Raw genomic sequence first — 56,805 nt, 5'->3', positions numbered from 1 at the left:
CAATCAATGTCCGACAGTTCGAATGGACCCCCGAAAAGCACACCCGTGTGCTGATATGGCGGAATGACAGAGGTGCAGACGGCCGACGTGCGGGTGCGCCCCCTCATCACCGATGACCGTGACCGCGCACTCGATCTCCTCGAAAACGGGATTCGCGAAGTCCCCGTGTACCGCTGGCTGTTGGGCGAGGCGGCCCCCGTCGAGGCGTTTCGCTGGTACGGCGACATTCTCTTCACCGACCACCTGCCGGGGGCGCAGGGAATGTTCACGCCCGAGGGCGAAATGGTCGCCCTGATGGCCGTCGCCGGCCCCGACCACCACACCCAACCCGTCGACGACGAATTGATGGCGCGCTCGCGCCATTTCGTGATCGCCATCGACGGTTTCATCGCTCGCTTCCGCGAACTGCAGGAGAAGTCCCGGGCACGTGCGGTCGGCGGCGCACACAGCATCGTCTTCGCACTGGTCCACCCGGACCATCGACGACACGGAACGCTCGCAGCGCTCCTCGAGCCGGTTCTGCGACAAGCTCTCGACGCGGGATCGCCGGTCACCGCCAGCACCGCGGATGCGCAGATGATCGACGTGTATGCCCGCAAATGGCGCGGCCGGGTCTACGACGAGTTCACCCTGACGGATGGGCCGACGGTCTGGTTCCTGAGAGTCGACCCACCCGGAACCGTCGTCTAGCCCCCGGTGGGTGCGCGACCGGTCAGACCGAGCAGCCGCCCGACTGCCCCTGCGACGACGTGCCGGTCATCTCACTCGTCAACTGCACGTCCGAACCGCTGACCCCGAACTCGAGGCCCGTGTCGGTGACCTTCAGCGAGTCGACCTGCACCTCGTCGAAGAAGGGTCCGAGCGACGAGGTCGTGATCTGATCGACGATCTGCTGCGCGAAGTCCGGCGGGATGCCGAACACCAGCGCGCTGGCCTTGACGACCTCGAAGTCGACCCGGCCGTCCTTGAGAACGGGTTTGATCGTCGCCGACACCGGCACCTGGAAGACCATGACCGGGAACGCGGCCTGGACCTCGAAAGTGCCGTCGGCGGCGTTGCCGGTGATCTGCTCGACCGCGCCGACACCGCCCGCCCCGGTTCCGGTGCCGGTCCCGGCGCCGGATGCCTGCTCCTTGCTCAATTCGACGATCCGCTCGTACGGGATGAAGCCCGTGCCGTTGAGACTGCGGATGTCGGTGGAGTTCTCGGTGCCGGAGATACCGTCGGCGCGCATGTGCAGGCGGACGCCCCCGGCACTGTCATCGGTGTCGACCTGGACGAACGGGATGTCACCGCTGCCCTGCAGGATGATCGGCTTGCGGCTCAGCGACACCTCGGTGGGCACGCCGGTGAGTCCGCTGAAGGACTCCTCGAGACAGTTGGTGACCTTGTTGCGCAGGTACAGCTCGCTGCCGACCGCGCCGATCACCACCAGGAGCAGCACGCCGACGAGGCTGAAGGCCACGATCTTGCCCGTGCTGCGCTTCTTGCGCGGTGAGGTGAAGACCGGACCGCTGCCGGTGGGGTCGGCAGGACCCGGGGTGATCGGTCCCGACGCCGCGGCGGGGCCGTAGGGATCCTCGCCGGGTGCGAACTGGGACGTCGGCGGCTTGGTACCGCCGAGATCCGTGGTGTCCCCGTCCGACGGCGGGATGGCGGAGTACGCCTGCCCACCCGGGACGATCGGCTCGGTCGCGAACTGCTCGGTCGCGGGAGGCTCACCGTGACCCGCGCCGGGGGCCGGCTGCCATTCGCCGCCTCGCTCGGCCGGAGTCGTCTCGCCGGCCGCGGGATCGGTATGGGTGGGGTCACCCGCGTGCGGATCGAGCTTCCCGCTCTCGTCGGCGGGCTCCCCGGATGAGGAATCGGGGCGGGGCGTGTTGCTGTCGCTCATGGGTTCCGTCCTGGGTCGTCTGACTCGCGGAGCCGCGCGTGGGCCGGCGTCACGTCGTTGTCCGTTCCACCGCCGACCGGCAGGGGCCGCTCGTTGGCGAGGACTGCCAGTTGCGTACGGGCCTTCTCGACCAGTGCTAGGTCGAGGTCGTGCACGTCCACCCGGATGCTATCCGGATACGCGGCGACCAACGTACCGAACGGGTCTGTGATTTGGCTGTGTCCGATTCCGGTGGGCGCACTCGACGACGCGGCCTCGTCGTCGGTGGGAACTGCCTGGTCGACGGCCACCACGAAGGTCGTCGAGTCCAGCGCTCGGGCCGCGGCGAGCACCTCCCACTGACGGAGCTTGCCCGGGCCGGCACCCCACGACGTGGGGACCACGATCACCTGGGCCCCCAACCGGGCCAGATGGGTGAACAGCCCCGGGAAACGGATGTCGTAGCAGGTGGCGACACCGACGGTGACGCCCCCGACCTCGAACGTCAGTGGTTCCGAGCCCGGCGCCACGTTCTTCGACTCCGTGAAACCGAACGCGTCGTAGAGGTGGATCTTGTGATACCCCAGACGGGTTCCGTCCGGATGGGCCACGACCACGGTGTTGCGGACGCGGCCGTCGCCGGAGGGGGTGAACATACCGGCCACCACCGTGACGCCCGACGCCGCGGCGACTTCGGACACCCCGCGTGCCCACGGACCGTCGATGTCCTCGGCGACGGGTTTCAACGGCACGCCGAACCGGCACATCGTGGCCTCCGGGAACACGACGAGCTCGGCGCCGCGGGATGCCGCCTCCTCGGTGGCCGAACGCAGCGTCGCCAGGTTGGCGGTCGGGTCGTCGGTCGAACTGATCTGGGCCATCGCCACACGCATAGCGGCCACAGTATCTACTTGGGCGAGACCGCCTCCCACGGAACCGTCAGCACGTTGTCCGACAGGCGACGCCTCGGCACCTCGCAGTCGATCCCGCGTTCGCGGAGCAGACCCAGCGCATGCATCCACCGGACCCGCGGGCCGTACGGCGCCAGCGGGGCGGCGACGTCCCAGCACTGGTCGGCCAGGGCCAGCAGCGCATGAATCCGCTCACCCGGGACATTGCGATGGATCAACGCCTTGGGCAGACGCTCGGCCAGTTCCGACGGACGGTCCGAATGCTCCGGGGCCCAACTGAGCGTCAGGCTGACCGGACCATCGGAGTCGAGGAGTACCCAACTGCACCGCCGGCCTATCTCGTCGCAGGTGCCCTCCACGATGACCCCGCCCGGAGCGAGGGCCGAGCGCATCCGCGCCCACGCATCATCGACCTCGTCCTCGTCGTACTGGCGCAGGACGTTGAACGCGCGCACCAGGCGCGGCCGCAGGCCACCCAGCTCGAAGCCACCCAATCCGAACCGGACACCCGCGCGCGGCTCGACGACGCGTTCGGGGTCGATCTCGAGGCCGACCATCTCCAGATCCGCCGCGACGGAACGCAGCCGCACGGCCATCTCGACGGTCGTGTCCGGGCGAGCACCGTAACCGAGATCGACGACGAGGGGGTGCGGGATGTCCAGCGCGGATCGAACCAGCGGCGAGTGGACCATCCATCGGTCGACGCGCCGAAGCCGGTTGATGTTCGTCGTACCCCGGGTGACCCGGCCCAGCGGTCTGTGACCGGGTCTCATGCGGCCGGGCCTGCTCTCGCTCCGAGCCTCCTCGCTGCGTTCGTGCCTCACTTCGCTCGTCGATTCTCACTCGGCAACCCGACCGTGGCGGCCGGGACGGCTCACAAGTTCTTGGCGACCCAGTCCTTGGCGTACTCGGCCTCGGCGCGGAAGAGGTCGACGAGGTTGATCAGGATCATCTGCTCGAGCTTGCCGTTGACGAAGGGGACGAAGACCTTGGCCTCGCTGGTCCGGCGGATGGTGCAGCCGCCGTTGTCGGTGGGGAAGAGCTCCTGCCAGCCGTTGAGACTGCCCGGTCCCGCGGGGATCGACGCGTTGTACGTGCCCTTGGTGTTGTCCGGATCGAAGGGCCCCAGGGTCTCCTCGCGGGTGATGACCATGTCCTTCTTCATCACCGTCTTCGCGAGCGGGGGCAGTTGATCGCTGCCGATAGTCTGCTTGAGGACCACCCGGATGCCCGTCTCGTCGGAGACGAAGGAGTCGACCTCGCAGTGCGGGGAGATCATCTGGAAGCCTGCCATCATGTCGTCCCAGTACTGCTTGGTGCTCTGGGCCTGATAGAGCTTCTCCGCGGGGTGCGTGTACCGAGCGGAGTAGCTGAGCCGTCGTGCCATGCAGCCCAGGCTACGTCAGCGGATTTTGGCTCTCCCACTCGACGGTGTGTCCGCGCTCCGCGTCGAGCAGCGCCGACAACTCGCTGACCACCGACTTCTCGATCTTGCCGCCGAAGAGTGGCAGATTCACCGTCACCTCGGCGCGGTTGTCGGTGGTCGCCGGATCGCCGGTCGTCAGCGTCGTGCCGGTGACGTCGACCGGTACCGGCGCCCCGTCGACCGTCGCATGGGTCTCCCCCTCGATCCGGTCGCCGACCAGGCGGTATGTGTTCTTTCGCGGGATGCGGAGGTCGCCCGGCATCACCTTGGTGACCGCGGAGGGCAGCTTGTCCGCGGGGATGCCCTGCTGGATCTCCACCGTCACCGTGTCACCGGCGATGGTCACCTTCTCGACATGACCGTGTCCGGAGTTCATGCGCTCGACGAGGTCGTGCCAGTATTTCTCGGTGGTGTAGATCGCCCACAGTCGCGCGGTGGAGAAGGGATAGGACACCGTGTGCTGCAGCTTGCTCGCCATGGAGAGAACGCTACCGCTCGCCGGTTAACGTTGAGGACGTGACCGACACGCAGGCGCCGCTGAGCGCGCCCCTCGCCGAGCTGACCACCCTGCGTCTGGGCGGACCCGCGCGCGAGATCATCCGATGCGCCGACACCCGCACCATCGTGGAGACCATCCTCGACCTCGATGAACGATCCGAGCCGGTGCTCGTGGTCGGCGGCGGTTCGAACCTCGTCATCGGCGATGCCGGCTTCGACGGCACCGCGGTCGTCCTCGCGAGCGACGGCGTCGAGTTCGGCTCCGGGCGCGAGTCGGGTCGCGCGCACGTCGTCGCCGACGCCGGGGTGGGCTGGGACGAACTGGTCGCCGCGACGGTGGACGCGGGTTACGGCGGGCTCGAGTGCCTGTCCGGAATCCCCGGCGCCGCAGGGGCGACGCCGGTTCAGAACGTCGGCGCCTACGGCGTCGAAGTGGCCGACATCCTGCGGTCGGTCCAGGTCCTGGACCGACGCTCCGGAAATCTGCGGTGGGTCTCCCCCGCCGAGCTGGGCCTGGGGTATCGCACCAGCAATCTGAAGCACCGTCACGACTTCGTGGTCGTCGCGGTGTCGTTCTGGCTCAACGAGAATCGCGCGAGCCAGCCCGTCCGCTATCGCGAACTCGCGACCCGTGTGGGCGTCGAACCGGATGATCGTGTCGACGCGGCAGAGGTCCGCGCGGCCGTCCTGGACCTGCGCGCCGGCAAGGGCATGGTCCTCGACGCCGCGGACTTCGACACCTGGAGTGCCGGATCGTTTTTCACGAATCCCATCGTGCCGGGGGCCGAGGCCCCGGCGGTACTCGAACGGATCGCGGCGCGCGTCGGCGACGATGTCGCGATCCCGACCTATCCCGCCGGTTCCGACGACGCCGACCGGGCGATCAAGTTGTCGGCCGGGTGGCTGATCGAACGGGCCGGATTCCACCGCGGCCACCCGGGCCCGGACGCGGCGGTCAGGTTGTCGACCAAACACACTCTGGCACTGACCAATCGGGGCTCAGCGACCACCACGCAACTACTCGACCTCGCCCGCGAGGTGCGCGACGGGGTCGCCGATGCATTCGGTGTGACGCTGCGACCGGAGCCGGTCCTGGTCAACTGCAGCCTCTGACGAGGACCGTCAGACCGACTGGACGTCCTTGCGCTCCTCGGTCGCCCGCGAGCTCTCTGCGACGACCTCGTCGAGAAGGGCGTTGAAGCGCTCGGCGGCCTCGATGCTCGACATGTGTCCGACACCCTCGTAGACCGCCAGGTCGCGCAGGGAGCCGTTGCGCCGCAACACCTCCGCCATCTGCTCGGCGTGCAGTCGCGGAGTGAGCCGGTCCTCGGTGCCGACGACCACCGTGGTGGGCACCGACAGTGCCGCGAGTCCGGCGGTGACGTCCAGCTTCCCCATCGCCGATCCCCACCCGGCGCGAGCGCGGGGTGGGCACGCCCCGATCATCTCGTCCACGAACTCGACGTGTGCCCGGCGGGCGTTCGGCCCCAGCGCGATGTAGTGCGAGAAGCGCACGCCGTAGGACGTCTTCGGGATGGGCACGGGGACCGAGGTGATCATCTTCGCTGCCGCCGGGGCGAACGGCTTGGCGTACACGGGCAGATCGACGGGGATCAGCAGGTGATTGTCCATGACCGCCTTGGCCGCGGTCGACACCAGCACCACCGACGACACCCGCGACCCGACCTTCTCGGGATTCTGGGCCGCCCAGGACATGATGGTCATGCCACCCATGCTGTGTCCCACCAGGATCGCGCGACGCCCCGCGGGCACCGCGGCTTCCAGCACCGCGTCGAGATCCTGGCCGAGCATCGCCACGGTCGGTCTGCGGCGGCCACGTTCACTCCGTCCGTGACCTCGCTGGTCGTAGGCGACGACCCGCCGGGAGCCGCCCTCGGTGGCGGCGAGGTGATTGATCTGGGGGTACCAGTAGGCGGTGTTGCAGGTCCAGCCGTGGACCATCACGATGACGTCGCCCGTGTCGTCGACGTCGGAGTCGGGCGCGTCCCCGTAGACCTCGACATTGAGCTGCGTCCCGTCCGCGGTGCGGACCTCGAGGCGCCGTGGGGCGTTGTCCGGCCGGGTGAGCAGATCATCCGGTCCGTCGTCGACGGCGGCGTCGGCGTGTAGCGCTTCACGCGCGAGGCGCGTGAAGATCGTTCCGATCCCCACCGCAACCGCGCCGGCACCGATCGCGGTGGCGACACCGCCCGCACTGGCCAATGATTTCGTGTTCACTCGGCACCCCTCACCTCTGGAGGACCTCACCGGTCCGCTGCGAGGCACCGAATCCGGCTCAGCGCCCCGTCTCGGGGTTCAATGTACCAATGTCCGTTGTCTCATAGTTCGGCTGTGCCTGCTCTGGCTCGTCGTCAGCGGGTATGACCGGCGCGGGAACCTCGGCGTCGAAGTAGGTGGCCGCCTGACCGATGGCCTTCGAGATCTGCTCGTCGAGCGCCTTGCGGAAGGTGGTCTCGACGATCTCGTGGGCGATCGGCCGCACGGTCTGGATGAGGTCGGCCATCTCGCTGACCCCGGCCTCGCCCAGGTCGGGGAGATTCTCGTCGAAGTACTTGTCGGTGATGATCGAGACGAAGCTGGTGGCGACGTCTTCGAGGTCTTCCTGGACGCGTACCCACCGGTCGAGCAGCACGTCGATGTCGACCCCGCTCTTGACCAGGATCTCGGCACCCTCGAGCAACTCCGGGTTGCGGATGGCGTAGTGCGCGCCGTCCTTCGCCAGCAACCCGAGCTTCTGACTGAGTGCGATCGACCGGTCGCTGGCGTTCAGCGTCTTGCGGAGCTCGGTGATGGTGATCGTCGCGGCACGCTTGAAGTTGCGGAACCGGCCGCCCTTCGGCGTGCCACGGAGGATCTGCTCGACCCGCATGCCGTGATGTGCCGCGTGCAACAGCTCGCTGATGGTGGCGAAGGTGTACCCGCGCTCGAGCATGCGCGAGATGAGATTCAACCGGACGAGGTGCTGGTCGGAGTACCAGCCGGCGCGACCACGGATGGTGGGTGGCGGCAGCAGTCCGCGGTCCTGGTAGACCCGGATGTTGCGCACGCTGACCCCGGACGCCTCGGCCAGGTCGTTGATCCGATATTCCGCCACGACGGGTCAGGCCCTTTTGCTGAACCAGGACTTGCCCTGGATGTCGTCGACACGTTTGCGCACGTCGACGAGGTAGACGAGCATGGCGACCACACCGATGATGCCCAGGAAGTTCACCGCCCCGAAGAACCAGATGAACAGGGTCGCGGCTGCGAGGATCGAGACCCAGATGACCTTGCTCTGCCGGTCCACCGCCGGGAAGGCGTCGGGCCGTTGGATGGCCGCATGGATCAGCGCGAGGGTCGAGGCGATGCCCGCGACCAACGTCAGGGTCAACATGATCAGACTCTGGCCGTAGGCCAATACGCTGAAGAAGTCCACGTCGAACACTGTAGTCGCGCGAGTCGGGTTTGCTGCGACACCCTACGATGCGGAGCCGTCACCCGCCCCGTTCGGCGTCATTCCGCGCCGGGAGACGCCTTCTTCGCGGGCACCTTCTTGGCCGGGGTCTTCGTGGCCGGGGTCTTCTTGGCTGCAGCCTTCTTCGCCGCGGTTTTCGTGGCCGGGGTCGTGGTCGCCGCGGCCTTCGTGGCCGGGGCCTTCTTCGCGGGCGTCTTCTTCGCAGGCGTCTTCTTCGCGGGGGTCTCGGCCGGGGCCTTCGTCGCGGCAGCCTTCTTGGCCCCCGCTGTCTTCTTGGCCCCCGCCGTCTTCTTGGCCCCCGCCGTCTTCTTGGCGGCGGCCCGTTCGGCGGCGCCTCGGACGGCCGCGGCCTTCTTGGTGGCGGCCTTGGCGGGCGCCGCCGTGCTTGCGGCGGCCTTCTTCGCCGGGGCCTTTTTCGCCGGGGCCTTTTTCGCCGGGGTCTTCTTCGCCGGGGCGTTCGTCGCGGCCGCCTTCGTGGCGGGAGACTTCTTCGCTGCGGCCTTCCGGGTCTCGGCCGGCGGTTCGGGTGGCGTGCTCACCGGGGCCCGGTCGACCGCCGCCTTGACCTCGGCGACCCTCGCCGCCGCCTTCGGCGAGAGCGAAGCCTGCGCTTCGGGCGCTGCCTGACCGGACCGCAGGGTGTTCGCCGACGCCTCGGTGTCGGCGTCGGAACGGTTCGCCAGCTTCAGCGCACGCTCGCCGACCGCGCGGGTCTGCTCGGAGATCGAGCCCAGCGCGTCTTCGGTGAGGCCGACCGCGTCGTTGTACACCTTCTCGAGCTTCGGCAGATTCTCCCCGAGGAGCGGCTGCGACTTCAGCTTCTCCACCGCCTCGTCCCGTCGTTCCGACAGGGCGGTCAGCAGGCCTGCGGCGACCGCCAGGTACGCCTCGGCGACCTTCCGCAACTCCTCCGGCGAGAACCTGGTCTTCAATTCCTCTATCTCCGCGGGCAATTCGACCGGCAGAGCCGACAGTTTGGTCCTGGCCTCCTCGAACAGCGCCAGAGCTGTCGCGAGCGCCTCGTCGATCCGCGCCTGCGCGTCATCCCGCGACTCCGTCAGCCGTGCCTCGAGTTTCGACTGTGTCGAACCGACGGTCTCGACGAGCTTGGACTGGGTGTTCTCGACGGTTTCCGCGATCTTGGACTGCGCGTCGGCAACCCTCGCCTGGGTCGAACCGACGGTCTCGACGAGCTTGGATTGGGCCTGCTCGCTCGCGGCCTCGCCGCGCTCGCGCACGTCTGCGAGCAGAGCAGCCACCTGCCCCACGGCTGTGGTCAACGGGTTCTCGCTCATCAACTACTCCTTGCCGGTCGACTCGATCGTGTTCTCTTTTCGGAATGACTCGTAGATCTCCAGCAACATCTGCTTCTGGCGTTCGTTGATGGAGTCATCTGCGATGAGAGCATCACGGACCGGACTCGCGGGCCGTTCTTCGAGTATCCCCGCCCGCACATACAGGACCTCGGCCGACACGCGGAGCCCCTTGGCGATCTGGGCGAGCACCTCCGCCGACGGTTTCCGCAGTCCACGCTCGATCTGACTGAGGTAGGGATTGCTCACGCCGGCCCGCTCCGCGAGCTGACGCAGCGAGACCTTGCCCGCCACGCGTTGCGATCGGATGAAGGCGCCGATGTCCTGGGCCGCGTTGGCCACGGCCTCCACCGCCTCCACGGCGATCGGCGTCGACCCGTCGTCCCCTTCGTCGGCGACCTCCGAACCGGCTGCGGCAGTGGACGATCCCGTGACCGGGACGGCGTCTGCGACCGAGGCGTCGTCGGCGTCGGGAGACGCGTCGTCCTTCTCGGGTTGCATCAACGCTCCGTTCCCCGGGACCTGTTCCGGTGTCGTCGGTCGGGACGCTCGGCGAGGTGTCCGACTTCAAGCCCGTTCCCCCAGTATCAACACGACTGCTAACCCGTGCAAGCACACAGCAAACTGCCCGGTGTCGACGCCGCGGCCGACCGCCCCACGACCCGTCAGGAGAAGATCAGCACCGACGTGGAGTAGATGACGAGTCCGGCGAGTGCGCCGACAACCGTGCCGTTGATGCGGATGAACTGCAGGTCCCGGCCGACCTGGAGTTCGATCTTGCGACTGGTGTCGTCGGCATCCCACCCGCGCACGGTCTCGGTGATGACCGAGATGATCTCCTGTGAATAGTTCGCGGCGACGTGGTGCGCGACCCTCGCCACCCAGCCGTTCATCTTCTCCTGCAGCGGACGATCGTCACGGATTCGCTGCGCGAGCTGGATGATCGAGTCCGACAGCGTGTTCCGCAGGGTGCTGTTCGGGTCCGACAGCATCTCCTCGATCACGGCCTTGCCGGTCTGCCATGCCGTCGACGCCGCGCCGGTCACCTCGTCGCGCCCCACCAGTTCGAGCTTGAGAGCCTCGAACTTCGCGATCATGTCGGGGTCGTTCTGCAGGTCGTCGGCGAACTTCTCCACGAATTGGTGCATGGCGCGGCGCAATTCGTGGTCGGGATCCATCCGCACCTTGTAGGTGAAATCGACGAGTTCGCGATAGATCCGGTCACCCACCAGGTTGTTCACGAACTTCGGCGTCCACTGCGGTCCGTCCCGGTCGACCACCCGGTCGACGAGGTCCTGACTGCCGACCGCCCACTCGTGTGCCCGATCACACAGCAGCTGGAACACCGGTTCCAGCCGATCCTCGGCGATGAGTTGTTCGAGGATGCGGCCGGTGGGCGGCGCCCACTGCGGTTCGGCCGCCCACTTCAGCGCCGCCTGGATGAGCTGTTCGACGTCCTCGTCGCGCAGCATCTCGGCGGCGAGCTTGATCGCGCGCGCGGCCTCACCGCTGACCCGCGGTGCGTTGCGCGGGTCCGCGACCCACGTCGACAGGCGCCGCGGCAGATCGAGTTGCTCGGCGCGATAGACCACGACGTCGGGCGTCATGAAGTTCTCTTCGATGAAGCCGCCCAGCTGGTCGCCGATGTCGTCCTTCTTCTTGCGGATCAGCGCGGTGTGCGGGATCGGGATACCCAGCGGATGGCGGAAGAGCGCGGTCACCGCGAACCAGTCGGCGAGCGCGCCCACCATCCCGGCTTCCGAGGCCGCGCGGACATAGCCGACCCATGCCGCCACCTCGGCGCCGTCGCGATGCTCGAGGTAGCGGGTGAACAGATACACGATCGCCGCGAAGACCAGGAAGCCCGTGGCCACGGCTTTCATCTTGCGCAGATCCCTGCGCCTGCCCTCGTCTCCGGCGCTGTTCCCGCCGAATCCGGGCGCGGACGACTTGGCCGGCGGACCCTCGTGCTGACCGGCGACTCCCGGGATGACTGTCGATGCCATGGGACCAGTGTCACCCATCGAGCGACTACGCTGGCTGCGTGATGGCCAACCGCCCGAATCCCGCCGCCGCGGCGCGCGCAGCAGTGGCGGCCGCGGCCAACGTGACGCGCGGGCTCGAACAGGTCCTGACGACCGTCACCGAGTCGGTCGCCGAGACCGGCGCCAAACCCGACGGTCGCAAACAGCGCTGGGAGAAACACAAGCTCGCTCGACGCACCGAACTCACCGACGGCGTCATCGCCGCGGTCCGCGACCTGGGCGCCGACGTCGGGATGGATGAGATCGCCGCGCACATCGGTGTCTCGAAAACGGTGCTGTACCGCTACTTCGCCGACAAGAGCGACCTCGGCGTGGCGACGACGGTGCGATTCTTCGAGACGACGATCTACCCGCGGCTGACCGAGGCGATCGCCGACGATCTCGACGAGTACACCCTCACCCACACCATCATCGGGGTGTACGTCCACGCCGTCGACGACGAACCGCAGCTGTACCGGTTCGCGCTGGCGAGTTCGCCGACGTCGTCGCCGGCGCCGGCGGATTCCGTGCGACTGGTCACCCAACTGGTCATGGGCAGCATCCAGATGCGGATGGCCGAGCGCGGCGCGGACACCACCGGAGCCGAACTCTGGTCACATGCCCTCGTCGGCGGTATCCAGCACGTCGTCGACTGGTGGATGACCAAACGCACCCTCAGCGCGGACGAGGTGGTGGATTATCTGACCATGATGGTCTGGAGCGCGGTGGTGGGTGTGTGGCAGGTCAACGGATCGCGGGAGAAGTTCCTCGCGGCGCCGCCTGCGCTCTTCGATTCCCTGCCCACCGATCCCCTGCCCACCGATCCCACCGCCGAAACCGCAGGCGAATGACGGGACGCGTTGCGCTCGTGACCGGCGGCAGCCGCGGCGTCGGGTACGGAATCGCTCGCGCGCTCATCGATGACGGGTGGACGACCTACGTCACCTCACGGGCGGGATCGGGGCCCGACGGCGCTCGAGCGCTCGCCTGTGATCACGCCGACGATGCCGCGGTGTCCGCGGTGTTCGACCAGATCGGCACGGACACAGGCCGACTCGATCTGCTCGTCAACAACGCGTGGGCAGCCCCGAAGGGTTTCGGCGGTTTCTCCGAACCGTTCTGGAAACGACCCGTCGACGACTGGGACACCTTGATCGGCGTCGGATTACGAGCGCATTACGTGGCTTCGGTGCATGCGGCCCGAGTGATGACGGAGGCCGGCAGCGGGCTCATCGCGAACATCTCGTCGTTCGGCTCGCGCGGTCATCTGCATTCGGTTCTGTACGGGATGAGCAAGACCGCCCTCGACAAGATGGCCGCCGACATGGCGGAGGAACTACGCGGCACCGGGGTCAGTTCGATCTCGTTGTGGCTCGGCCTGATCCGCACCGAGCTGCTGCTGTCTCTCGGCCTCGACGAGTTCGCCGGTTTCTCACTCGCGCGTGCCGAGGACCCAGAATTCGTCGGCCGCGTCATCGCCCGGCTGGCCGCCGACCCCCGGCTCTCCCGACTCAGCGGACACACACTCGTCACCGCCGAGCTGGGCGGGGAGTACGGGATCGTCAACAACGATGGCACGCCGCCGGATTCACACCGCGCCGCCTTCGGCGGCGGACCGCTCTTCCCGCCGCCGGGTGAGCAAACAACCGACCCCGAACCCGAATCCGAATCCGAATCCGAATCCGAGAGGACGCCGTCATGAGCACCGGTTGGTCCACCCCCGCCGTCGAGGCCCTGCGCGCCAAGGCAATCGGACCGGTGGCGTCGTTCGATCCGGAGACGACGCCCGGCTTCGAGGGCGACAAGGCCGCCGGCACCGACCTCCTCGCGCAGCGCGGTGACGTACTCGCCGACCTGCAGGAATTGTTGTCCGCCAACGGTCGGGCCGGCGATCATCGGTCGGTGTTGCTCGTCCTACAGGGCATGGACACGGCGGGCAAGGGCGGCATCGTGCGTCACGTCGGCGGCCTGTTGGACCCGCAGGGCCTGTCGGTGAAAGGATTCGGCAAGCCCACGAAAGAGGAACTGCAGCACGACTTCCTGTGGCGCATCCATCGGGCCCTGCCGCCCGCCGGCCGCATCGGGATCTTCGACCGATCGCACTACGAGGACGTCCTGCCGGTTCGGGTGCACAATCTGGTTCCGCAGTCGGAGTGGGAGAAGCGCTACGACCTGATCAACCAGTTCGAGTCCGAGCTCGTCGCCGGCGGGACTACCGTTCTCAAGTGCTGTCTCGTGGTGTCGAAGGACGAACAGAAGGCCCGCCTGGCGCAGCGTCTGGACCGGCCGGACAAGTACTGGAAGTACAACCCGGGCGACGTCGACGAACGCGGCCACTGGGATGCCTACCTCGAGGCGTACCAGGCGATCTTCGACCTCACCGACCGCGACTCCGCACCGTGGTTCGTCATCCCGTCGAACCACAAGTGGTACGCGCGTCTCGCGGTGTGCGAACTCCTCATCGACGCGCTCACCCGTCTCGATCTCGATTGGCCACCGGCCGATTTCGACGTCGAGGCCGAGAAGAAGCGGCTCGCCGCCGCCGACTGAAATCTGCTCAGGGAGTAGATGGGCGACGTGCTTGCACCCAGTGCGCCACCAGCCCGACGACGAGAGCCCAGAACGCGCCACCGATCCCGGCGAAGGTGACACCCGCGGCCGCGGTCACGAAGGTCAGTGCCGCGGGCATGCGGAACTCCGCCTTCTCGAACGCACCGAGGATCGACGCCACGAAGGTGGTCAACAGCGCAAGTCCCGCAACCGCTTCGAGCAATCCCTCCGGTGCGATCGCCGTGATGACCACCAGCGCGCCCGACAGCGCTGCGAGCACGAGACTCGTCGAACCCGTCGCCACACCCGCGATCCACCGGCGCGACCGGTCGGCACCCGCCTCCGGGCCTGCGGCCAGTGCCGCGGACAGCGCGGCGAGGTTGATCGCGTGGCCGCCGAATGGCGCACCGAGCACTGTTCCGGCCCCGGTCACGAACATCGCCGGACGCCAGGGCGTCTCGTAGCCGAAGGACTTGAGCACGGCCACCCCCGGAACATTCTGCGAGGCCATCGTGACGATGTAGAGCGGAACCGCGAGCCCGACGATCGCGCTCACATCGAAAGCGGGTGTGGTCCAGGTCAGTTGCGGCCACCACGACTCACCCGCCCAGCCACTGTAGTCGTCGAGGACCAGGTTCACCCCGATCACGATCAGGGCCGTGACGAGCGCCAGCGGCAGCGCCCACCGCGGGAGCCATCGCATCGCCAGCAACCAGACGACGAGGATCGGAATGGTCGACCACGGTTGGGCGGCCAGTGAGGTCATCGGCGCGAGGCACAGCGAGAGGAGGACCCCGGCCAGCATCGCCTGGGCGATCGGCGTCGGGATGCGGCCGATCAACTCGCCGAGCGCCGGCACCAGTCCGGTTGCGAGGATCAGCAACCCGACCACCAGAAAGGCGCCGATCGCCGCCGGCCATCCGGCGTCGTAGGACGAGCCGGCCGATACGAGCAGTGCGGCGCCCGGCGTGGACCACGCCAGCGTCACCGGCCGGCGCGTGCGGAGTGACAGCAGGATCGACCCGAGTCCGAACAGAACCGTCAGCACCAGCAGACCCGACGCGGCCTGGGACGGGTCGGCGCCCACCGAACGCAATCCGGTCACCACCACGACGAAGGAGGAGGTGAACCCGACCAAGGAGGTCACCACCCCGGCGATGATCGGCTCGCTGAGAGTCGACGAGACGGGACTGGTCATGCCGCGAGCATAACGGTATCGTTCCGTAAACAGAACACCGCATGCGCGGTGTCCACGAGGTGAGAAACGAGCGCGGGCCCGGACTATGACACACGGCGATGACCGACGACGAGCCGTCGGGGCCCGGATCTCCGCCATTCGGAAGCAACGTGGCAAGAGTCTGTCCGGCCTGGCCCGCGAGGCCCGGATCGGCAAGGGTTCACTCTCCGAACTGGAAGCCGGTCAACGCAACCCCACCCTCGACACGCTGTATGCCATTGCCGGGCCGCTCGGTGTGCCCCTGTCGGCGCTCCTGGGCGAGGAATCCGGTACCGAGGGGGTCGGACCCCATCTCGCCGCGCGGTTGCTCCATGTCGAGCACCACGACGACGGATCGGTCACCGAGGTGTTCTGGCTGCGCGTCACCTCCGGCGGGGTACGGGAGTCGCCCGCGCACGGGCCCGGCGTCGTCGAGCACGTTCATGTGGTCAGCGGGCACCTTCTCGCCGGGCGCGCCGGCGAGGAGCACACGGCCGGGCCGGGCGACTCCCTGCACTGGCTGTCCGACGTTCCGCACACCTATCGCAGCGACGACGGTGCCCTCGCGGTCCTGACGATCCGGACGCCCTGACGGCCTGCCAACTCGCCTTCCCGCGGTGCTGTTTCCGTCCCGCTGATGGGATCCGATCAGCGGGACGGAAGCGGGGCCGCGGGAAGCCAGGGAAAACTCGATGGAGCCGAAACGCCCTCCGCTGCGTCGAATAGAGATGACCAGCTACCCAGTGGACCGCTACGGTCTGATCCGTCGCGGCGCCGCACTCGATGCGGCCTTCTCCGACAATCTGCTCGCCGCAGCAGTATCCGCCGGCGACCTGATCCGCCTCATCCCCGGCGTCTTCGTGCCGGCATCCGACGACTTCGCCGGGCACGAAGGCGATCAGGAGTTGCACCGCCTCAAATCTGTTGCGATCGCCACGGCACAGCCCGCCAACGCACCGCAGCTGCCGCTGAGCAACGTGTCGGCCGCCGCGGTGCTCGGCATTCCACTGCTGAAGCCCGACACCGACCGCGTCCACGTCACCAGCGGCAAGAAGACCGGCGGATTCATCGCGACGCATCGTCACGTTCACGCAGCCGCCCTGACGGAGGACGAGCTCACCGTCGTCGACGGAATACTTGTCACCACAATCGAGCGAACCGCCGTCGATGTGGCGGCCGGGGGCGACTTCGCACAGGCGCTCACCGCTTTCGACCAGGCACTTCGCGTAGGCGCCGATCGTCAGCTCATGGGACGGACCCTGACCTCGCATCGTCGCCAAGGGGGCAGAGTGGCGCGGCGTGCGCTGAAACTGGCCGATGGAGCGGCCGAAAGCGTCGGCGAATCGTGGAGTCGTGCGCAGATGATCGAGGCCGGCCTGCCTGCTCCGGGGCTGCAACACGAGTTCTGCGGGCGGAGCGGCGTCCACCGTGTCGATTTCGACTGGCAGGCGAAGCTCGTCGGGGAGTTCGACGGCATGGTGAAATACGGCCGCCTGCGGGCAGCAGGGAAGACCGTGGCCGATGTCGTGCTGCAGGAGAAGTTGCGGGAGGACGAGATCCGCGCGCTGGGCCCCGTCGTCGTGCGCTGGACCTGGTCGATGCTCGAGGACGGGTCCTTCATCGGCCTGCTCCGGCCATGGCTGGAGAAGTTCGAATTGATGAGCTGAGTCCCGCGGTCCCATTTCCCTCCCGCTGATCAGATCTCATCAGCGGGACGGAAACACCACCGCGGGACAGAGGGCCCTCCCCCGAGACAACGGCACCCGACACACGACAACGCCCCCGCCGAGGGCGGGGGCGTTGCGGATGCGACTGCGCGAGAGCTTACTTCGCGGTGGTCGGCTTCTTGACGGGAGCCTTCTTGGCCGGCGCCCGCTTGGCGGCGGTCTTCTTCACGGCCGGAACCGGGGTGTCCTTGGCCTCGGCCACCTTGGTGGCCGGCGACGACTTGGCGGCGCGGCCCTTGGCCTCGACAGTGCCTGCGGCGCCGTCGATTTCCTTGGCCGCGTCGTCGGCCTGCTCCTTGACGTTGCTGCCGGCCTCTTCGATGGCGACGGCGACGTCCTCGACCTGCTCACTTGCGCGGCCGGCGAGCTTCGCCGCGCGGTCGCCGACCAGGCGGGTCTGGGTGGACACGACCCCGAGAGCATCCTCGGTGAGGTCGACCGCGTCGTTGTAGACCTTCTCGGCACGCGAGAGGTTCTCCTGGACGAGCGGCTTGGTGCGGAGGCGTTCGAGCGTGGCCTCACCGCGCTCGGCGAGCGAGGTGTAGAAGCCGTAGGCCTTCTCCACGTACGGATCGGTGATGCGCTTGAGCTCGTCGGCGGTCAGCTTGCCGCGCAGCTCCTCGAGGTCGCCGGGGACCTCCTCGGACAGCGAACCGATGCGGGTCTTGGCCTCGTCGAAGCGCGTCTGTGCGGTCTCCGGCAGATCCGTGATCCGGGTCTTGGCCTCGTCGAAACGCGACTGAGCGGTCTCGGCAGCAGCTTCGGTGCGCTCACGCAGTTCGGTCAGCTTCTCGGTGACCTGCGCGAAGGCGTAGTCGCCTGCGCCGACTGCGGCGTAGAGGGGGGCATAGTTGCGTTCGGTGGTGGTCACAATGGACTCCTTCGGGTTGGGTCACCAATCGCGCTGCAGCACATGCGGTCTCGCTCATCTCGGCATCTTCGCCGGGCGCATGTCGGAACATTCCGTCGCCTGTCGCCTCGAAACGTTCGGTGTCGCAAGCCGATTCGATCCGGCTCACACCGCGCGAGAAAAGGGGAACCGCGGCGCCATCGGTATTGGTGTTTCCGATATCCAGTATCCACGCCGTGCTAGCAAATGCAAGCATCCTGCTAACACTCGTGACAGAGGTCACTCGTACGCCCCGACAGACCGGTCAGATCACCCGTATCGGTGGAAGCCGTGGCCGGCCTTCTTGCCCAGACGGCCGGCCTCGACCATGCGCAGGAGCAGCGGAGGCGGCGAGTAGAGGGGCTCTTTGAACTCCTCGTACATCTTGTCGGCGATCGCCTTGACCGTATCGAGTCCGACGAGGTCGGCCAGCTTGAGCGGGCCCATCGGATGGGCGCAGCCCAGGACCATGGCCTTGTCGATGTCGTCGACCGTCGCGAAGCCGCTCTCCACCATCCGGATGGACGAGAGCAGGTACGGGACGAGCAGGGCGTTCACGACAAACCCGGACCGATCGGCCGATCGGACCACCTGCTTGCCCAGCACGTCGTGCGCGAAGGTCTCGGCGCGCTCGACGACCGCCGGCGTGGTCACCAGGGTGGTGACGACCTCGACCAGCGGGAGAACCGGGACGGGGTTGAAGAAGTGCATGCCGATGACACGAGCGGCATTCTGAGTTGCCATGCCCAGCTTCATGATCGGGATGGACGAGGTGTTCGACGCCAGGACGGCCTCGGGGTCGGCGACGACCTTGTCCAGTTGGGTGAAGATCTCGGTCTTGACCGTTTCGTCCTCGACGACGGCCTCGCACACGAGTTGACGGTCGGCGAAGTCGCCCAGGTCCGAGGTGAAGCGGAGTCGAAGCGACGCCTGTTCGCGTTCCCGCTCGGTCAGTTTGCCACTGGAGACGCCGCGGTCGAGCGATCGGAGGACCCGATCGCGACCGGCGGCGGCCAGTTCGCGGGTGAATTCGTAGACGAGCACATCCGAGTGGGCACGCGCGCACACCTCGGCGATTCCGGCGCCCATCTGCCCTGCCCCCACCACCCCGACGCGGGAGATCGTCTGGCTTGTCATGTCGGCTCCTCGGAGAAAAACGTTCTGGCGACAACCGATTTCGCGAGAACAGGGGTGACTCCCAGGTACTGATCACGCCCGGGATACGCCAACAGGCGGCCCGCAGCGAAAGCCGCGGACCGCCTGACTGGTTTGCCAAATCACGCCAGAGGCGGTCGGGTTCCTAGTGGAACTGACCCTCCTCGGTCGAGCCCTTGAGAGCTGCGGTCGAGGTGTTGGGGTCGACGGTGGTGGCGATGTTGTCGAAGTAGCCTGCGCCGACCTCACGCTGGTGCTTGACGGCGGTGAAGCCACGCTCTTCGGCAGCCTTGAACTCGCGGTTCTGCAGGTCGACGAACGCCGACATCTGCTCGCGGGCGTAGCCGTAGGCCAGGTCGAACATGCCGTAGTTCAGCGAGTGGAAGCCGGCCAGCGTGATGAACTGGAAGGTGAAGCCCATGGCGCCGAGCTCGTTCTGGAACTTGGCGATGGTGCTGTCGTCGAGGTGCTTGCTCCAGTTGAACGACGGGCTGCAGTTGTAGGACAGCAGCTGGTCGGGGTACTCGCTCTTGACGGCCTCGGCGAACTTGCGCGCCAGCTCGAGATCGGGGGTGCCGGTCTCCATCCAGATCATGTCGGCGTAGGGAGCGTAGGACTTCGCACGCTCGATGCACGGCTCGATGCCGTTCTTCACGTGGTAGTAGCCCTCGGCGGTGCGCTCACCGGTGACGAACTGCTTGTCGCGGTCGTCGACGTCCGAGGTGATCAGCGTCGCAGCCTCGGCGTCGGTGCGTGCGATGACGACGGTGGGCACACCGGCGACGTCGGCGGCCAGACGAGCCGAGTTCAGGGTGCGGACGTGCTGCTGGGTCGGGATCAGCACCTTGCCACCGAGGTGGCCGCACTTCTTCTCCGAGGCGAGCTGATCCTCCCAGTGGGTACCGGCGGCACCCGCGGCGATCATGGCCTTCTGCAGCTCGTAGACGTTGAGGGCGCCACCGAAGCCGGCCTCACCGTCGGCGACGATCGGGACGACCCAGTTGTCGACCGAGTCGTCACCCTCGACACGGGCGATCTCGTCCGCGCGCAGCAGCGCGTTGTTGATGCGACGCACGACGCTCGGCACCGAGTTGGCCGGGTAGAGCGACTGGTCGGGGTAGGTGTGCCCGGAGAGGTTGGCGTCGCCGGCGACCTGCCAGCCCGAGAGGTACACGGCCTTCAGGCCGGCGCGAACCTGCTGCACGGCCTGGTTGCCGGTGAGGGCGCCGAGTGCGTTGATGTAGCTGCCGTCACCCTTGGTCACGCCGTCCCACAGGATCTCCGCGCCACGACGGGCGAGGGTGTGCTCCTCGACGACCGAACCCTGGAGCTCGGCGACCTGCTCGGCGGTGTAGTCGCGCTTGATGCCCTTCCAGCGCGGGTTGGTGTCCCAATCCTGCTGGATCTCTGCGGCGGTACGGGGCTTTCCGACGTTGCTCATTGGCTACTTCGCTTTCGTTGTCCTGCTCGTCCCGACCGGGGGCCGGATCGGGGCGACGGCCCGGCGTGCCGCCGGAACCTCTCTGCTGACAGACAACCGACATCCTCGCCTGAAGGTGCTGACTCGCGGTCGGCGTCAGTCTCGGCCGAAACTTGCGAACCTGCGGACTCGGTGTCGGTAGTGCCTGCAGCCAGGGTGCCACAAGACAAACCTGCAGGTCCAACCCTTGAGCACTGCAAATCTGGGTTATTTTTCGTCATCGGTGTGCAAAGTTTGCAAATATTGATCTGTGAATCGCGAAGCCCCGCCCGCCAAAAAGTACGTCCGTACTGGGATTTTCTACTCGCGGGTAGGAATGCACCTGGGTACCGAAGCGCTCTCGGTCCGCACGACGCCGGGAACGGTCAGGTGGCCGAGAGTGACGCCCTTCACACGATCCGGGGCCGCGCCGATCGCGGTCCGCGGGGCTCAGGGCGTGGTGACTCGTTCGACAGCGACGTCGAACAGGGCCGAGAAAGCGGCCGGATCGATCGGCTCGACCGGCGTGGTCGGCGGATCGGTCGCGCGGGTCGGCGCGCCCGACACCGTGAGTTGCACCGTCACCCGGCCCGACGCCGGGCGGTCGAGCAGTGCGTACCCCGCGAAGCCGATCTGCCGGCGGACGCCGCCGTCGGGAAGTGTCGTCGTGACGTCGGATCGGGTGACCAGCAACTGCTCACCGGGCAGCAACCCCCCGTCGACATCCGGCTGGGGCAGTTCGGTGTACACCGTGAGCACCCGGCTTCCCGAGAGATGCCCGGTGGTGATCTCCGTCGTGGTGCGCGAGCAACGGCCCGTCGTTGTCAGACGATCGGCGTCGATGTCGCGAGATGCGGTGGTGACGAGTTCGACGAGGGTCCCCGTGGCGCCGTCACGAGCGGCCAGGACAGCAGAGTTGTCCGCGGTCAGCTGCTTGTTGAGCGACTCATCGGACGTGGGCCGACAGTACTCGGGCGTGACACGCGCCGACCGGGACGCATCGATGGCGGCCTGGTTCCCCCCGACGAGATCGGACACGGACAGCGGAGCGGCGGTGTACCCGGGCGGCAGTTCCGACGCGGACAGCACCAGATCGGCAGGTCCCCGTGGAGCCGGCGCGGTCTCCGGACCGGCTGCACACCCCGCGACGCCGAGCGCCACGGCCGCGACCGCCACGGCCAGCGCTGCCGGCGAGCGGCGTCGGCCGAGGAGGGTGAGCACGCGGTCACCGTACCCTGGGGGCGACGCTCAGGGCGGCGGCACCTGTCCGGGAGGTGGACGATGAGCAGGACCTATGTGGGATCGCGGTTACGCCAGTTGCGTTCCGAGCGCGGCCTGTCGCAGGTCGCTCTCGCGCAGACCCTGTCGATCTCGGCGTCGTATCTCAATCAGATCGAGCACGATGCGCGTCCCCTCACCGCCTCGGTGCTCGCCAAGATCACCGAGGCCTTCGGCGTCGACGCCGGGTTCTTCGACTCGCAGGACGACGTCCGTCTGGTCGCCGAGTTGCGGGAGGCCCTGCTCGACGACGATCTCGAGGCCTCCCCCGGCGCGCTCGACGCACAGGGGATCAGCGCGATGGTCACGTCGCACCCCGAGATGGCGCAGGCGATGGTGAACCTCCACCGCCGCTATCGGATCGCGACCGATCAGCTCGCGGCGGCCACCGACGAACGCGGGGATCGCAGCATGCGCGGCACCATCAGCGCGCCGCACGAGGAGGTGCGCGACTACTTCTATCAGCGCCGCAACTACATTCACGAACTCGACGTCGCTGCCGAGGGGATGACGACCCGGATGCGGATGCATTCGGCCGACATCCGCCGCGAGATCATGAATCGCATCGAGAGCGTCCACGGCATCAGCATCGTGCGACGCGTCGACCTCGGCGACTACACGCTGCACCGGTTCGACCGCGAGGCCCGGCGCCTGGAGTTCTCCGCATCGCTGTCGGCGGGGCAGCGGACGTTCAAACTCGCGAGCGAACTCTGCTATCTCGAATACCAGGATCTCCTCGACAAGCTGGTCGACGAGGCCAATTTCAGCAGCGAGGACGCCAGGGCGCTCGGACTACTCGGTCTGGCGAACTATTTCGCCGCCGCGGTCGTCCTGCCCTACAGCCAGTTTCACGGCGCGGCAGAGGACTTCCGGTATGACATCGAACGACTGTCCGCCTTCTACTCAGTTTCGTACGAGACGATCTGCCACCGGCTCTCTACACTGCAGCGACCCAACTTACGCGGCATCCCCTGGTCGTTCGTTCGCGTCGACCGCGCGGGGAACATGTCGAAACGCCAGTCCGCCACCGGTTTCCACTTCTCGCAGAGCGGCGGGACGTGCCCGCTCTGGAATGTCTACGAGACCTTCGCCTACCCCGGCAAGATCATCACCCAGATCGCCGAGATGCCCGACGGCCGCAACTACTTCTGGGTGGCACGAACCGTCGAACGCCGCGCGACTCGCTACGGCCAACCCGGCAAGACCTTCGCGATCGGCATGGGTTGCGAACTACGCCATGCCGCGCGGGTCATCTACTCCGACGGCCTGGAGATCGGGCCGCAGGCACATGTCACGCCGATCGGTGCCGGTTGCCGGGTATGCGAGCGGACCAACTGCGCCCAGCGTGCATTCCCCGCTCTGGGGGCCTCACTGCGCATCGACGAACACACCAGCAGCGTCTCGCCGTACATGAGCCTCACCGAGACACGTCCCGCTCCCTGATCCGAACGAAACACACAACCACTGCTCCCTGAGGTGCGAGGAGCGCTGGCGACCTGCCCCACTGCTCCCTGAGGTGCGAGGAGCGCTAGCTGTAAGACCCGGGCAGGTTGTGAACGTGTAGGCGTTCGATCGGGGTGAGTCCGCCGATACCACTGTGGGCTCGGTGGTGATTGTAGTGGTGCAGCCAGTCGTCGTAGGTGGCTGTGCGGGCGGTCTCTGAGCTGTAGAACTCGGCGTAGGCCCATTCCGAGGCCAGAGTGCGATTGAAGCGCTCGACCTTGCCGTTGGTTTGCGGACGGTAGGGACGGGTCTTCTTGTGCTTGATATCGACGCCGAGAGATTCCGCGAAAACCTTTGATCGGTAACACGATCCGTTGTCGGTCATCACTCGCCGCACGGTGATGCCGTGCCCTTGGAAGAAGGCCATCGCCCGGTCCCAGAACTGCGCGGCGGTCTCTTTGCGTTCGTCGGTGAGGATCTCCGAGTACGCCAGCCGGAAATGGTCATCGACGGCGTGGTGCAAGTACGCGTACCCCGGGCGGTGTTTCTTGTTGTGCCGGTTGCCGATCGTACGCCCGAGTTTGCGGTGCCCACCGCCTTCAGGGATGCGGCCGAGCTTCTTGATGTCGACGTGGATCAGGTCGCCGGGAGCGTCGTGTTCGTAGCGGCGTGGCGGGGTCCGGCGTACCGGAAGACCGGTGGCCTGATCCAAGTGACGCAACAGCGGCATCCGATACCGGCGCAACACCGCCTCAACGGTCGATCTCGCCAGCCGCAGGTGCGCGGCGATACGTGCAGCGCCCCAGCGACGGACAAACCGCAGCTTGATGATTCGACGTTCACGGCGCACCGCAAGTCGGGTGGGTGAGCGGCGGGGCCGGCTGGAGTGATCTGCCATGCCGGCCTCACCGGTCTGCCGGTAGCGGTCAGCCCACTTCTTGGCGGTCGCGGTGGAGCAGTTGAATCGTTCCGCGGCTCGTCGCAGAGGCCAACCCTGGTCGACGACGCACTGAGCCAGGGCCAGACGGCCACGTTCGGTCAGAAAAGCATTACGGTGGGTCATGAGGGCCTCTTGGTGATCGGCGTGTGTGTGGTAACCACATCGATACCGGAGGCCCTCACCTGTTGACCGGAACCACGCCGTTCACAACCTCCCCAAGAGTTACAGCTAGCGACGAGCCGCGAAGGGCCGTACCACGATCAGCGTCGGCACCCGTTCGGTGCCGGCAGCCCACGCAACCGGTCGTCGAGCCATCTCGCGGTGTCCGGGAAGCCGAGCGCGGCCGCCGACACGTGCTCGGCCCCGTATTCGCGGTAGATAGCGGTGGCACCGAGCGCACACTGCTGGTCGAACAGCGCCCGTGCCTGACTAGCCGGGACCCACCACTCGTAGCGCCCGTGGTAGATCAGCAACGGCATCGACGCCTCGAGATCAGACATGGCCGTGACCTCGAACAGCTTCTCGGCAAGTGCGGAGTGGAACGGATCCGGGTCGGTCGACAGCAGCTGGGTCGGCAGGTGGGCGATGCCGAGATTGCCCATGTCGTCGGTGCAGATGTTGCGGATCTCCGACGTCGCAAGCCATCTCGCCAGATTGTTCGACATCCGCAAGACCTCGGGCCGCTCGCGTGCGACACCGAGCATCCCGGCGTGGAAGACGCCGGAGGCCAGGTTCGCATTCATGGCGCCGGCGAGCGACCGGTAGTCGGCAGGCACCCCGCCGATGGCCGCTCCCACGAAACGGCCGGCGATGTCGGGTGCATATCCGGCGGCGAGCTTGGCCGCTCCGTGGGTGGCGATCGCCCCGCCGGAGTAGCCGACCATCGCGATGGGTCCGTACGCGAAGTTCGTCGGGTCGAGGTCTGCGGCCGCGCGGACCGAGTCGAGGATCACGTGTGCCGCGACATACGGCTCGGCGTACGCCATCCGGGGCCCCGTGTGATCGGGCACGAGCACCGCATAACCGCGATCGAGTGCGAGCTGGGTGAACGGCGGGATCAGATCGGTCTCGTTCGTGTTGTTGGTGAAACCGTGCGCGTAGGTGAACCCTGTCGTGCACCTGGTACCCAACGCGACGATCGGCGAATTGTTGATCAGGACGGGCCGGGCTCCCCGCCCGGTCCACGCCTTGGCCGGCACCAGGAGGGTCGCGGTGCCGAACATCGGTGCGTCGTTCGCGTCGGTTGTCCGGAACTTGACCTGCCGCGCCGACCGCAGCGGGACGAAGACGAGCGGCTGCGCCACGCGCGTCACCGACCGTGTGGACAGGATCTCCCCGGGGGTCCGCGCACCCAGCCCCGCCGGCCAGTGATCGAAGAATCGGTCTCCGCTCGGCGACGGCATGAGCGCTTCGCGGAGTTCTTGCAGTTCCTGCGAGGCGCCCGGGATACGGGACCGTTCCGGGATGCGTGACAACTTCTTGACCGGCGGCGGCGGGATCACCGCGTCGATGTCCTCTGGTAGCTGCGACGGGACCGAGGTGAGGTTGGGCGGTTCGGCGTCGGCCGTCCCGCTCGTCCCGGTCGGACCCGCGACGAGAGCCACCGCGGCTGCCACCGCCGTGATTGCGATCGCTGCCCGTCGAACCGATCGTCGAACTCCCCTTATCGGCATCGCCGATCTCCCGTCTCACATCGGTGACCGTCGAGTCCCCGCCCCCCGGCAGCACATCTGACGACTCGAATCGCGATCACCTGTGGGCCAATGCTAGATGGCGCGGGGCGCACACGCCGTGCCGATGGCGCAGGCGATCGCACGTGTAGTCCGGTCGGGCGACACGCGAATACTCCTTGGGCACCTGATATCACGGTTGCGTCTCGGTGTGGCGACCATCGATACGCGTTGGGCGCCCGGGCCCGGTCGCGCGTCCTACCGTCACGAGGTGGCGGGCGCATCGGGGCGCCCGTGAAGCGGAGGCACCGTCATGACGACTACCTCACACCGCCGCGGGTCACCGCTCCGGCACCGATCGGTGTGGACGGTCGGCGTCCTGCTCGCCGCCGTCCTCGCTTCGTCGCATGTCGGACGCGCGGCCGCCGACCCACCGAACATGATGCCGTTGCCGCCGCCTGTCGTCGGGGCGATCGACGAGGCGGTGCCCCCGCCGCCGATTCCCCGACTCGGCGTCATCCCACCGCGTGCGCGGGCCGGCGGATTCGACCACCGCACACTCGAATTGCTCGAATCGATCCTGCCCTCGCCCACCGGGGACCCGATGTTCGACCGCTGGCCGGTGGATCTGCTCGGCCGCGCGCCGGGCGACGTGATCGCCACCCGCGACGTCACCGCGGCCGCCGGTCCCGTGGTGACGGTACCGCTCCGATCGGCGACACTGATCAAGTTCCGGAGCACCGATGCCGTCGGGGCACCGATCTACGGCACGGCGACCCTGCTGATCCCGCGACGGGCGGTCGACGCATCGATGCCGATGCTGGTGAACAACCTCCCGATCGATTCCCTCGGCGCCGCCTGTACGCCCGGATACACACTCGCGCACGGGTTCTCCATTGCGACCGGGGTCACGGACCTCATCCCGCCGGCCACCCAGCTCGCCCTGGACCAGGGCTTTGCGGTTCTCGTGCCCGACCACCAGGGTCCCCGGATGGCCTACGCCGAACCGGTACTCGCCGGCCACGTGACGCTCGACGCCATCCGCGCTGCCGTTCGGGTGCGACCGGACACGCTGCGCGACAGTCGGATAGCGATGACCGGATACTCCGGCGGCGCCATCGCCACACACGGAGCGTCGAAACTGTTGGGCGACTATGCCCCCGAACTCACCGAGCAGGTCGTCGGGGCGGCACTCGGCGGTGTCCCGGCCGACTTCCGCATGCTCGTCGGGAGCATGAACGCAAACCTGGCGTCCGGCCTGTTCCATGCCGCCACTTTCGGTATCGTGCGCGAACATCCGGAAATCCTGGCCCTGGCCAACCGGCCGGCGCGATGGCTGGCCTCGTCGCCGTTGAAAAACGTGTGCGTCATCCCCGAGGCGATCGCCGGAGGGACCTTCCTACCGATGCAGGTGCTGTCCGACGACCCCGATCCGTTCCGGTCGCCGACCGCCGAACGCATCTACCGGCTGACCCGGATGGCCGATCGCGTGTCCGCGATTCCGCTGCTGATCTACCACGGCACCCACGAGTGGTGGATACCTGCCGCCGGCGCCCGGGCGCTCTATCGCGAGCAGTGTGCGCACGGCGCCACCGCGGCCTACCGCGAGATCTTCGGTGAACACGTCGCCGCGGCGCTACTCGGCTTCCCGGTCGCTCTCGACTGGCTCGATCGTCGACTTCGTGGCGAACCGGCCGTCGACGAGTGCCGCCGCTGAGCGCCGAGACTTTCTGCGCCGGGTCAGAAGACGAGGACGCGGAGATTCTCGGCGACGCAGGCGGGTTTGGCCTCCCCCTCGATCTCCACCGTGTTGGTGACAACCATGTTCACGCCCTTGGGCGTCTCCTCGATCGAGGTGATCACCGCGTTGGACCGGATACGGGCGCCGACCTTCACCGGATTCGGGAAGCGCAACTTGTTCATCCCGTAGTTGAGGACCAACTTGGGACCCTCGACGGTGAAGATCTTGCCGGCGATCATCGGCAGCAGCGACACCGTCAGGTACCCGTGCGCGATGGTCGTCCCGAACGGACCGGACTTCGCACGCTCGGGATCGACGTGAATCCACTGGTGATCGCCGGTCGCATCGGCGAAGGCGTCGACCCGTTCCTGGGTGATCTCGAGCCACTCGCCCGACCCCAGATCCTCGCCGATCGCGGCCTTGAGTTCGTCGACACTGGTGAACGTCCGTGTACTGTGCGTCATAGTCCGCGTAGTCTACCGTGGGGCCATGGGCACACCTCGCGTCGCACCGGGTGGTTTCCGGGAGCTAGGGCCGGTCAATTTCGTCTTCGCACGGGGAGCCGCGCGCACGATCGGTGTGGACGACGCGCACATCTTCTCCACGCTCGGCCGCGCGAAGGGACTGTTCCGCGGCTGGCTCCACTTCAGCAGCCGACTCATGCCGTTCGGAGTGTTGCCGCGCAAGGACTCCGAGATGGTGATCATCCGGGTGGCGCACCTTCGGAAATGCGACTACGAACTCGATCATCACCGACGCCTCGGCCGTCGGGCCGGGATCACCGCGGACGAGTTCGACCGCATCCTGGAGGGTCCCGACGCCGGGTGGGGCGATCGCGAACGCGCCATCCTGCGGGCCGTCGACGAACTCGTCGAGACAAAGGACGTCTCCGACATCGCCTGGCAGGCGTTGTCCCGGCACCTCGACGACCGAAAGCTCATCGGTTTCACCTTGCTCGTCGGCCAGTACGACAGTCTCGCAACCACCATCCACACGCTGCGCATCCAGCGCGACACCCGCTCCTGAGATGGAGTCGATCGCGCAGCGGCTGATGCGCAACGAGTACTTCGCCGAGATCTACGAACACCTGTGGCGACCGACTTTCACGCGGCTCTTCAGTCTGGGCGGCCGGTCCACCGCCGACTTCGATCGCGCGCTGCGCGCCTACCTCGCCCGCCCCGGCGACCGCCTGGTGCTCGATGTCGCCTGTGGGCCCGGCAATTACACGCGAGAGATCGCCGACGGCCTCACCGGCGACGGTCGGTGCATCGGCGTGGACTTCTCCGCACCCATGCTGGCGCGGGCCGCGCAGACCAACGCCGTGGGGCGGGCCGCGTTCCTGCGCGGTGACGCCCACGCACTGCCGTTCGCCGACAACACCTTCGACGTGGTCACCTGCCTGGCCGCGCTCTACCTGATCCCCGATCCCCTACCAGTAGTCGACGAATTGGTGCGAGTGACCGCGCCCGGTGGCGAGATCGTGGTCTTCACCTCGGTGGCCACCCCGCTCACCTCACTCCCGGGTGTCCGGCCACTCGCCGGAGCGAGCGGGTACCGGATCTTCGACGACCACGAGATCGTCGAGCGCCTCCGTCGCGCCGGAGTGGACGACGTCGAGCAGACCGTCACCGGCCAGGGGCAATTCGTGCTGGCACGCAAGACGGGATCGTAGGGGCCCGACCCCTTCAGAACGACCGGTAGTCGCGGATGGTCATCCGCGGTCCGCGACGCTCGGGACGAACGCCGCCCCGCGTGACCATCCGGATGATGCGCTGTCGCTGTCCCGCATAGGGTTCGAGCAACTCGAGCATGCCCGCGTCGTCGACGGCCTCGCCGATCAGCGTGAGCCCCACCAGCTTCGGGATGTGGTAGTCGCCGACGTTGACGACGTCGGGGTCGCCGAGCGCCCGCGAGAGCGTCTCGGCCTCGGTCCATCGCCCGACGCCGCGTAGCACGGTGAGCTTGGCCGCATGGCGTTCGACATCGAGGGCGGTCGCCCCGCGGATCGTCCGCATCCGGACCGGTTCGATGCCGCTGCGGTGCCACTCCCAACTCGGGATGCGGGTCCACTCCGCTCGGGGCGGTGGCACCCTCATCGTCTCCGGAACCGGCCCGGGCGCGGGAGTACCGAAGCGGCGCAACAGATACCGCCATGCGCGGAACGCCTCGGCGCCCACGACCTTCTGTTCGAGGATCGCGGGCACCAAGGCCTCCCACACACGATCGGTGCGCCCGAGGCGCAATCCCTCGGTGCGACGGACGAGTTCGCTCACCACGGGGTGACGTGGGACCAGCGCGTCCGGATCGTCGCTCGCCCCGAGGAAATCGGGCATCTGCTCGAGCAGCCAGTCCGCCCCCGGCCCCCAGGCGCGTCCGGTGACGGTCGTGCCATCGGAGCGAACGGTCAGCGTGCCCGGCCCATCGGGCGTGTACGCCGCCCGCCACACCGACCTGTCTCGTCCGTAGACGAAAGCGGGGTCGCCCGCACCGCGCCGGTGCAGGCCGACCGTCGCCCCGATGTCCAGCGGCCACGGGGGTGTCCACTCGCGGACACGTTCGGCGGCACTCACTCGCCTACAGGTTGATCATGTGCCCGATCGCGCCGTGGAACGTCTCCTGGAGTGCCTCCGACAGGGTCGGGTGCGTGTGCACGTTGCGGGCGAGTTCCTTGGCGGTGAGGTCCCACTTGTGGGCCAGCGTCATCTCCGGGAGCATCTCGGAGACGTTGTCGCCCACGAGGTGTCCGCCGAGGAGTTCGTCGGTGTCGGCGTTGGTGAGCAGCTTCACGAAGCCCGCCGTCTCGCCGAGTCCCTGCGCCTTGCCGTTGGCCGAGAACGGGAAGGTCGTCGCCTTCACGTTGTAGCCCTCGTCCTTGGCCTGCGCCTCGGTGAGTCCGAAGGACGCGACCTGGGGCTGGCTGAACGTCGCGCGCGGCATGAACCGGTAGTCCCCGAGGGTCATGGTCTCGACGCCGGCCATGGTCTCCGCGGCCACCACACCCTGCGCCTCGGCGACGTGGGCGAGCTGCAGCTTGGCGGTGACGTCACCGATGGCGTAGATGCCCTCGACGTTGGTCCGCATGTAGTCGTCGATCGCGATGGCGCCGCGGTCGGTGAGTTCGACGCCGGTCTTCTCGAGGCCGAAGCCCTCGACGCGCGGGGCGAAACCGACCGACATGAGGACCTTGTCGACGGTGAGCTCGCCGTCCTTGTCCTTGGCGTCGGTGTAGGTGACGGTCACGCTGTCGCCGTTGTCGGTCACCGACTGCACACGGGTGCCGGTGAGCAGCTTGATGCCGAGCTTCTTGTACTCCTTGGCGAGCGCCTTGGACGAGTCGGCGTCCTCGTTGGGCAGCACGCGGTCGAGGAACTCGACGATGGTGACGTCCACGCCGTAGTTGGCCATGACGTAGCCGAATTCCATGCCGATGGCGCCCGCGCCGACGATGACGATGGAGTCGGGCAGTTCACGGGTGAGGATCTGGTCCTCGTAGGTGACCACGTTGTCCGACAGTTCGACGCCGGGGAGCAGCTTGACGGTCGACCCGGTGTCGATGATGACATTGTCGAAGGTGATCTCGCGATCGCCCACCGTGATCGTCTTGGCGTCGGTGAACACGCCGTATCCGTCGATCTCGGTGATCTTGTTCTTCTTCATCAGGTAGTGGACACCCTTGACGATGCCCTCCGAGACCTTGCGGCTGCGGTCGAATGCTGCTCCGAAGTCGAAGGAGACGTCGCCGCTGATGCCGAAGGTCTTGGCCTGATGATTGAAGATGTGCGCGAGTTCGGCGTTGCGCAGCAGTGCCTTGGACGGGATACATCCGACGTTCAGACACACACCGCCCCAGTACTTCTCCTCGATGACGGCGGTTTTCATGCCCAGCTGAGCCGACCGGATCGCGGCTACGTACCCACCTGGACCTGCACCCAATACAACTGTTTGAAAGTGTTCAGCCACGACAGTCAGCCTACGTCGCGTCCGACCGTCGCCGCAGAGTGTCCCACTACTCGCCGGTAGCAGTCCTCTGATTTCAATCACTGATTGAAACACCGACTGAACTGTGCTTTGCTGCTCGTGTGACCCAGACCACCCGAGATGAACGTGGTGCCGGGCGTCGCGGTTCGACGGCGATGCCCACGCGCGACGCCCTGCTGGCCGTCGCCGAACGTCTCTTCCTCGCCGACGGATACGACAAGGTGTCCGTCCGGGCGATCTGCGCGGCCGCCGACGCCAACCCGGCCGCGGTGCACTATCACTTCGGCACCAAGGACGACCTCACCATCGCGCTGCTGCAGTCCCGGCTCGGTCCGCTGTGGGCCGACCCGCTCGCCTCACTCGACCCGGCCGGCACGCCGATCTCTCAGGTCGTCGACGTGGTGGTGGCCCCTTTCGTCGACCTGCAGGCCGACCCGACCGGACACCTGCACCTACGGCTGCTCGCCCGGTTCGTGTTCGCCCATCCCGGTGCGAGCTGGACGTCGCACTGGTTCGATCTCGACCCCTTCGCGGACATGCTCGCCGAGGCCGTCCCCGGCCTGACCGCGAGCGAGGCGCGCCGGCGCTGGGCCCTCGCCTTCCAGCTCATCCTCCTGCGGTTCGGCGGCACCGAGACGTTGAGCACCCCCGCGGTGACGGCCCTGGCCGGCTTCGTCACCGCCGGACTGACCGCCCCCGCCACCTAGACACGAGTGAGAGGACCTGTCGTGGACAGCGCCACCACCGGACCGTTCAGCCCCGCCCGGCTGGGCCCGTTGCAGCTGCGGAACCGGCTGATCAAATGCGCCACCTTCGAGGGGATGACGCCCGACGCATTGGTGACCGACGAGCTCATCGAGTTCCATCGCGAGGTCGCGGCCGGTGGTGTCGCCATGAGCACCGTCGCCTACTGTGCGATCTCACCCGAGGGCCGCACCGACCGCCACCAGATCTGGATGCGCCCGGAGGCGGTTCCCGGTCTGCAGCGACTCACCGACGCCATCCACGCCGAGGGTGCGCTCGCCGCTGCCCAACTGGGACACGCGGGCGCGGTCGCGAACTCGGCGTCGAACCGGGCCCCCTCCCTCGGGCCGTCACGGATACCCGCGCCGATGGGGATGTCGGTGACCCGCGCGATCAGCGTCGACGACATCGCCGACCTGCGGACCACGTTCCGTCGGGCCGCCCGGCTCGCGGTGGACTCCGGCTTCGACGGGCTCGAGATCCATTGCGGCCACAACTATCTCATCTCCAGCTTCCTGTCTCCCCTGCTGAACCGTCGTCGCGACGCCTACGGCGGGAGCCTCGTCAACCGCGCACGTATCGCACGCGAGGTGGTCGAGACCGTGCGCGACGAGGTCGGCGACGAGGCGGCGATCTGGGTCAAACTGAACACCTTCGACGGCGTCGGCCGGGTCGACCTCGAGCGCTCTCCCGCGGCGCGGGCGCGCGGCCGGTCCAGGTTGAGCGGTTTCAACGTCGACGAGGCGTGCCGGGTGGCGCAGTTGCTGGAGTCCGACGGTCACCTGGACGCCATCGAACCCACCGCGGGGAGTTCACTTCTCAACCCGATGTACCTGTTCCACGGCGAGGCGCCGCGCAAGGAGTTCGCCGACGCCTTCTCCGGCGCGATGAAGTACGGCCTCAAGGCGTTCGCGCCGATCTTCCTGAAGCACTACCGCTATCACGACGCCTACCTGCTGCCCCTTGCGCGTGAGCTCCGCAAGGCCGTCGATCTGCCGCTGATCCTCCTGGGCGGCGTCACCGACCGGGCCTCGATGGACCTCGCTCTCGCCGAGGGTTTCGATTTCGTGGCCATGGGCCGCGCTCTGTTGCGTGAACCCGACCTTCCGCTGCGCCTGGCCGCCGACCCCACGACGACATCGAAGTGCATCCACTGCAACCTCTGCATGCCGACGATCTACTCGCACACCCGATGCCCGATCCGGGCCGGCGAAGTCCCCGACCCGGTGACTGCCGGCCGTTAGGGTGGTGCCCATGCCTCCTCGCCGCCGCAAGGACACCCCGCCACCGGCGACCGGCGCTTCGGAGAAGGAGGTGCTCGTCGGTTTCCTCGACTATCTGCGGGCGTCGGCGGTGGCCAAACTCGACGGCGTCGCCGAAGACGACGCTCGTGCGCCCGCCGTTCCGTCGGGCACCAGCCTCCTCGGCCTGGTCCGGCACCTGACGTTTGTGGAACGGTTCTTCTTCCTCGGCGAGGACGCCGACGACTGGCAGGCGACGTTCACCTGCCCGGACACCGACACCGTGGCATCGGTTCAGGATGCCTACCGACGTGCGGTATCCGAAGTCGGCGCGGTCATCGAGTCCTACACCGATCTCGCCGCACCTGCGCCGCGAGCGAGCGGACGACGCTCGTCACCCTCCATGAGGTGGGCGCTGACCCACCTGATCGAGGAGACCGCTCGTCACGCGGGGCACCTGGACATCATCCGCGAACGCATCGACGGCAAGACCGGGCGCTGAACATCACCGGCGGATGAATTCGCCGTTGCTCTCCTCGTCGTCGTAGTACTCGATCGTCATCCGCGGTCCGTCAAAGGTGACCTGCGAGATCGAACCCGGCTCGGCGTTCTCGTTGAGAAGCCTGAAGGTGAAGGTGTTGCCGTCCCAGTGGGCGAGCTCGTGCTTGCGCACCCCGCCCGGGCCCATCTCCAGGACGAGCTTCCCATCCCGCTCGACGACCTCCGCCGGTCCGTACACCGGATTCGCGTACGTGCCCACATACGACGGCAGTGGCTGCGGCGGAGCGGGATTCGACGGCGGTTCCTTGCCGACGAGTTCACCCTCCGGCACGCTCAGCGGCGCATACGCCTTGGCGTACAGGTCGCGCCAGTCGTTGCGGATCTCACCGAACTGCACGAGGTCCATGAACTCGGCGGCGATCGCGTCGACCGCACCGAGGGGCGCGGCGTTGGAGAGGACCACGATGGCGGTGTCGCCGGACGGCAGGATCGAGAACACCGTTCCGGCGCCCGAGGCGAAGGCCCCGGCGTGGTTGAACTGCGTCCGCGCGTCCTCGGTGACCCCGACGTTGAAGCCGTAGCCGTACGAACCGGCGCGGGAGTCGGGCGTCTGCGGCGGATTGGACACGACCTGCGGTGAGACCGCCGGGAGCAGGGCGTCGGGTGCCACGACCTCCTGGCCGTTGTGCTTGCCCTGGGCCAGCACCATCTTCAGCCAGATCGCCATGTCGTTCACGGTCGAACTCACGCCGCCCGCGGGTGACTGGGCGTCGGGTTCACGCGGGATCGGGGTCTTGACCCACTTGTCGTCTTCCTTGATGTGCCCGACCGCGCGGTCCGCCCGGCGCTCGAAGTCGACGTATCGCGAGCTGGTGCTGGTCATGCCCAGCGGGCCGTAGATGAGGTCCTGAGACAGCGTCGCCCAGTCCGTCCCGGCCTTCACCGCCACCGCCTCGCCACCGGCCGTCACCCCGAAGTTGGTGTAGGCGTAGCTGATCCGGAACGGATCGAGCGGCATGAAGCGCATGCGCTGCAGGATCTCGTCGCGCGAGTAACCCATGTCCTCGAGTTTGTCGCCCGCATGGTCCGGGAGGCCGGACCGGTGAGAGTACATGTCGCCGACCGTGACCGTGCGGGTGACATACGGTTCGGCGAGCGCGAACCAGGGCAGCGATTCCACGATCGGCATCTCCCAGGTGACCGTCTTGTCGGTGACGGCGGCCGCGACCACCGTCGATCCGACCGACTTCGACACCGACGCGAGCTGGAAGACGGTGTTCGCGTCGACCGCGTCACCGGTGGTGATGTCCTTCACGCCGAACCCCTTGGCGTACTTCGTCTCCCCACCCGACACCACGGCCACGGCCACCCCGGGGATCTTCGTCGACTCGATCATCGAGTTGACGAGGTCGTCGAGCTGTCCGACCGCCTTGTCGACGGCATCGGCCGGCAGCGGCTCGGCGGCGACGGAGTTCGGATTGGCCGGCGACGAGCCCGACGGTGGCGCACCGGTTCCCGACGACCCGCTGTCGCAGGCGGCGACGAGAGCGATCACCGCGACCGCGGAGCAGGTGGCCATCGACAGACGACCCCATCTCGACGCCCGGGGCGGCTCATGGCCGGGACAGCGGACGGGAACGGAATGGGCAGTGGCCATGGGGGTCTCCTCGACGTCGCTGCGCCACGATACCCCGGAGACAACGGCCCGAGGAGCCGTTTTGCCGGGGTCGGCGCAGCGCGGGGATCAACCGGTCCGGCCCGCCCGCGTAGTTTGGACGCCATGACCGAGCACGGCGACCACGGCACCGCGTCCACCGACACCACACCCGACGACGATCCGTACCTGTGGCTGGAGGAGGTCACCGGCGACGAGGCTCTGTCGTGGGTGCGCGCGCACAACGAGCCCACGGTCGCGGCGCTGACCGCCTCGGAACCGTTCCGCGAGCTGGAGGCCGCGACGCTGGCGGCCCTCGACACCGACGACCGCATCCCCTACGCACGGCGGCGTGGGGAGTATCTCTACAACTTCTGGCGCGACGCGACCAACCCGCGCGGACTCTGGCGCCGGACCACGTACGACTCCTATGTCACCGATGCCCCCGACTGGGATGTCCTCATCGACGTCGATCAACTCGCCCGCGACGAGGACGAGAACTGGGTATGGGCCGGTGCGACCGCGCTGCGTCCCGAGTACGAGCGCGCGCTGATCTCCCTCTCGCGGGGTGGCGCCGACGCCACCGTCGTCCGCGAGTTCGACATCCCGTCCCGCACCTGGGTGACCGACGGATTCGTCCTGCCCGAGAACAAGTCCGATGTCGGTTGGATCGACCGTGACACCGTCTACGTCGGAACGGATTTCGGCGAGCAACCGGACGGGCAGGGCTCGCTGACCGACTCCGGCTATCCCCGCGTCGTCAAGCGATGGACGCGCGGCACCCCGCTCTCGGACGCCGTGACGGTCTTCACCGGCGAGACCGGTGACGTGTCGGTGCGCGCGTCGTACGACAGCACACCGGGATTCGAGCGTCATTTCGTCGGACGCGCCACGGACTTCTTCAACTCGCTCGACTACGAACTACGCGACGGGACCACCGAGTTGCTCGACGTCCCCACCGACGCCCACGCCGGGGTGCGGATGAACTGGCTGCTGGTGCTGTCGCGATCGGAGTGGGAGGTCGACGGCACGACCCATGCCCCGGGCACGCTGCTGGCCTTCGATTACGAGTCCTACCGGTCGGGCAACCGGGACGCGACCGTCCTGTTCGCGCCCGACGCGCACACGAGTCTCGTCGACTACGCCTACACGCGTTCGCATCTCATCATCGTGAAGCTTCACGACGTGCACACCGGGGTCGAGGTCCGCGAGCTCGGGACGTGGCGGGTCGTCGACATGCCGGGACTACCCGACCTCGCCACCGTCTCGGTGCTCGACACCGACCCCGACGAGAGCGACGAGGTGTTCTGGTCGGCGACGTCGTTCACCGATCCGCCGAGCCTTCTGCACGGCGACAGCGGCCACGCACCCGAGGTGATCAAGCGCAGTCCCGCATTCTTCGACGCCGACTCGGTGACCGCGGAGCAGCACTTCGCGACCTCCGACGACGGCACCCAGGTCCCGTACTTCGTCGTGCGGCGCCGCGACGTGTCCCACGGCCCGACCCTCCTGTACGGCTACGGCGGGTTCGAGAACGCCCTCACTCCGAGCTACCTCGCCATCGCCGGACAGAGCTGGGTCGAACGCGGCGGGATCTACGTCATCGCCAACATCCGCGGCGGCGGCGAGTACGGACCGTCGTGGCACACCCAGGCCCAGAAAGCTGGGCGGCACAAGGTCTACGAGGATTTCGCCGCGGTGGCGCGCGCCCTCGTCGACACCGGTCTGACGACACCCGCACAGCTGGGCGCGCAGGGCGGTTCCAACGGCGGGTTGCTCATGGGTGTGATGCTGACCCGGTACCCCGAGTTGTTCGGCGCCCTGGTGTGCCAGGTGCCGCTCATCGACATGAAGCGCTACCACCTCCTGCTGGCCGGAGCGTCGTGGATGGCCGAGTACGGCGACCCCGACGATCCCGCGCAATGGGAGTTCATGAAGCCGTTCTCGCCGTACCAGAACGTCGACGCCGAGGCGACCTATCCGCCCATCCTGGTGACCACCTCGACGCGCGACGACCGGGTCCACCCCGGCCATGCACGCAAACTCGTTGCACGCCTGGAGGAAACAGGACACGACGTGCAGTACTACGAGAACATCGAGGGTGGCCACGGCGGCGCCGCGGACAACAAGCAGTCCGCGTTCAAGTCGGCGCTCGCCTACGAATTCCTCTGGCGGACACTGTCTCCCGAGGACTGACCGCTCCGGAAGACCACCACAGCTGCGGGACGGACCGACCGCTCCCCGACGACGAGCCCCGGACGCAGGAGCTCGGCGACCGTGCGGTCCGCCGAGGTGTCGGTCGCCGCTCGGACATCGACCGCTTCCATGGTGCGGGCATCGAAGTCGGCACCGGGCGGCGGGGCGACGACGGCACCGCCACGGCCGACGATGAGCCGTTCCAGTCCGGCGCGCAACAACTCGAATGCGGGCCGGTCGGCCTCCGATGCGGAGACCACACACGTCGCCGCATCGGTGTGGAGCGCGAACAGGTCGACCAGCAGCGGAACGTCGGCCGTCGCGGACCCACCCGGCCGCTTGGCCGCGTCGACGAGCCGTTCGATCGTCCGGGTCTGCCGTGCCACCACAAGTGCGAGGTCGGACACCTGCTCCCGCAACTGCTCGAGCCCAGCGGTTCGGTCGGGTGCTGCGCCCTCCGGAGACGTCATTCCGCCAGCGTAATCAACACCCGCCCGCTCCTCGACCGACACCGGCGAGACCGTCTGCGCTGCTAGCATCCCCGATCGTGGGCGTAATCGGAATCGACCTGGGAACCACCAACTCGGCGATGGCGAAGATCGATGCCGACGGTCGCCCGGAGGTGATCGTCGGACTGACCGGTGCACCGACCACCCCGTCGACGGTCCTGCTCACCTCGCCCACCGACCACGTCGTCGGCGAAGGGGCGCGCAGGCAGGCCCGGCTCGACCCCGAGAACGTCTGCAGTCTGGTGAAACGACGGATGGGCGACGCGCAGTGGCGTTTCGTCGCACACGGCCAGACCTGGTCGGCGCCGGCGATCTCGGCGCTCATCCTCCGATCGCTGATCTCCGATGCCGCCTTCGCCGGTGAGCAGGTCGACCGCGCCGTGATCACCGTGCCCGCGTACTTCGGCGACGAGGAGCGGCGCGCGACGATCCAGGCGGGCACGTACGCGGGCCTGGACGTCGCGGGGGTCCTGTCCGAACCGATCGCCGCGGCACTGTCCTACGGGTTCAGCCGGCTCACCGATCCCGTGGCCACGAGTACGCCCGACGAGACGGTGCTGGTCTACGACCTCGGCGGCGGCACCTTCGACGCGACGGTCATCGAACTCGCCGACCGTCGGATCACCGTGTTGGCCGTCGACGGTGATCATCAACTCGGCGGTGCCGACTGGGACGAGCGGCTGGCGCTCCATCTCTCGCGCACCTTCTGCGCCGAGAATCCCGATGCCGAGGACCCGCTCGACGACTCGGCCGGTTCACAGGCGCTGATCCTCGCTGCCGAGCGCGCGAAACACGAACTGACCGAATCCGATTCGACGTCGGTGATCGTCGCTCACGACGGCGCCCGGTCGGTCATCCCGCTCACCCGTGCCGAACTCGAGGAACTGACCCGCCCCCTGCTGGCCCGCACCGTCGAACTGACGAGGTCGTGCCTGGCCGCCGCCGAACGCCGAGGGGTGTCCACCGTCGACCGGGTCCTGCTGGTCGGCGGATCGTCGCGGATGCCGATGGTCGCCCGAGAGCTCGCCGCCACGCTGGGGAAGACCCCCGAACTCGACGATCCCGATCTCGCCGTCGCCCGCGGCGCCGCGATCTACGGGGAGAAGCTCGAGATCGAGCGGCTCGTCCGCGCCGACCTCGCCGCCCGCGGCCGGCTCCGCGAGGGCCGCGGACTCGACGGGGTCGCGCAGGCCGATCTCGACGAATCGTGCACACGGGTCGCGCACGCGTTCGCGTTGCCGGTCAGCAGCGTCCGGCGGATGCTCGAGATCAGCGTCGACACGGTGGTCTCCCGCGGGTTCGGGGTGCTGGCGGTCAACGGTCACAGCGGTGAGCTGGAGGCCAGCTGGCTGGTGCACCGCAATCAGACGCTGCCGGTCCAGGTGCGCCGGTCGTTCGGGACCATGCGACGCGACCAGTCCCGCATCGAACTGGTCGTGTTGGAACAGCAGGGACAGGCCGCCTCTCCCCGTCCCGAAGACGCCAAGGTCCTCATCGAGGGGGCGATCACCGACATCCCACCCGGCTACGACGAGGGCAGCGAGGTCTCGGTGACCTTCGAGATGGCCTTCGACGGCGTCCTGCATGTCACCGCGTTCCACGTCGATGCCCGGATCCCACTGACACTGTCGGCCAAGACCGGTGCCTCGCTCTCGAAGTCGGAGGTCGAGCGCGAACTCGAACAGGTCCACCGGTCCCGGCGCCGCGAGCAGTGACCGATCTCGGGGTGAGGCAGGGGATCTGATGGAGCCGTTCGTCGGCAACGACTATCGCAAGCGCGTGCTCGCCGCGGTCGAGAAACGCGGGGGGCCCGGCGAATCCGATTCGTTCGAACTGTACGACATCCCGATCGGCGAGGCCGAGCGCCTCGACGACGACGCCGTCGCCGTTCGACTCGACGAGGTGTGGGCGTTCTGGCAGAAGCAACGCGACCACCCGAAGTACCGCATCCTGGTGGCGCGACTCGTGGCCGAACACGACGAACGGTCGGCGCCGTTGCGGCACAAGACCGGTCGGATCGCCGAGGCACGGGCGGTGAGCTCCCGACGCGAATTCCGCGATCAGCAGCGGTTCGAACTCCTCGACAACGCGATCGCGCGACTCAACGAGCGGTACGGCGGGATCCCGAGATCCAAGCGCGCCGGACTCGACGAGATCGGCGCGATGGGCGGGCTCGATCCGGCGGAGATCGCCACCCGGATGCGGCGTCACCGCATCGTCGACGATGCACCGCCCGCGCCCGCCGCCCCGACGCCGCCGCGGGTGACCTTGACCGCGCAGCGACGTGCCCAGATCGGCGACCTGCTCGCCGAATTCGACCGACTCCGCGACGGCGACCCCACCCCGACCCTGCTGACCCTGTTGCACCTCGACACCGACGCCGCCGCCGACCGCGGTGTCATCGAGTCGCGGGCGGTCGCGCTGGGCGAACGCGCCCGCGAGCTCGCCCCCGGCCGATTCCGCGGCGTCCTCGACGAACTGCTCGTCCACGTGCACGACGTCCTGCTCGCCGATCCCGCACTGGCGCAGGAGTATCGGCAGTCGGTCATCGACACGGTGACCGACCACCTACGGCCGCGGGTCCGGGCTGCGGTCCTGGTCGAGGACGAACTCGGCGCGCAGGACCACGAGTACCTGCTCGACGAGGCCCGAGCCCGCGGGCTGGGCTCGCGGGACGCGCGCACCGTGATCACCGAACTCGCCCTCGAATTCGGCGCGACTTCGCCGGGTGACCCCCCTCTGCCGGCCAGCCCCCCTCCGCCGGCCGGCCCACCTCCGCCGGCCAGCCCCCCTCCGCCGGCCGGCCCACCTCCGCCGGCCGGCCCACCTCTGCCGGCCGGCCCACCTCTGCCGGCCGAGCCTGTCGAGGTCCCGCCGAAGAGACTGTGGGAGAACGATCTCCGCGCCGCCCGCGCCGCCCTGCGGGACGGTCTGCCGGTCCGCGCGCGTGCGTCGGTCGCGGACGCGCGCGCCTCGGCCGGCGACGACGGCGAGGCGCTCCGGCAGATCGCCGCGGTCGCCGACGAGGTCGAGCGGGTCATCGGCCAGGCGGTGACGGATGCGCGCCGGGCGCGAGACCTCGCCGACGAGAAGCGGCATCTCGCGGCAGTCGAACTGCTGGAGGACATACTCCGGCGGGCCCGGGACATCGACCTGCTCCCCGACGCGGGCGGTCGTCTCGACGAGCGGCTCGAGCAGTCGCGCGACGTCGTCGCCCGGGCCGACGAGACCGCGCGGGCGGCGTCGACGGGAGACCCGGCGAGCCTGTCCGCCGCGGCCGAGATGCGGCGTCAGATCGTGGATCACGGAGCGCTCAACAGGTCGGCCGCCGATGTCACCGTGGACCCGCCGCGAAACGTCCGGTCCGTCGCCGAGGGTGGCGCGATCACCGTCTCGTGGGATCCCTCCGCGACGGAGTCGGTGACCTACCGCGTGGTGCGCATCGGATTCGACGGGTCGACCCGGACGCTCGGCCGCACCACGGCGACCGAACTGTCCGACGGCAGCGCACCCGACCCGGTCGCACCGGTCTACGAGGTCACCGCACTCCACGCCGGGCACCGGTCCGAGCCGGCCCGCACCGACTCCACGTCCGCCCCGTCCGCCGATTCGGCGAGCGCGGCGCCGGTGCACCCGGCCACACCTCGGCCCGACGATCCGCCACCGATCACCGCGGTCCGTGTCGAGGGCGACACCGTGCGCTTCGACTGGCCGGCCGGTGTCACCGAGGCGATGGTCGTCATTCGCCCGGATGCCGCTCCGGATCATCCCGCGGACCCGGCGGCGGTCGCGTCGAAGGTCACCAACACCCGCTATCAGATCGACGACGGTTACCCGATCCCGCCGAACGTCCCACGTCCGTGCCATGTCGCGGTGGCCAGCTGCCGCCGAAACCCGCAGGGAACGCTCGACGTCGCGTCGGTGTTCGGTCCGTCCGCCCGGGCTCAGGCGCCGGCAACGGGCGCCGCCCGGTGACGGTGGTCCACTACGCTGGGCCCCAACACCTGCGGCGAGTGTCTTTCGCCGTGCGATGACTGGACCAGACGATGTCACCGACGACGAGATGAGGAACCGAGATGGGGATCGATTACACCAAGCGTCCGAAGGCGCAGCCGCCGCAGCCGCCTGCCCAGCCCCCCTCCGCGCCCGCCGGTTACGGCCAGCAGCCCCCCGCCCCGGCGGGTTACGGCCAGCAGCCGCCCGCCCAGCCGGTCTCGCTGTCGAAGATCACCCTCACCAAGTCCGCGCCGAGCATCTCGCTGAGCAAGCAGGGTGCGACCACCGGCCAGGTGCGCGTCAACCTGAGCTGGACCTCGAATTCGAAGGGCGGCGGACTCTTTCGCAAGGCGCAGGGCATCGACCTGGACCTGGCCTGCCTCTGGGAATTCACCGACGGCAGCAAGGGCATCGTCCAGGCCCTGGGCAACTCGTTCCGTGCTCCTCGTGACGGACAGCCGATCATCTATCTCGACGGCGACGATCGATCGGGCTCCGGCGGCGAGAACATGTACATCGACCTCGCCGCGACCAACCGGATCCGGCGAATCCTGATCTTCGCCTACATCTACGAGGGCACCCCCAACTGGGCCGGCGCCAACGGCGTCGTCACCCTGTTCCCGGCCAACGGCCCGGAGATCGAGGTCCGGCTCGACGAGGCGGATCAGTCGGCACTCTCCTGTGCGATCGCACTGTTCGAGAACCGCGGCGGCGAACTGGTCCTCAACCGCGAGGTGCGCTACATCCGTGGGGCGCAGGACAAGGTCGACGAGGCGTACGGCTGGGGCATGAACTGGCGCGGCGCACGCAAGTAGCCGAGGACTTCGCCATGACCGCAACCACTCTGGCCGGTGTCGTCGCCGGCCTCGCCGACGGATCACTCCGCGTCGTCGACCTGACCACCCCGTTGAGCGCGTCGACGCCGGCGCTGCGGCTCCCCGCCCCGTTCGCGAATCTGATCGACTTCAGTCTCGAAGAGGTCAGCGCCTACAACGAGCCGGGACCGTACTGGCGGCACAACAACATCCACACCGGCGAGCACATCGGCACCCACCTCGATGCGCCGATCCACTGGATCAGCGGACGCGACGGCGACGACGTGTCACAGATCCCGGTGCAGCGCCTCATCGGTCCCGCGGCGGTCCTCGACCTGACCCGGGAAGTAGCCGACGACCCGGATCACCTGTTGAGCGTCGCCGAGGTCGAGGCCTGGGAAGGCGACCACGGGCGGCTCACCGCCGGTACCTGGCTGCTGCTCCGGACCGGCTGGGAATCGCGCGGTGGCTCCGAAGCCGAGTTCCTCAACGCCGACGAGACCGGGTCGCACACTCCCGGGGTCTCGGTGGAGTGCGCGCAATGGCTGGCCACCGAACGCGAGATCACCGGCCTGGGCGTCGAAACCGTCGGCGTCGACGCCGGTCTCGCCGGTGGCTTCGATCCCGCGTTCCCCGTGCACTACCACTTCCTGGGCAACGACAAGTACGGGCTCACCTCCCTGCGCAACCTGGGTTCGCTTCCGCCCACCGGTGCGGTGATCGTGGTGAGCCCCCTGCCGATCGTCGGAGGCACCGGCAGTCCGTCGCGCGTGCTGGCGATCGTCGAGGGCTGATGGAGGCACCCGGCCGCTACGGCCCGACGGTCGCCGACGTGGCGGGCCGGGTACTCGCGGATCTCGGTGTCGGCCACGCGTTCGGTGTGGTCGGCAGCGGGAACTTCGTCCTCACCAACGCCCTTCGCGAGGGTGGAGTGCCGTTCACCGCCGCCCGTCACGAGGGCGGGGCGGCGAGCATGGCCGACGCCTACGCGCGGATGTCGGGACGCGTGGGCGTGCTGTCGGTCCACCAGGGCTGCGGACTGACCAACGCGATGACCGGCATCGCCGAGGCGGCCAAGAGCCGGACACCGATGATCGTGCTGACCGCCGACTCGCCTGCGTCGGCGCTGCGGTCGAACTTCCGTATCGACCAGGAGGCCCTCGCCGCGAGCGTCGGCGCCGTGAACGACCGCGTCTACGGACCGGGCACCGTGGTGGCGGACGTGACCCGTGCCTTCCGGACCGCAGTGACACAGCGCCGAACCGTGGTGCTCCACGTCGCGATCGACATCGCCTCGGCCGCAGCGGATTTCGACGGTCCCACGAAGCTCTCCGTCGAGGCGCCGCGGGTCCGGCCGGAGGCCCGGTCGGTGGCGCGTCTGGCCGACGCCATCCGCGCCGCGCGGCGTCCGGTCTTCGTCGCGGGACGGGGTGCGCGCGCCGCCGGACCGGAGATCGCGGCGCTGGCCGAAGTATCCGGTGCGCTGGTCGCGACGTCGGCGGTGGCGAACGGCCTGTTCGCGGGAAACCCGTTCTGTCTAGGCATCTCCGGCGGCTTCTCCTCGCCCACCTCGGCCGAACTGATCGCCGGTGCCGATCTCATCGTCGGATGGGGGTGCGCCCTGAACATGTGGACGATGCGACACGGCCGACTCATCGGTGCCGACACCACGGTGGCTCAGGTCGACGTCGACATCGACGCCATCGGCGCACATCGCTCGGTCGATCTCGGTGTGGTCGGCGACTGTGCCGCGACCGCCGCCGACGTGCTCGCGGCCCTGCCGCCGGACAACCCCGCACCTGTCGGTTATCGATCCGCCGACGTCGCCGCCCGGATCGCCGAATCGTCGCGGTGGCAGGATGTCCCCGTCACCGGCGAGGTGACTCCCGGTCGGGTCGACCCGCGGGCGCTGACGATCGCGCTCGACGAGATCCTCCCGGCGGAGCGCATCGTGTCGATCGACTCCGGGAACTTCATGGGGTATCCGTCGACCCATCTGTCCGTGCCCGACGAATACGGGTTCTGCTTCACCCAGGCCTTCCAGTCGATCGGACTCGGCCTCGGGACCGCCATCGGCGCAGCCTTCGCCCAACCTGGCCGGCTGCCGGTCCTCGGCACCGGTGACGGCGGATTCCTCATGGCCATCGCCGAATTGGAGACTGCCGTCCGACTCGCACTGCCGCTGGTGGTCATCGTCTACAACGACTCCGCCTACGGCGCCGAGGTACACCACTTCGGGAACGCCGACATGACGACGGTGACCTTCCCGGAGGTCGACATCGCCGCGATCGCCCGCGGCCACGGCGCCACGGGCGTCACGGTCACCGGACTCGACGACCTCGACGAGGTCCGGAACTGGGTCGGGTCGCTGCCCTCCCCCGAACCGTCGGGGCCACTGGTCATCGACGCCAAGATCACCGACGACGGCGGCTCGTGGTGGCTCGCCGAGGCGTTCGCGGGGCACTGACCCTGCCTGGCGGGCCCGTTTCACACTGTGGACTTGTCAAAGGTCGTGTGGCATCAGCCCCACCGCGCCGGTCGATGATCCACGCGCATTGTCTCGGTAGCCTCGTGGCTGTGCGTAGCTTCCTCAGTGCCCTGCTGACACTTGTCGCGATTGCGGCGACCATCCTCGCCGTTCCGTCCTTCTGGCTGGATCAGCGCATCGTCGACCAGGCGGGATTCGTCTCGACGGTCAGGCCGATGGCAGAGAACCAGAAGGTCAAGGATTACCTGGCGGACGAGATCGCCGCACAGGCGACCGCCCGGACCGATCTGCCCATCGCGGGCGCGCTCGTACGGCCACTCGCGGGCCGCTACACCGCGAGCGAACAGTTCCAGCAGGACTTCGCCGACGTCGTCGGGCAGCAACACGCGTTCCTTTTCGAGGAGCCCGCGCCGGGCTCGGACACCTCGGTGATGCAGCTCGACATCACCGCCATGATCAACCGTGCCCTGAACCTGTCCGGCGGCAACGCGATCCAGGGCCCGGTCGTCGTGGAACTGACCAACGGCGCCTCGGGTCTCGAGGCGGGCCGATACGCCGAGGTCGGTGGCCAGATCACCCTGCTCGCCTGGGGATCAGCCGCGGTCGCCGTCATCTCGGCGGTGCTGGCTCTGCTGATCGCACGACGCCGCGGAACCGTGTTCGCGTGGCTCGGACTCGGCGTGGTCGCGGCCGGTGTCTCGACCTGGGCCATGGGCCTGTTCTTCGCCGACCGCGCCAAACAGGAGGTCGCCGGTGCGGAGAGCTCGGGCCGGCAGGTGGCCGAGCTCATCATCGACGGCGCGTACGACGACGTCACCCGTGTCGCCCTCATCGTCGGTGGGGTGGGCGTCGCCATGTTCGCCATCGGGATCCTTGGGCGGTTGATCTCCGGGCGGCGCTGAACTGCTCGGGGCCGCTACTCCCCGATCACGTCTGCGGCGCGCCCGACGATCAGCGGGTCGGGCGTACCCACGAACGACTCGTTCTTGCCGTCGTAGTCGAACAGACTCAGCACGTGACGCATGGCGTTGATCCGCGCCCGCTTCTTGTCGTTGGACTTCACCACCGTCCACGGTGCGTGGTCGGTGTCGGTGGCGGCGAACATCGCCTCCTTGGCCTCGGTGTAGGCATCCCACTTGTCGAGCGACGCCAGGTCCATCGGTGACAGCTTCCACTGCCGCACGGGATCGATCTGACGGATGGCGAACCGGGTCCGCTGCTCGAGCGGGGTGACCGAGAACCAGAACTTGACCAGATTGATCCCGTCGTCGACGAGCATCTTCTCGAACGCCGGGACCTGTGCGACGAACTGTGTGTACTGCTGCGGGCTGCAGAATCCCATCACCCGCTCGACGCCGGCACGGTTGTACCAGGAGCGATCGAAGAACACCATCTCACCGCCGGCGGGCAGGTGCTGGACATAGCGCTGGAAGTACCACTCGGTGGCCTCGCGTTCACTGGGCTTCTCCAGTGCGATGGTGCGGGCACCGCGCGGGTTGAGATGTTCGTTGAAGCGTTTGATGGTGCCGCCCTTGCCCGCGGCGTCGCGACCTTCGAAGACCAGCAGGTGCCGCTGCCCGGTCTGTTTGGACCACTTCTGCAGTTTCAGGAGCTCGATCTGCAGGCGCCGCTTGGTGACCTCGTACTCGCGGCGACTCATCCGCTCCTCGTACGGATAGTCCTCGCGCCAGGTGTCGACGACGTTGCGCTCGGGCAGGGTGAGCAGAACCGGGTCGTCGTCATCGTCGTCGTTGACCGTGAAGTGGGTGGTGTCGTGGAGGTCGACGAGCTGCTGGAGCGCTTCGCGGCCGTTCAGCACGCTGAAGTCGGGGCCGATCTGGGTGTCGGGACTGTGGAGGTCGGTCACTCCACAACGATAGGACGAAGGGACGAACGACGCCCGACGCTCCGGTTAACGACCGTCGCGCCGGGCGTGTTCTGTCTCTCAGATGTCGTGCGCTCGGTGGCTTCGACTCGCTGCGCTCGGTGTCGGCTCGACTCCTCGCTGCGCTCGGTGTCGGCTCAACCAGCGGTGGTGCAGCTCGGTATCGGCCGGTCTGAGGTCAGTTCCGCAGGTCGATCGAACCGGAGTGCAGGCAGGCCTTGCCGGTGCTGGTGTCGAACGCGGCTGCGAAACCACCGCTGCACCGGGCACCTTCGGGGCCGGCGTAGGCCTCGCCACCCCAGCCACCGACCGCGACGGTGGTGCCGCCCCGGCGCGCCTGCGCGACGGACAGCGCGCTCGGCCCGGTCGTGACCGAGTAGGCGTTGCCCCGGCTGTTGGCACCGGCGAGGGCCGTCGAACCCGGTTGCAGGTTGTACGCCGCAGCGTTTCCGCCGTTGTCCGACACCGAGATCGCGGTGCCGCCGCCGCTGCGTTCATCGGCGGTAGCGCTACTGCCGAGGCCGGCCTTCGCGCCGCATCCGCTCCGTCCCTCGACCCGCTCGACCTGGTGACCGTTCGACACCGAGCAATGCGTCGACGCCGAGGAAACCCCTTCGCCCGACAGCCCGGCGAAACCGACACATCCGGCGATCCCCGCCGCCAGGACCAGGCCGCGAACGGCAAACTTCTTGATTCTCAACTGCTTTGGCCTCCATTGATCGGGCGCCCGGTAGGGAACGCCCTCAGCGTACAGGGGCCGGCGCAGGGGAGGAGTCGATCGACCCGTCACGTCCGGGTCACGATCGCCCTCAGGCCGCCGCGCGCTTCTCCACTTCGGCGGTGAGCCCCTTACGGGCGGTGTCCACGGCCATCTTCTGGGCGCGTTTCACGATGAGTCCGGGCAGCTTGATCTTCAGCTCGACGGCGAGATCGAACCGGACCCGGGCCCCCTTGTCGGTCTCGGTGACCGTGTATTTGCCGTGCTGTTCGCTCAGCTGATTCGATTCGATGAGGTGCCACTCGCACGAGTTGGGAGTCCACTCGTAGGTGCACGTCTGTTCGTCGGAGATGCCCGCCGCGGTGACGACCATCCGCACCTTCTCGGGCGTGCCGTCGTCGTGACTGGTCAGGATCTCGGCTTCCTTGTGCGGGCCCGACCACTCCGGCAGGGACTCGATGTCCATGAGCACTTCCATCACCACCGAGACCGGGGCGGCGACGTCGAATTCGATGTTCGCTGAGACAGCCATGCGCAGAACCTACCGCGCGCCCGTGCCGCCGATGCAACGAACCGTCGACGACGTGTCGACCCGCGGCGGAGTCGCCCGGGATGACAGCGATCAGCTCTCGCGGTCGACCAGGTTGACCGGCCACGCCTCGTCGGGGATGTCGCGTAGAGAGCAAGCCTGGTCGACCGCGGTGAACCAGCCACGAAAGTGCATGATCTCGCCGATGACCGGGTTGCGAACGGTCGCGTCGCACCGGAAGCGATCCCGTTTCTCGTCCCACCCCTCGATGTACTTCATCTGAGCGGTGAACAGCCCTTTCATCCCGACCTTGGGTCCGCGCCCGAGCCAGCGCATCGGCCCGCTCTCCAGCAGCAACTCGCCGGACCGCGTCACCGACGGCTCGATGGGATACAGGAACTCCGGGCCGTCGCCGAAATAGTCGACCAGGCCCGTTCGCCCGGCGACGAGCAGTGAGTTCAGCTTGCGGGGGCCGGTCGTGTACTGGAAGTTCCGCAACACCGCGAGCGACTCGCGCCCGAGCTCGTCGGAGTAGCAGTAGTACCCCTGGGTGAACGGCACCATCCGGCTCGTCTTCGAGGGCAGCGCGTTGCGTTTGGCGTAATGCCAGAGCGCGGGCGGCGGCAACGCGGAGGAGATGTACACCGACTCGTAGATCCCGCTACAGATCTGGGCGACACCGGATGTCGAGTCGATGCCGTAGCGCCATGCGACGTTGGGATGCAGACGGTCGAAGTCCGAACCCAGCGCATGCCGGAAGACCGGCGTCATGGCGTCATCCTCCCGAGATCACCCAGCCATCCGGGCCGGCGCCGACGATGAACGGGCACAGGCCAGGCGTCACCCCCACGGTGACGACATGGTGAACCTACTAACGGAGCACACGCGTGTCCAACGTCTCAGACCTATCGGCGCCGATCGACCGCGGCGTCACACAGGCTCGCCAGTTCGGCGATGACGCGATCGAGGGGTTCGACGCTGCGCCGTGTCTGGCACAGTCCGACCGCTCCTTCGACCGCCGCGATGATGAGGTTGGCCAGCGAGTCGGCACGGTCGCTGTCGACGCCGTCGACCACCAGCCGCGCGGTGACCAGGTCGGCCCAGCGCTGCAGGATCTCGGCGGAGGCGTCCGCCACCGCGGGTTCGCTGCGGCGGGCGAGTCCGCCGGCGAGGACCGGACACCCGAACTGGAAATCGGTGTTGACCAGCAGACGCCGCCACACTCCGCCGATCTCGCGCACCGTGTCGGCCGGGGTCATCGCGGTCGGGCGCCCGATGCGTTCGGCGATGAACTCGCCGGCGTACCGGACCGCCTCGGTCATCAGCTGGGTCTTGCCGCCCGGGAAATGGTGGTAGATGGACCCGCGAGGTGCGGAACTCGCGGAGATGACGTCGCCGATCGACGTGGCGGCCACGCCGTCGCGACCGATCAGGTCGGCCGCGTGCACGACCATGCGTTCACGCGGGCCCCGGTCGTCCGCGCCGGTGACCACGGACTCGGCGGGATGTGACGCCATGCAGCAACAACTCCTATGCCGACCCTCATATATCTGATGTCCTGCGCCAGCATACAGAGCATCCGCCGAGGTCATCGCCCCCGCGATGAACCCACCCGGATATGCACACCTTCATAATCACTGTCGAGTATGCAACCATGCATAGTCATGACGACCACCGACGCCCCGACCGACCCCACCGCCATGTCCGGACTCGAGCTACTGCGCGCCTGGCAGGCCGACGGCGCGGGCTCCGACCGTCCGAGCATCGGCCGCCTCCTGGGCATGGTCCCCAAGCAGATCGACGAGGGCGCGGTCACCTTCGCCGTGACCCCGCAGCCCGACTTCGCCAACCCCCTCGGCACCGTCCACGGCGGCATCTGCGCCACGCTGCTGGACTCGGTGATGGGGTGTGCCGTGCACACCACGCTGCCCGCCGGCGTCGGCTACACGACCCTGGAGCTGAAGGTGAACTACATCCGCTCGGTCGCCGTCGATGCCGGGGAGCTGACCGGCGTGGGCACCGTCATCCACGCCGGCCGCACCACCGCGACCGCCGAGGGCAAGGTGTTCGCCGCCGACGGCAAGCTCGTGGCACATGGAACCACCACCTGCATCGTGTTCCGGTAGCCCGCAGGCCGGTCAGTCCGTGCGCGCAGCCGCGATGATCCCGGTGATGTCCTCGTCTCTCATCCCGAAGCCGGCGAGGCGACCGAGCGGGATCGACGCGAGCATCCGCGCCATGTCGACACCCAGCGCGTCGTTCCCGGCACTCATCAGCGGGTTGTTCTCGGCCAACTCCGCGAGCGCCTGCGCCGCAGCCGGATTCGCCAGGACCTCGCCCAGGGTCGAGTTCTCGTCGATCGGGAGGACCACGTCGTCTCCGCTGATCTCGACGGTCGTGATCAGCCGGATGTCGCGGCTCGACGCGCCGACCTGGATCGCGTACTCACCCGCCTCGACGATCCAGCGATCGACCCGGGTGTCCCAGTACGCGAGGTCGTTTCGGTCGATCGTGACCGACACGGTCTCGGACTCACCGGGCTCGAGGTCGCGGGTGACCGCGAAACCCGCCAGCTCACGCGGCGGACGACCGACGCGTGAGTCCGGCTTCGACGTGTAGATCTGGACCACCTCGCGCCCGGCGCGGGGTCCGGTGTTCGTGACCGTCACCTCGACGATCACTCCGTCGACGACCGAATCCTCCGTTGCGACGGAGAGATCCGAGTGCTCGAACGTCGTGTAGGACAACCCGTGCCCGAACGGGTACGTCACCTCGAGGTCCCGCGCGTCGTACCAGCGGTAGCCGACGTGAATCCCCTCGCCGTACCGGATGTGGGAGTTCTCGTTCGGGAAGTTGAGGTAAGCCGGCGCGTCCTGCAACCTGACCGGCACGGTCTCGGTGAGCCGCCCCGACGGGTTGACCGCGCCGACGAGCACGTCGGCGATGGCCCCGCCCCCGGCCTGGCCGAGGAGCGCACCGTCGAGGACCGCGGGGGCCGCGGCGATCGCTTCGAGGCGGAGGACTCCACCGTGGGCGAGCACGACCACGGTGCGGGGTTGCACCGCGAGGATTCGGGTCAGCAGTTCGATCTGATCCGACGGCAGTTCGATGTCGTCGCGGTCGAAGCCCTCCGACTCCTGCGACGCCGCCAGTCCCAGGAACAGGACGGCGACATCGGCCTCGGCCGCGGCGGCGACCGCCTCGGCCGCATCCGCCGGCGCATCGTCGGTGGAGAAGCCAGGGGCGTACGTCACCGTGTGACCGGCCGCCCGGATCTCGTCCACCGGCACATCAAGGCGCGTCGGGTTCACGTGTGAGCTGCCCCCGCCCTGATACCGGGGTTCGCGCGCGAACTCGCCGATGACCACGACGGATTGCCCGGAAACCAGTGGGAGAACGGCGCCCTCGTTCTTCAGTAGGACGATGGACCGCCCCGCCGCCTCCCGGGCGAGGCGGTGGTGCAGATCGGGATCGACGACGACTCGGCCCGCGCGACCGGCACCGGCCCGCTCGGCGAGCCTCCGGACCGCCCGCGCCGATCGGTCCACGGCCGCCTCGTCGAGAGTCCCGTCCTCGACGGCGTCGACGATCTGCGCGTCGGTCCGCCCGCCGGACCCGGGCATCTCGAGATCGAGTCCGGCCGCGACCGCACGGACGCGGTCGGCGACGGCACCCCAGTCGGAGACCACCACACCGTCGAAGCCCCACTCGCCGCGCAGCAGGTCGGTGAGGAGCCAGTGGTTCTCCGATGCCGGGATGCCGTTGATGCGGTTGTAGGAACACATCACGGTCCAGGGATCGGCCGAGCGGATGATGTGCGCGAAGGCGCGGAGGTAGATCTCGCGCATCGGCCGGGGATCGACGTCCGAACTCGACCGCATCCGGTCGTCCTCGGCATTGTTCAGCGCGAAGTGTTTGGGTGATGTCCCGACCCCGATGCTCTGAACACCCTCGATCCACGCCGCGCCGAGCCGGCCGGTGACGAACGGGTCCTCAGAAAAGTACTCGAAGTTCCTGCCGCACCGCGGATCTCGTTTGATGTTCACTCCCGGACCGAGCAGAACGTCGACGCCGAGACCGCGGGCCTCCCGTCCGAGCGCTTCGCCGACACGACGGATCAGCCCGACATCCCAACTCTGGCCGAGGCCGACTGCGGGCGGAAAGCAGGTGGCGGGTTCGCTGCCGGCGAGGCCGAGGTGATCGGTCGCGCCGGTCTGTTTGCGGACCCCGTGCGGGCCGTCGGTGAGAGTGAGCGCGGGAATCGAACCCACCGCTTTCGTGGTCCAGAAATCGGCGCCGCTGCCGAGGGCGGCCTTCTGGGACAAGCTCAGTTCGCTCATCCCAAGACACTACCGACGAACGTCAGGCGCTCAGCTCGACCCGGGACAGTACACCGTGTACTCCCACTGGGTGCCCTCTTCCGGACCGGTCACCCGCACGACGACGGAGGATTCGGTGCCCCGCGGCACTACGACCCGGGCGCTACCCGTGCCCTGGTTGCGATTGTCACCGACGTACCCGGTGTTGTGAATCAGTCTGCCCTGGTAAAACACTCGGATCTCATCGGGCTGATCGAGCGTTTCGTACCGCAGGGTGAAGCGGGTGGGCCCCGGCCGGCCCAACATGTACCGCGTCTCCGTGACGCCCTGGCCTCCGGATCGCGTCTCCTCGTCACACTGCTGAACTCGCGGCGGCTGCACGCCTCCACCGATGCTCCCGACGAAGTCGAGATCCCGGAGATCCACACCGTCGAGGCTGCCGTAGTCGAGGTCGCGGGGATCTGCACCCTCGAGACTTCCGGAGTCGACCGACCCGCCCGGCTCCGCCCGTGCGTCCGGGGAGTCTGTCGTCGCGCCGATCGCGCTTCCGACGATCAGAACGGAGATCAACAACGACCGTGCCATAACTCCTGCGCGCATGGATCTCCGTAGTTCGGTAGAGAGGGTTCGCCCGACGCTATCGATCGGCACGAGTCGGCGGTATCCCCTCACCGGAGGAATCGGCACCGGCACTCGCACACTGCCGAGCTCATCGAACCCGCGTGCCTCACCCGTCGAGGTAGCGGTCGCGGAGGGTCTGCTGGTCCCGGACATCCAGGCCGAGCGCCTCGCCGAAGTAGCCCTCGATCCCGCCGTACCGCTTGTCCACCTCGTCGAACGCCGCGTCGAGGTAACCGGCGTCCACGCCCAGCACGCCGACGAGCAGTTCGGGATCGCCCCCCGCTGCGGCGAACCCGTCGAAGATGTGCTCGAGCGACGGGATCAGCCGCTCGTTGGTGAGGAGGTAGTCGCGGTAGACATCGTCCCTCGGAACCCCGAGCAGGATCAGCAGAGATGCTGCCGCCCAACCGGTTCGATCCTTGCCGGTGGTGCAGTGCACGAGGGCCGGCGTCGTCGCCTCGTCGAGAAGTCCGCGGAAGAACTCGGTGTACGCGGCCGTCGCGCTGGGAAGGGTGATCATCTCGCGGTAGGTCCCGGAGATCATCTCGCGCGCCTTGCCGCCGGACAGCATCTCGCCGGCCTCCGCGACGACGACAGGGTCGGCGAGCACCGCGCCGATGTTCGCCGGAATCGACATCTGTGCGTCGGCGAGCACGTCGAGAGCGATGTTCGACGCACCGGGCAGAACCGGGTCCGGAATGGCTGCGCTCTCGTGCGCCGACCGGAGATCGTAGACGGTCGAGAGACCCAGAGCTTCCAGCGCAGGCACGTCGGCGGTGTCGAGGGCGGAGAAGTCCGTCGAACGGAACAGGACGCCGGATCGGACCGTCCGGCCGTCGGCGGTGCGCCAGCCGCCGAGATCGCGCAGGTTGGGCAGGCTCGGGATGGGGCTCGGCGCACCGGGGGTCGCAGTCACGGTCACATCGTGACAGATCTCGGGCCGCTCAGTCGGTGAGCGCGCGTTCGAGCATCGGCCACGACTTCACGAGCTGATCCTGCCAGTACGGCCAGGCGTGCGTACCGGGCGTGTAGTCGACGGTCGCGGGGATGCCGAGCTGGGTGAGCCGGCGGTCGAGATTGAGCGTGCACTGATGGGTGGCGGCCTCGATCGCGCCGCCGACCGCGATCTGATCGATGTAGATCGTGGTCTTGCCGTCGATTCCCTGGCTCTGCAACTGGTCGTGCGGTCCGGGGACACCCGTGCCGGTGCTGATGTAGATCGCCTTGCCGCGCAGCTTGTAGGCATTGACGACCGGGTCGTGGGCACGCCATCCCGGAGAGCCGACCGGCCCCCAGATGTTGGCGATGTCGCCACCGCCGCGGCCCTCGACGACGGCTCGGATGGCCAGCCGACCCAGGTTCGTGCTCGTCTCCGCGCATCCGCTGTAGGACGCGACAGCCCGGTAGAGCTGAGGTGCGGACTCGGCCAGACTCAACGACGATGTTCCCGCCATCGAGATCCCCGCGATCGCATTCACCCCGGTGGTCTTCAGCTTTTCGTCGATAAGCGGCGGTAATTCGCTGGTCAGAAAGGTTGTCCATTTGTTTCGCCCGAGCACCGGATCGACTTTCACCCAGTCGGTGTAATAGCTGTAGGCACCGCGCATCGGCACGACCACATTCACATTCTTGTCGGCGACGAAATCGACGATGTCGGTTTGCTCGAACCAGTGGCCGGTACCCTCCCCGCCACCCGCACCGTTCAGCAGATACAGCGTCGGACGGGGCTTCGATCGATCCGCGGGCACGAGCACGCGCACCGGGACATCTCGTTTCATCGAGGGCGAATGCACCGACAGGTCGAGCACCCGGCCGTCGGCCACTGCCCGGGCCAACGCCTGCGCCCGCGTCGACCCGCTTCCCGGTTCCGCAGACGCCAGTGACGGAATGGCCAGAGCGACAACGAGAGCAACGATCGAGACCGTCGTGGCGACCAGGCGTCGGCGGAGAGCACCATCCGCTGCGGACATCACAGTCCCTTCACATCACTACGACCGCGCCGTCGTCTCGACAACGGAATTCACACGTGCAGATATCGATCCGAATACGTTTCACCATACGCATCGGGCGGAAATGCGTCCGCGAATACACGGTCGGGCACCCTTGCCGTTCACCTTCGGCACGAGCGCGGTATAGCCACGGTTGGAGTCATTTTCACGATGCCAAATCTCGCGTGACGGGAACATATCCCGTCTGAGCAGCCATTCTCGCTCCCGCGACGCCCATTTCGGATGTCTGCGATGTCGACTCCGCGCATTTCGGCCGGCTCGTGCACTGCCGGGCGTCACGATCATCCGCCCGAGATTCGGTCGATCGGACGACAGCGCTCAGCCCGGGATCACTCACTGCATCACTGCTACGGGAAACAGTGTGCGCGGGTTCTGTAGCAGTGCCGGCGGGGTGACCGACGTCCGCTCGAGCGTGCCGGTCCATCGGACGCGACGGCGGTGCGGGGTGAGCGTCGCGGCGCGCGTCGAGAACTCGTAGTCGCTGACCACCTCGCCCCGCGCCAGCACGTCCGGGTCGGCCGGGTCGACCACGGCGACCTGGTCCCCCACCTTCACGTCGGCGACGAAGGACGCGAGCACGCGCAGGTCCTTCCCCGGCCGACGCCCCGGGCTGCACTCTTTCAGCAGCGTCCGCAGGCTCGCGTCGGCGCCCGACGACGCGTCGGCATCGATGCCGGACTCGGTGCCGAACCCGACGATGCGTCGCCGCCGGAACTCGGTGTACTGGTCCTCGGACGTGGCGCGGACGATCCACACCGTGCGGGTCGGCTCGTCCAGCTCGTGGGTATCGGCGACCGGCGGATCGGGCCAGAAGTACGGCAGTTCGTCGTCGACGTCGTCGAACACGGAGCCGTAGAAGTCCGGCGCCTTGCGGAGCAGCGCGGAACGATGGCTGCGATGGAGCCGGTCGTCGCCTAGCTGTACTGACCCGCCAGGTTGGGTACGCGACTGACGGGTGAGTTGCCTCGCAGTGCGGTGTGGCCGCGTTCGTGATTGTAGGTGCGAAGGAACTCG

The 56,805-nt window shown here is 68.0% G+C and carries 55 protein-coding genes; 22 read left to right on the top strand and 33 right to left on the bottom strand.

What is annotated here, in order from left to right:
- The first annotated feature begins 63 nt into the window (after positions 1-63).
- A complete protein-coding gene (locus tag ABIC25_RS23135; RefSeq protein WP_004022764.1) occupies positions 64-690 on the top strand; it encodes a hypothetical protein in 627 nt (208 codons plus the stop codon).
- Positions 691-712: 22 nt separating this feature from the next.
- Here ABIC25_RS23135 and ABIC25_RS23130 read toward each other — a convergent pair whose 3' ends face one another.
- From ABIC25_RS23130 to ABIC25_RS23110, 5 genes are all read right to left on the bottom strand, one after another.
- Positions 713-1,894: a hypothetical protein gene (locus tag ABIC25_RS23130; protein WP_354563346.1), complete on the bottom strand. Its 1,182-nt coding sequence runs from the start codon at positions 1,892-1,894 to the stop codon at positions 713-715.
- Complete coding sequence (locus ABIC25_RS23125) at positions 1,891-2,766, bottom strand: carbon-nitrogen hydrolase family protein (protein ID WP_354563345.1); 876 nt, start codon at positions 2,764-2,766, stop codon at positions 1,891-1,893. The genes ABIC25_RS23130 and ABIC25_RS23125 overlap by 4 nt, the downstream gene beginning before the upstream one ends.
- A 14-nt stretch (positions 2,767-2,780) precedes the next feature.
- The gene (locus ABIC25_RS23120) at positions 2,781-3,557 is read right to left on the bottom strand and encodes a class I SAM-dependent methyltransferase (RefSeq protein WP_354563343.1); all 777 of its coding nucleotides are present in this window, start codon (positions 3,555-3,557) and stop codon (positions 2,781-2,783) included.
- 101 nt (positions 3,558-3,658) lie between these two features.
- The gene (locus ABIC25_RS23115; protein ID WP_004022760.1) at positions 3,659-4,171 is read right to left on the bottom strand and encodes a DUF2505 domain-containing protein; all 513 of its coding nucleotides are present in this window, start codon (positions 4,169-4,171) and stop codon (positions 3,659-3,661) included.
- A gap of 10 nt (positions 4,172-4,181) precedes the next feature.
- Positions 4,182-4,688, bottom strand: coding sequence for a DUF2505 domain-containing protein (locus ABIC25_RS23110; protein ID WP_239403389.1), 507 nt, complete (start codon positions 4,686-4,688; stop codon positions 4,182-4,184).
- Between the two features lie 38 nt (positions 4,689-4,726).
- On the opposite strand from ABIC25_RS23110, the gene ABIC25_RS23105 reads away from it, so the two are divergent.
- Positions 4,727-5,821, top strand: a complete 1,095-nt coding sequence (locus tag ABIC25_RS23105) for a UDP-N-acetylmuramate dehydrogenase (protein WP_354563341.1) — start codon at positions 4,727-4,729, stop codon at positions 5,819-5,821.
- A 9-nt stretch (positions 5,822-5,830) separates the two neighbouring features.
- Here ABIC25_RS23105 and ABIC25_RS23100 read toward each other — a convergent pair whose 3' ends face one another.
- The 6 genes from ABIC25_RS23100 to ABIC25_RS23075 form a co-directional block, all read right to left on the bottom strand.
- Positions 5,831-6,946, bottom strand: a complete 1,116-nt coding sequence (locus ABIC25_RS23100) for an alpha/beta fold hydrolase (protein ID WP_354563339.1) — start codon at positions 6,944-6,946, stop codon at positions 5,831-5,833.
- Between the two features lie 58 nt (positions 6,947-7,004).
- Positions 7,005-7,823, bottom strand: coding sequence for a MerR family transcriptional regulator (locus tag ABIC25_RS23095; RefSeq protein WP_004022756.1), 819 nt, complete (start codon positions 7,821-7,823; stop codon positions 7,005-7,007).
- Positions 7,824-7,829: 6 nt separating this feature from the next.
- Positions 7,830-8,153, bottom strand: coding sequence for a DUF2516 family protein (locus tag ABIC25_RS23090; protein ID WP_064569131.1), 324 nt, complete (start codon positions 8,151-8,153; stop codon positions 7,830-7,832).
- A gap of 68 nt (positions 8,154-8,221) precedes the next feature.
- On the bottom strand, positions 8,222-9,478 hold the full coding sequence (locus ABIC25_RS23085; RefSeq protein WP_354563337.1) for a heparin-binding hemagglutinin: 1,257 nt from the start codon (positions 9,476-9,478) through the stop codon (positions 8,222-8,224).
- Positions 9,479-9,481: 3 nt separating this feature from the next.
- Entirely contained in the window at positions 9,482-9,997 is a 516-nt protein-coding gene (locus ABIC25_RS23080) for a helix-turn-helix domain-containing protein (protein ID WP_101822233.1), read from the bottom strand.
- Between the two features lie 164 nt (positions 9,998-10,161).
- Positions 10,162-11,502: a DUF445 domain-containing protein gene (locus ABIC25_RS23075; protein ID WP_101822231.1), complete on the bottom strand. Its 1,341-nt coding sequence runs from the start codon at positions 11,500-11,502 to the stop codon at positions 10,162-10,164.
- A 41-nt stretch (positions 11,503-11,543) separates the two neighbouring features.
- Between ABIC25_RS23075 and ABIC25_RS23070 the strand changes: the two genes are divergently transcribed.
- Genes ABIC25_RS23070 through ABIC25_RS23060 form a run of 3 tightly spaced genes read left to right on the top strand, consistent with a single transcriptional unit; the run spans position 11,544 to position 14,070 of the window.
- Positions 11,544-12,371 carry a TetR/AcrR family transcriptional regulator gene (locus tag ABIC25_RS23070; RefSeq protein WP_239403428.1) on the top strand — a complete coding sequence of 276 codons (828 nt, stop codon included), beginning with the start codon at positions 11,544-11,546 and terminating at the stop codon, positions 12,369-12,371.
- Positions 12,368-13,222: an SDR family NAD(P)-dependent oxidoreductase gene (locus ABIC25_RS23065; RefSeq protein ID WP_354563335.1), complete on the top strand. Its 855-nt coding sequence runs from the start codon at positions 12,368-12,370 to the stop codon at positions 13,220-13,222. The genes ABIC25_RS23070 and ABIC25_RS23065 overlap by 4 nt, the downstream gene beginning before the upstream one ends.
- Positions 13,219-14,070: a PPK2 family polyphosphate kinase gene (locus ABIC25_RS23060; RefSeq protein ID WP_354563334.1), complete on the top strand. Its 852-nt coding sequence runs from the start codon at positions 13,219-13,221 to the stop codon at positions 14,068-14,070. The genes ABIC25_RS23065 and ABIC25_RS23060 overlap by 4 nt, the downstream gene beginning before the upstream one ends.
- A 7-nt stretch (positions 14,071-14,077) precedes the next feature.
- Here ABIC25_RS23060 and ABIC25_RS23055 read toward each other — a convergent pair whose 3' ends face one another.
- Positions 14,078-15,268, bottom strand: coding sequence for a benzoate/H(+) symporter BenE family transporter (locus ABIC25_RS23055; RefSeq protein WP_354563332.1), 1,191 nt, complete (start codon positions 15,266-15,268; stop codon positions 14,078-14,080).
- Positions 15,269-15,353: 85 nt separating this feature from the next.
- Between ABIC25_RS23055 and ABIC25_RS23050 the strand changes: the two genes are divergently transcribed.
- The gene (locus tag ABIC25_RS23050) at positions 15,354-15,878 is read left to right on the top strand and encodes a helix-turn-helix domain-containing protein (RefSeq protein WP_354563330.1); all 525 of its coding nucleotides are present in this window, start codon (positions 15,354-15,356) and stop codon (positions 15,876-15,878) included.
- A gap of 136 nt (positions 15,879-16,014) precedes the next feature.
- Positions 16,015-16,953 carry a hypothetical protein gene (locus tag ABIC25_RS23045; RefSeq protein ID WP_354563329.1) on the top strand — a complete coding sequence of 313 codons (939 nt, stop codon included), beginning with the start codon at positions 16,015-16,017 and terminating at the stop codon, positions 16,951-16,953.
- A 157-nt stretch (positions 16,954-17,110) separates the two neighbouring features.
- Here the strand turns inward: ABIC25_RS23045 and ABIC25_RS23040 are convergent, their stop codons facing one another.
- From ABIC25_RS23040 to ABIC25_RS23025, 4 genes are all read right to left on the bottom strand, one after another.
- On the bottom strand, positions 17,111-17,884 hold the full coding sequence (locus ABIC25_RS23040) for a hypothetical protein (RefSeq protein WP_004022745.1): 774 nt from the start codon (positions 17,882-17,884) through the stop codon (positions 17,111-17,113).
- A 288-nt stretch (positions 17,885-18,172) separates the two neighbouring features.
- Positions 18,173-19,039: a 3-hydroxybutyryl-CoA dehydrogenase gene (locus tag ABIC25_RS23035; protein ID WP_004022744.1), complete on the bottom strand. Its 867-nt coding sequence runs from the start codon at positions 19,037-19,039 to the stop codon at positions 18,173-18,175.
- Between the two features lie 163 nt (positions 19,040-19,202).
- Positions 19,203-20,498: an isocitrate lyase gene (gene aceA / locus ABIC25_RS23030; protein ID WP_004022743.1), complete on the bottom strand. Its 1,296-nt coding sequence runs from the start codon at positions 20,496-20,498 to the stop codon at positions 19,203-19,205.
- 468 nt (positions 20,499-20,966) lie between these two features.
- Positions 20,967-21,737, bottom strand: coding sequence for a hypothetical protein (locus tag ABIC25_RS23025; protein WP_354563327.1), 771 nt, complete (start codon positions 21,735-21,737; stop codon positions 20,967-20,969).
- Positions 21,738-21,797: 60 nt separating this feature from the next.
- Here ABIC25_RS23025 and ramB point away from each other — a divergent pair, with 60 nt between their 5' ends.
- The gene (gene ramB, locus ABIC25_RS23020) at positions 21,798-23,237 is read left to right on the top strand and encodes an acetate metabolism transcriptional regulator RamB (protein WP_004022741.1); all 1,440 of its coding nucleotides are present in this window, start codon (positions 21,798-21,800) and stop codon (positions 23,235-23,237) included.
- A gap of 85 nt (positions 23,238-23,322) precedes the next feature.
- On the opposite strand, the gene ABIC25_RS23015 is transcribed toward ramB, so the two are convergent.
- Positions 23,323-24,300: an IS481 family transposase gene (locus tag ABIC25_RS23015; RefSeq protein WP_354563325.1), complete on the bottom strand. Its 978-nt coding sequence runs from the start codon at positions 24,298-24,300 to the stop codon at positions 23,323-23,325.
- A 137-nt stretch (positions 24,301-24,437) separates the two neighbouring features.
- Complete coding sequence (locus tag ABIC25_RS23010; RefSeq protein WP_354563324.1) at positions 24,438-25,850, bottom strand: lipase family protein; 1,413 nt, start codon at positions 25,848-25,850, stop codon at positions 24,438-24,440.
- A gap of 310 nt (positions 25,851-26,160) precedes the next feature.
- On the opposite strand from ABIC25_RS23010, the gene ABIC25_RS23005 reads away from it, so the two are divergent.
- Positions 26,161-27,564, top strand: a complete 1,404-nt coding sequence (locus ABIC25_RS23005) for a lipase family protein (protein WP_354563322.1) — start codon at positions 26,161-26,163, stop codon at positions 27,562-27,564.
- 23 nt (positions 27,565-27,587) lie between these two features.
- Here ABIC25_RS23005 and ABIC25_RS23000 read toward each other — a convergent pair whose 3' ends face one another.
- Positions 27,588-28,052, bottom strand: a complete 465-nt coding sequence (locus ABIC25_RS23000) for a MaoC family dehydratase (RefSeq protein ID WP_004022738.1) — start codon at positions 28,050-28,052, stop codon at positions 27,588-27,590.
- 25 nt (positions 28,053-28,077) lie between these two features.
- Here ABIC25_RS23000 and ABIC25_RS22995 point away from each other — a divergent pair, with 25 nt between their 5' ends.
- Both ABIC25_RS22995 and ABIC25_RS22990 read left to right on the top strand, forming a co-directional pair.
- Positions 28,078-28,614, top strand: a complete 537-nt coding sequence (locus tag ABIC25_RS22995) for a carboxymuconolactone decarboxylase family protein (protein WP_101822214.1) — start codon at positions 28,078-28,080, stop codon at positions 28,612-28,614.
- A 1-nt stretch (position 28,615) separates the two neighbouring features.
- Positions 28,616-29,260 carry a class I SAM-dependent methyltransferase gene (locus ABIC25_RS22990; protein ID WP_354563320.1) on the top strand — a complete coding sequence of 215 codons (645 nt, stop codon included), beginning with the start codon at positions 28,616-28,618 and terminating at the stop codon, positions 29,258-29,260.
- 13 nt (positions 29,261-29,273) lie between these two features.
- On the opposite strand, the gene ABIC25_RS22985 is transcribed toward ABIC25_RS22990, so the two are convergent.
- Entirely contained in the window at positions 29,274-30,158 is an 885-nt protein-coding gene (locus tag ABIC25_RS22985) for a DNA-3-methyladenine glycosylase family protein (protein WP_248644575.1), read from the bottom strand.
- A 4-nt stretch (positions 30,159-30,162) separates the two neighbouring features.
- On the bottom strand, positions 30,163-31,548 hold the full coding sequence (lpdA, locus tag ABIC25_RS22980; RefSeq protein ID WP_239403404.1) for a dihydrolipoyl dehydrogenase: 1,386 nt from the start codon (positions 31,546-31,548) through the stop codon (positions 30,163-30,165).
- Between the two features lie 119 nt (positions 31,549-31,667).
- Here lpdA and ABIC25_RS22975 point away from each other — a divergent pair, with 119 nt between their 5' ends.
- The 3 genes from ABIC25_RS22975 to ABIC25_RS22965 are packed head-to-tail and all read left to right on the top strand — an operon-like array spanning position 31,668 to position 34,053.
- Positions 31,668-32,273, top strand: coding sequence for a TetR/AcrR family transcriptional regulator (locus ABIC25_RS22975; RefSeq protein ID WP_354563318.1), 606 nt, complete (start codon positions 31,668-31,670; stop codon positions 32,271-32,273).
- 21 nt (positions 32,274-32,294) lie between these two features.
- Positions 32,295-33,554, top strand: a complete 1,260-nt coding sequence (locus tag ABIC25_RS22970) for an oxidoreductase (RefSeq protein WP_004022732.1) — start codon at positions 32,295-32,297, stop codon at positions 33,552-33,554.
- Positions 33,555-33,564: 10 nt separating this feature from the next.
- A complete protein-coding gene (locus ABIC25_RS22965; RefSeq protein ID WP_354563316.1) occupies positions 33,565-34,053 on the top strand; it encodes a DinB family protein in 489 nt (162 codons plus the stop codon).
- Between the two features lie 3 nt (positions 34,054-34,056).
- Here ABIC25_RS22965 and ABIC25_RS22960 read toward each other — a convergent pair whose 3' ends face one another.
- Positions 34,057-35,631: a serine hydrolase gene (locus tag ABIC25_RS22960; RefSeq protein ID WP_354563374.1), complete on the bottom strand. Its 1,575-nt coding sequence runs from the start codon at positions 35,629-35,631 to the stop codon at positions 34,057-34,059.
- 201 nt (positions 35,632-35,832) lie between these two features.
- Between ABIC25_RS22960 and ABIC25_RS22955 the strand changes: the two genes are divergently transcribed.
- The gene (locus ABIC25_RS22955; RefSeq protein WP_354563315.1) at positions 35,833-37,902 is read left to right on the top strand and encodes a prolyl oligopeptidase family serine peptidase; all 2,070 of its coding nucleotides are present in this window, start codon (positions 35,833-35,835) and stop codon (positions 37,900-37,902) included.
- Here ABIC25_RS22955 and grpE read toward each other — a convergent pair.
- Positions 37,863-38,372 carry a nucleotide exchange factor GrpE gene (gene grpE, locus ABIC25_RS22950; RefSeq protein WP_239403408.1) on the bottom strand — a complete coding sequence of 170 codons (510 nt, stop codon included), beginning with the start codon at positions 38,370-38,372 and terminating at the stop codon, positions 37,863-37,865. The two genes, ABIC25_RS22955 and grpE, sit on opposite strands and share 40 nt — an antisense overlap.
- 77 nt (positions 38,373-38,449) lie before the next feature.
- Between grpE and ABIC25_RS22945 the strand changes: the two genes are divergently transcribed.
- The 6 genes from ABIC25_RS22945 to ABIC25_RS22920 all read left to right on the top strand — a co-directional run bounded on the left by ABIC25_RS22945 (position 38,450) and on the right by ABIC25_RS22920 (position 46,612).
- Positions 38,450-40,126, top strand: coding sequence for an Hsp70 family protein (locus ABIC25_RS22945; protein ID WP_354563313.1), 1,677 nt, complete (start codon positions 38,450-38,452; stop codon positions 40,124-40,126).
- A 28-nt stretch (positions 40,127-40,154) separates the two neighbouring features.
- Positions 40,155-42,386, top strand: a complete 2,232-nt coding sequence (locus ABIC25_RS22940) for a fibronectin type III domain-containing protein (RefSeq protein ID WP_354563311.1) — start codon at positions 40,155-40,157, stop codon at positions 42,384-42,386.
- Positions 42,387-42,487: 101 nt separating this feature from the next.
- The gene (locus tag ABIC25_RS22935) at positions 42,488-43,222 is read left to right on the top strand and encodes a TerD family protein (protein ID WP_081908916.1); all 735 of its coding nucleotides are present in this window, start codon (positions 42,488-42,490) and stop codon (positions 43,220-43,222) included.
- A gap of 14 nt (positions 43,223-43,236) precedes the next feature.
- A complete protein-coding gene (locus ABIC25_RS22930; protein WP_354563309.1) occupies positions 43,237-44,016 on the top strand; it encodes a cyclase family protein in 780 nt (259 codons plus the stop codon).
- Positions 44,016-45,689: a thiamine pyrophosphate-binding protein gene (locus tag ABIC25_RS22925; protein WP_354563308.1), complete on the top strand. Its 1,674-nt coding sequence runs from the start codon at positions 44,016-44,018 to the stop codon at positions 45,687-45,689. The genes ABIC25_RS22930 and ABIC25_RS22925 overlap by 1 nt, the downstream gene beginning before the upstream one ends.
- Before the next feature lie 110 nt (positions 45,690-45,799).
- The gene (locus ABIC25_RS22920) at positions 45,800-46,612 is read left to right on the top strand and encodes a hypothetical protein (RefSeq protein ID WP_354563306.1); all 813 of its coding nucleotides are present in this window, start codon (positions 45,800-45,802) and stop codon (positions 46,610-46,612) included.
- A gap of 14 nt (positions 46,613-46,626) precedes the next feature.
- Here ABIC25_RS22920 and ppk2 read toward each other — a convergent pair whose 3' ends face one another.
- The 5 genes from ppk2 to ABIC25_RS22895 all read right to left on the bottom strand — a co-directional run bounded on the left by ppk2 (position 46,627) and on the right by ABIC25_RS22895 (position 50,359).
- Entirely contained in the window at positions 46,627-47,577 is a 951-nt protein-coding gene (gene ppk2, locus ABIC25_RS22915) for a polyphosphate kinase 2 (RefSeq protein WP_064569191.1), read from the bottom strand.
- A 196-nt stretch (positions 47,578-47,773) separates the two neighbouring features.
- Positions 47,774-48,295, bottom strand: a complete 522-nt coding sequence (locus ABIC25_RS22910; RefSeq protein ID WP_064569192.1) for a DUF6764 family protein — start codon at positions 48,293-48,295, stop codon at positions 47,774-47,776.
- 109 nt (positions 48,296-48,404) lie between these two features.
- Positions 48,405-48,845, bottom strand: a complete 441-nt coding sequence (locus ABIC25_RS22905) for an SRPBCC family protein (RefSeq protein ID WP_004018990.1) — start codon at positions 48,843-48,845, stop codon at positions 48,405-48,407.
- 90 nt (positions 48,846-48,935) lie between these two features.
- Positions 48,936-49,613 (bottom strand): DUF4166 domain-containing protein, encoded by a 678-nt coding sequence (locus ABIC25_RS22900; protein WP_004018991.1) that lies wholly within the window; start codon positions 49,611-49,613, stop codon positions 48,936-48,938.
- 134 nt (positions 49,614-49,747) lie between these two features.
- Positions 49,748-50,359 carry a TetR/AcrR family transcriptional regulator gene (locus ABIC25_RS22895; RefSeq protein WP_354563304.1) on the bottom strand — a complete coding sequence of 204 codons (612 nt, stop codon included), beginning with the start codon at positions 50,357-50,359 and terminating at the stop codon, positions 49,748-49,750.
- Positions 50,360-50,488: 129 nt separating this feature from the next.
- Here ABIC25_RS22895 and ABIC25_RS22890 point away from each other — a divergent pair, with 129 nt between their 5' ends.
- Positions 50,489-50,968, top strand: coding sequence for a PaaI family thioesterase (locus ABIC25_RS22890; protein ID WP_172622042.1), 480 nt, complete (start codon positions 50,489-50,491; stop codon positions 50,966-50,968).
- Positions 50,969-50,980: 12 nt separating this feature from the next.
- Here the strand turns inward: ABIC25_RS22890 and ABIC25_RS22885 are convergent, their stop codons facing one another.
- The 5 genes from ABIC25_RS22885 to ABIC25_RS22865 form a co-directional block, all read right to left on the bottom strand.
- On the bottom strand, positions 50,981-53,182 hold the full coding sequence (locus ABIC25_RS22885) for a glycoside hydrolase family 3 C-terminal domain-containing protein (RefSeq protein ID WP_354563302.1): 2,202 nt from the start codon (positions 53,180-53,182) through the stop codon (positions 50,981-50,983).
- A 30-nt stretch (positions 53,183-53,212) separates the two neighbouring features.
- On the bottom strand, positions 53,213-53,761 hold the full coding sequence (locus ABIC25_RS22880; RefSeq protein WP_239403416.1) for a hypothetical protein: 549 nt from the start codon (positions 53,759-53,761) through the stop codon (positions 53,213-53,215).
- Positions 53,762-53,888: 127 nt separating this feature from the next.
- On the bottom strand, positions 53,889-54,698 hold the full coding sequence (locus ABIC25_RS22875) for a tyrosine-protein phosphatase (protein ID WP_354563300.1): 810 nt from the start codon (positions 54,696-54,698) through the stop codon (positions 53,889-53,891).
- Positions 54,699-54,726: 28 nt separating this feature from the next.
- Positions 54,727-55,752, bottom strand: coding sequence for an alpha/beta hydrolase (locus ABIC25_RS22870; RefSeq protein WP_064569194.1), 1,026 nt, complete (start codon positions 55,750-55,752; stop codon positions 54,727-54,729).
- 372 nt (positions 55,753-56,124) lie between these two features.
- On the bottom strand, positions 56,125-56,637 hold the full coding sequence (locus tag ABIC25_RS22865) for a DUF8426 domain-containing protein (RefSeq protein WP_354563299.1): 513 nt from the start codon (positions 56,635-56,637) through the stop codon (positions 56,125-56,127).
- Positions 56,638-56,805 lie beyond the last annotated feature (168 nt).

The organism is Gordonia sp. PvP123 (assembly GCF_040547295.1).
Classification (GTDB): domain Bacteria; phylum Actinomycetota; class Actinomycetes; order Mycobacteriales; family Mycobacteriaceae; genus Gordonia; species Gordonia terrae.
This window is presented reverse-complemented; position numbering and strand designations above follow the sequence as displayed.

Coding starts and splice junctions, on each gene's coding strand:
- ABIC25_RS22890 (WP_172622042.1), top strand. CDS start 50,489: ATGCAACCATGCATAGTCATGACGACCACCGACGCCCCGACCGACCCC.
- ABIC25_RS23010 (WP_354563324.1), bottom strand. CDS start 25,850: ATGCCGATAAGGGGAGTTCGACGATCGGTTCGACGGGCAGCGATCGCA.
- ABIC25_RS22990 (WP_354563320.1), top strand. CDS start 28,616: ATGGAGTCGATCGCGCAGCGGCTGATGCGCAACGAGTACTTCGCCGAG.
- ABIC25_RS23005 (WP_354563322.1), top strand. CDS start 26,161: ATGACGACTACCTCACACCGCCGCGGGTCACCGCTCCGGCACCGATCG.
- ABIC25_RS23115 (WP_004022760.1), bottom strand. CDS start 4,171: ATGGCACGACGGCTCAGCTACTCCGCTCGGTACACGCACCCCGCGGAG.
- ABIC25_RS23120 (WP_354563343.1), bottom strand. CDS start 3,557: ATGAGACCCGGTCACAGACCGCTGGGCCGGGTCACCCGGGGTACGACG.
- ABIC25_RS22955 (WP_354563315.1), top strand. CDS start 35,833: ATGACCGAGCACGGCGACCACGGCACCGCGTCCACCGACACCACACCC.
- ABIC25_RS22880 (WP_239403416.1), bottom strand. CDS start 53,761: ATGCGCGCAGGAGTTATGGCACGGTCGTTGTTGATCTCCGTTCTGATC.
- ABIC25_RS22995 (WP_101822214.1), top strand. CDS start 28,078: ATGGGCACACCTCGCGTCGCACCGGGTGGTTTCCGGGAGCTAGGGCCG.
- ramB (WP_004022741.1), top strand. CDS start 21,798: ATGAGCAGGACCTATGTGGGATCGCGGTTACGCCAGTTGCGTTCCGAG.
- ABIC25_RS23045 (WP_354563329.1), top strand. CDS start 16,015: ATGACCAGCTACCCAGTGGACCGCTACGGTCTGATCCGTCGCGGCGCC.
- ABIC25_RS23075 (WP_101822231.1), bottom strand. CDS start 11,502: ATGGCATCGACAGTCATCCCGGGAGTCGCCGGTCAGCACGAGGGTCCG.
- ABIC25_RS22885 (WP_354563302.1), bottom strand. CDS start 53,182: ATGAGCGAACTGAGCTTGTCCCAGAAGGCCGCCCTCGGCAGCGGCGCC.
- ABIC25_RS22925 (WP_354563308.1), top strand. CDS start 44,016: ATGGAGGCACCCGGCCGCTACGGCCCGACGGTCGCCGACGTGGCGGGC.
- ABIC25_RS23050 (WP_354563330.1), top strand. CDS start 15,354: ATGACACACGGCGATGACCGACGACGAGCCGTCGGGGCCCGGATCTCC.
- ABIC25_RS23125 (WP_354563345.1), bottom strand. CDS start 2,766: ATGCGTGTGGCGATGGCCCAGATCAGTTCGACCGACGACCCGACCGCC.
- ABIC25_RS22905 (WP_004018990.1), bottom strand. CDS start 48,845: ATGGCTGTCTCAGCGAACATCGAATTCGACGTCGCCGCCCCGGTCTCG.
- grpE (WP_239403408.1), bottom strand. CDS start 38,372: ATGACGTCTCCGGAGGGCGCAGCACCCGACCGAACCGCTGGGCTCGAG.
- ABIC25_RS22930 (WP_354563309.1), top strand. CDS start 43,237: ATGACCGCAACCACTCTGGCCGGTGTCGTCGCCGGCCTCGCCGACGGA.
- ABIC25_RS22935 (WP_081908916.1), top strand. CDS start 42,488: ATGGGGATCGATTACACCAAGCGTCCGAAGGCGCAGCCGCCGCAGCCG.
- ABIC25_RS23055 (WP_354563332.1), bottom strand. CDS start 15,268: ATGACCAGTCCCGTCTCGTCGACTCTCAGCGAGCCGATCATCGCCGGG.
- ABIC25_RS23110 (WP_239403389.1), bottom strand. CDS start 4,688: ATGGCGAGCAAGCTGCAGCACACGGTGTCCTATCCCTTCTCCACCGCG.
- ABIC25_RS22960 (WP_354563374.1), bottom strand. CDS start 35,631: ATGGCCACCTGCTCCGCGGTCGCGGTGATCGCTCTCGTCGCCGCCTGC.
- ABIC25_RS23080 (WP_101822233.1), bottom strand. CDS start 9,997: ATGCAACCCGAGAAGGACGACGCGTCTCCCGACGCCGACGACGCCTCG.
- ABIC25_RS23085 (WP_354563337.1), bottom strand. CDS start 9,478: ATGAGCGAGAACCCGTTGACCACAGCCGTGGGGCAGGTGGCTGCTCTG.
- ABIC25_RS22870 (WP_064569194.1), bottom strand. CDS start 55,752: ATGTCCGCAGCGGATGGTGCTCTCCGCCGACGCCTGGTCGCCACGACG.
- ABIC25_RS23135 (WP_004022764.1), top strand. CDS start 64: ATGACAGAGGTGCAGACGGCCGACGTGCGGGTGCGCCCCCTCATCACC.
- ABIC25_RS23035 (WP_004022744.1), bottom strand. CDS start 19,039: ATGACAAGCCAGACGATCTCCCGCGTCGGGGTGGTGGGGGCAGGGCAG.
- ABIC25_RS23015 (WP_354563325.1), bottom strand. CDS start 24,300: ATGACCCACCGTAATGCTTTTCTGACCGAACGTGGCCGTCTGGCCCTG.
- ABIC25_RS23060 (WP_354563334.1), top strand. CDS start 13,219: ATGAGCACCGGTTGGTCCACCCCCGCCGTCGAGGCCCTGCGCGCCAAG.
- ABIC25_RS22940 (WP_354563311.1), top strand. CDS start 40,155: ATGGAGCCGTTCGTCGGCAACGACTATCGCAAGCGCGTGCTCGCCGCG.
- ABIC25_RS22965 (WP_354563316.1), top strand. CDS start 33,565: ATGCCTCCTCGCCGCCGCAAGGACACCCCGCCACCGGCGACCGGCGCT.
- ABIC25_RS23000 (WP_004022738.1), bottom strand. CDS start 28,052: ATGACGCACAGTACACGGACGTTCACCAGTGTCGACGAACTCAAGGCC.
- ABIC25_RS22895 (WP_354563304.1), bottom strand. CDS start 50,359: ATGGCGTCACATCCCGCCGAGTCCGTGGTCACCGGCGCGGACGACCGG.
- ABIC25_RS23130 (WP_354563346.1), bottom strand. CDS start 1,894: ATGAGCGACAGCAACACGCCCCGCCCCGATTCCTCATCCGGGGAGCCC.
- ABIC25_RS23065 (WP_354563335.1), top strand. CDS start 12,368: ATGACGGGACGCGTTGCGCTCGTGACCGGCGGCAGCCGCGGCGTCGGG.
- ABIC25_RS23070 (WP_239403428.1), top strand. CDS start 11,544: ATGGCCAACCGCCCGAATCCCGCCGCCGCGGCGCGCGCAGCAGTGGCG.
- ABIC25_RS22900 (WP_004018991.1), bottom strand. CDS start 49,613: ATGACGCCGGTCTTCCGGCATGCGCTGGGTTCGGACTTCGACCGTCTG.
- aceA (WP_004022743.1), bottom strand. CDS start 20,498: ATGAGCAACGTCGGAAAGCCCCGTACCGCCGCAGAGATCCAGCAGGAT.